The sequence below is a fragment of the Microbacterium sp. NPDC055910 genome, from assembly GCF_042271185.1.
In the GTDB taxonomy this organism is placed as follows: Bacteria; Actinomycetota; Actinomycetes; order Actinomycetales; family Microbacteriaceae; genus Microbacterium.
Genome location: NZ_JBHJZS010000015.1, coordinates 1 through 56,939 on the forward strand (window position 1 = coordinate 1; position 56,939 = coordinate 56,939).

At 69.5% G+C, this 56,939-nt stretch carries 54 protein-coding genes and 1 tRNA gene (1 of these 55 running past the window's edge); 17 read left to right on the forward strand and 38 right to left on the reverse strand.

Translation table 11 applies throughout. From position 1 onward, the window contains the following. Positions 1-107: 107 nt before the first annotated feature. Positions 108-869 (reverse strand): SDR family NAD(P)-dependent oxidoreductase, encoded by a 762-nt coding sequence (locus ACFC3F_RS08300; protein WP_376128417.1) that lies wholly within the window; start codon positions 867-869, stop codon positions 108-110. A 361-nt stretch (positions 870-1,230) separates the two neighbouring features. On the opposite strand from ACFC3F_RS08300, the gene ACFC3F_RS08305 reads away from it, so the two are divergent. The 8 genes from ACFC3F_RS08305 to ACFC3F_RS08340 all read left to right on the forward strand — a co-directional run bounded on the left by ACFC3F_RS08305 (position 1,231) and on the right by ACFC3F_RS08340 (position 8,365). Further along, complete coding sequence (locus tag ACFC3F_RS08305) at positions 1,231-1,401, forward strand: CsbD family protein (protein WP_376128419.1); 171 nt, start codon at positions 1,231-1,233, stop codon at positions 1,399-1,401. A gap of 102 nt (positions 1,402-1,503) precedes the next feature. Then, positions 1,504-1,947 carry a GNAT family N-acetyltransferase gene (locus ACFC3F_RS08310; protein ID WP_376128421.1) on the forward strand — a complete coding sequence of 148 codons (444 nt, stop codon included), beginning with the start codon at positions 1,504-1,506 and terminating at the stop codon, positions 1,945-1,947. A gap of 117 nt (positions 1,948-2,064) precedes the next feature. Next, positions 2,065-3,273: a D-arabinono-1,4-lactone oxidase gene (locus ACFC3F_RS08315; RefSeq protein WP_376128423.1), complete on the forward strand. Its 1,209-nt coding sequence runs from the start codon at positions 2,065-2,067 to the stop codon at positions 3,271-3,273. Continuing rightward, positions 3,270-3,647, forward strand: a complete 378-nt coding sequence (locus tag ACFC3F_RS08320; protein WP_376128425.1) for a sensory rhodopsin transducer — start codon at positions 3,270-3,272, stop codon at positions 3,645-3,647. The genes ACFC3F_RS08315 and ACFC3F_RS08320 overlap by 4 nt, the downstream gene beginning before the upstream one ends. A 45-nt stretch (positions 3,648-3,692) precedes the next feature. Further along, positions 3,693-4,760 (forward strand): FUSC family protein, encoded by a 1,068-nt coding sequence (locus ACFC3F_RS08325; RefSeq protein ID WP_376128427.1) that lies wholly within the window; start codon positions 3,693-3,695, stop codon positions 4,758-4,760. A gap of 218 nt (positions 4,761-4,978) precedes the next feature. Next, positions 4,979-5,875: an alpha/beta hydrolase gene (locus ACFC3F_RS08330; protein WP_376128429.1), complete on the forward strand. Its 897-nt coding sequence runs from the start codon at positions 4,979-4,981 to the stop codon at positions 5,873-5,875. 29 nt (positions 5,876-5,904) lie between these two features. Then, positions 5,905-6,651, forward strand: a complete 747-nt coding sequence (locus tag ACFC3F_RS08335) for a response regulator transcription factor (RefSeq protein ID WP_376128431.1) — start codon at positions 5,905-5,907, stop codon at positions 6,649-6,651. 106 nt (positions 6,652-6,757) lie between these two features. After that, on the forward strand, positions 6,758-8,365 hold the full coding sequence (locus ACFC3F_RS08340) for an AMP-binding protein (RefSeq protein WP_376128433.1): 1,608 nt from the start codon (positions 6,758-6,760) through the stop codon (positions 8,363-8,365). 429 nt (positions 8,366-8,794) lie between these two features. Here ACFC3F_RS08340 and ACFC3F_RS08345 read toward each other — a convergent pair whose 3' ends face one another. Both ACFC3F_RS08345 and ACFC3F_RS08350 read right to left on the reverse strand, forming a co-directional pair. Then, a complete protein-coding gene (locus ACFC3F_RS08345) occupies positions 8,795-9,196 on the reverse strand; it encodes a hypothetical protein (protein ID WP_376128435.1) in 402 nt (133 codons plus the stop codon). A gap of 40 nt (positions 9,197-9,236) precedes the next feature. Next, on the reverse strand, positions 9,237-9,497 hold the full coding sequence (locus ACFC3F_RS08350; protein WP_376128437.1) for a DUF2599 domain-containing protein: 261 nt from the start codon (positions 9,495-9,497) through the stop codon (positions 9,237-9,239). A 531-nt stretch (positions 9,498-10,028) separates the two neighbouring features. On the opposite strand from ACFC3F_RS08350, the gene ACFC3F_RS08355 reads away from it, so the two are divergent. Continuing rightward, complete coding sequence (locus ACFC3F_RS08355) at positions 10,029-11,546, forward strand: DUF222 domain-containing protein (protein ID WP_376128439.1); 1,518 nt, start codon at positions 10,029-10,031, stop codon at positions 11,544-11,546. Between the two features lie 5 nt (positions 11,547-11,551). Here ACFC3F_RS08355 and ACFC3F_RS08360 read toward each other — a convergent pair whose 3' ends face one another. Beyond that, the gene (locus tag ACFC3F_RS08360; RefSeq protein WP_376128441.1) at positions 11,552-13,348 is read right to left on the reverse strand and encodes a DUF2207 domain-containing protein; all 1,797 of its coding nucleotides are present in this window, start codon (positions 13,346-13,348) and stop codon (positions 11,552-11,554) included. 43 nt (positions 13,349-13,391) lie between these two features. Here ACFC3F_RS08360 and ACFC3F_RS08365 point away from each other — a divergent pair, with 43 nt between their 5' ends. Further along, positions 13,392-13,835, forward strand: coding sequence for a MarR family winged helix-turn-helix transcriptional regulator (locus ACFC3F_RS08365; protein WP_376128443.1), 444 nt, complete (start codon positions 13,392-13,394; stop codon positions 13,833-13,835). A gap of 3 nt (positions 13,836-13,838) precedes the next feature. Here ACFC3F_RS08365 and ACFC3F_RS08370 read toward each other — a convergent pair whose 3' ends face one another. The 6 genes from ACFC3F_RS08370 to ACFC3F_RS08395 form a co-directional block, all read right to left on the reverse strand. Further along, complete coding sequence (locus tag ACFC3F_RS08370) at positions 13,839-14,573, reverse strand: ABC transporter permease (RefSeq protein WP_376128445.1); 735 nt, start codon at positions 14,571-14,573, stop codon at positions 13,839-13,841. Next, positions 14,570-15,394, reverse strand: a complete 825-nt coding sequence (locus tag ACFC3F_RS08375) for an ABC transporter ATP-binding protein (protein WP_376128447.1) — start codon at positions 15,392-15,394, stop codon at positions 14,570-14,572. The genes ACFC3F_RS08370 and ACFC3F_RS08375 overlap by 4 nt, the downstream gene beginning before the upstream one ends. A gap of 45 nt (positions 15,395-15,439) precedes the next feature. Continuing rightward, a complete protein-coding gene (locus tag ACFC3F_RS08380) occupies positions 15,440-16,450 on the reverse strand; it encodes a DUF2804 domain-containing protein (RefSeq protein ID WP_376128449.1) in 1,011 nt (336 codons plus the stop codon). Then, complete coding sequence (locus tag ACFC3F_RS08385; protein WP_376128451.1) at positions 16,447-18,258, reverse strand: glycoside hydrolase family 2 protein; 1,812 nt, start codon at positions 18,256-18,258, stop codon at positions 16,447-16,449. The genes ACFC3F_RS08380 and ACFC3F_RS08385 overlap by 4 nt, the downstream gene beginning before the upstream one ends. Next, positions 18,255-19,583 (reverse strand): MFS transporter, encoded by a 1,329-nt coding sequence (locus ACFC3F_RS08390; RefSeq protein ID WP_376128453.1) that lies wholly within the window; start codon positions 19,581-19,583, stop codon positions 18,255-18,257. The genes ACFC3F_RS08385 and ACFC3F_RS08390 overlap by 4 nt, the downstream gene beginning before the upstream one ends. A gap of 65 nt (positions 19,584-19,648) precedes the next feature. Continuing rightward, positions 19,649-21,217, reverse strand: coding sequence for an L-serine ammonia-lyase, iron-sulfur-dependent, subunit alpha (locus ACFC3F_RS08395; RefSeq protein ID WP_376128455.1), 1,569 nt, complete (start codon positions 21,215-21,217; stop codon positions 19,649-19,651). Positions 21,218-21,311: 94 nt separating this feature from the next. Between ACFC3F_RS08395 and ACFC3F_RS08400 the strand changes: the two genes are divergently transcribed. Further along, the gene (locus ACFC3F_RS08400) at positions 21,312-21,722 is read left to right on the forward strand and encodes a GreA/GreB family elongation factor (RefSeq protein WP_376128457.1); all 411 of its coding nucleotides are present in this window, start codon (positions 21,312-21,314) and stop codon (positions 21,720-21,722) included. A 256-nt stretch (positions 21,723-21,978) separates the two neighbouring features. Here the strand turns inward: ACFC3F_RS08400 and mmsB are convergent, their stop codons facing one another. The 3 genes from mmsB to ACFC3F_RS08415 are packed head-to-tail and all read right to left on the reverse strand — an operon-like array spanning position 21,979 to position 25,570. After that, entirely contained in the window at positions 21,979-22,899 is a 921-nt protein-coding gene (gene mmsB / locus ACFC3F_RS08405) for a 3-hydroxyisobutyrate dehydrogenase (protein WP_376128459.1), read from the reverse strand. A 20-nt stretch (positions 22,900-22,919) separates the two neighbouring features. Next, positions 22,920-24,065 (reverse strand): acyl-CoA dehydrogenase family protein, encoded by a 1,146-nt coding sequence (locus ACFC3F_RS08410; RefSeq protein WP_376128461.1) that lies wholly within the window; start codon positions 24,063-24,065, stop codon positions 22,920-22,922. Between the two features lie 2 nt (positions 24,066-24,067). Continuing rightward, entirely contained in the window at positions 24,068-25,570 is a 1,503-nt protein-coding gene (locus tag ACFC3F_RS08415) for a CoA-acylating methylmalonate-semialdehyde dehydrogenase (protein WP_376128463.1), read from the reverse strand. Between the two features lie 103 nt (positions 25,571-25,673). On the opposite strand from ACFC3F_RS08415, the gene ACFC3F_RS08420 reads away from it, so the two are divergent. From ACFC3F_RS08420 to ACFC3F_RS08435, 4 genes are all read left to right on the forward strand, one after another. Continuing rightward, positions 25,674-26,204: a MarR family winged helix-turn-helix transcriptional regulator gene (locus ACFC3F_RS08420; RefSeq protein ID WP_376128465.1), complete on the forward strand. Its 531-nt coding sequence runs from the start codon at positions 25,674-25,676 to the stop codon at positions 26,202-26,204. Between the two features lie 110 nt (positions 26,205-26,314). Next, on the forward strand, positions 26,315-27,217 hold the full coding sequence (locus tag ACFC3F_RS08425; protein ID WP_376128467.1) for an SDR family oxidoreductase: 903 nt from the start codon (positions 26,315-26,317) through the stop codon (positions 27,215-27,217). Between the two features lie 14 nt (positions 27,218-27,231). After that, entirely contained in the window at positions 27,232-27,588 is a 357-nt protein-coding gene (locus ACFC3F_RS08430; protein ID WP_376128469.1) for a hypothetical protein, read from the forward strand. An 8-nt stretch (positions 27,589-27,596) separates the two neighbouring features. Beyond that, complete coding sequence (locus ACFC3F_RS08435) at positions 27,597-28,397, forward strand: nitroreductase family protein (protein WP_376128471.1); 801 nt, start codon at positions 27,597-27,599, stop codon at positions 28,395-28,397. Between the two features lie 75 nt (positions 28,398-28,472). Here the strand turns inward: ACFC3F_RS08435 and ACFC3F_RS08440 are convergent. The 3 genes from ACFC3F_RS08440 to ACFC3F_RS08450 all read right to left on the reverse strand — a co-directional run bounded on the left by ACFC3F_RS08440 (position 28,473) and on the right by ACFC3F_RS08450 (position 29,673). Further along, positions 28,473-28,545 (reverse strand) — tRNA-Arg (locus ACFC3F_RS08440). A 67-nt stretch (positions 28,546-28,612) separates the two neighbouring features. Next, on the reverse strand, positions 28,613-29,182 hold the full coding sequence (locus tag ACFC3F_RS08445) for an asparagine synthase (protein ID WP_376128473.1): 570 nt from the start codon (positions 29,180-29,182) through the stop codon (positions 28,613-28,615). Between the two features lie 59 nt (positions 29,183-29,241). Beyond that, positions 29,242-29,673, reverse strand: coding sequence for a YdeI/OmpD-associated family protein (locus tag ACFC3F_RS08450; protein ID WP_376128475.1), 432 nt, complete (start codon positions 29,671-29,673; stop codon positions 29,242-29,244). Positions 29,674-29,800: 127 nt separating this feature from the next. Between ACFC3F_RS08450 and ACFC3F_RS08455 the strand changes: the two genes are divergently transcribed. Continuing rightward, a complete protein-coding gene (locus ACFC3F_RS08455) occupies positions 29,801-29,995 on the forward strand; it encodes a hypothetical protein (RefSeq protein WP_376128477.1) in 195 nt (64 codons plus the stop codon). A 143-nt stretch (positions 29,996-30,138) separates the two neighbouring features. Here the strand turns inward: ACFC3F_RS08455 and ACFC3F_RS08460 are convergent, their stop codons facing one another. The 21 genes from ACFC3F_RS08460 to ACFC3F_RS08560 all read right to left on the reverse strand — a co-directional run bounded on the left by ACFC3F_RS08460 (position 30,139) and on the right by ACFC3F_RS08560 (position 55,535). Continuing rightward, positions 30,139-31,080, reverse strand: coding sequence for an aldose 1-epimerase family protein (locus ACFC3F_RS08460; protein ID WP_376128479.1), 942 nt, complete (start codon positions 31,078-31,080; stop codon positions 30,139-30,141). A 3-nt stretch (positions 31,081-31,083) separates the two neighbouring features. Further along, a complete protein-coding gene (araA, locus tag ACFC3F_RS08465; RefSeq protein ID WP_376128481.1) occupies positions 31,084-32,595 on the reverse strand; it encodes an L-arabinose isomerase in 1,512 nt (503 codons plus the stop codon). An 87-nt stretch (positions 32,596-32,682) separates the two neighbouring features. Further along, entirely contained in the window at positions 32,683-34,302 is a 1,620-nt protein-coding gene (locus ACFC3F_RS08470) for a xylulokinase (RefSeq protein ID WP_376128483.1), read from the reverse strand. Next, positions 34,299-35,045, reverse strand: coding sequence for an L-ribulose-5-phosphate 4-epimerase (locus ACFC3F_RS08475; protein WP_376128485.1), 747 nt, complete (start codon positions 35,043-35,045; stop codon positions 34,299-34,301). The genes ACFC3F_RS08470 and ACFC3F_RS08475 overlap by 4 nt, the downstream gene beginning before the upstream one ends. 194 nt (positions 35,046-35,239) lie before the next feature. After that, the gene (locus tag ACFC3F_RS08480; protein ID WP_376128487.1) at positions 35,240-36,253 is read right to left on the reverse strand and encodes a LacI family DNA-binding transcriptional regulator; all 1,014 of its coding nucleotides are present in this window, start codon (positions 36,251-36,253) and stop codon (positions 35,240-35,242) included. Between the two features lie 404 nt (positions 36,254-36,657). Next, positions 36,658-38,121, reverse strand: coding sequence for an aldehyde dehydrogenase (NADP(+)) (locus ACFC3F_RS08485; RefSeq protein ID WP_376128489.1), 1,464 nt, complete (start codon positions 38,119-38,121; stop codon positions 36,658-36,660). 4 nt (positions 38,122-38,125) lie between these two features. Then, on the reverse strand, positions 38,126-39,583 hold the full coding sequence (locus tag ACFC3F_RS08490; RefSeq protein ID WP_376128491.1) for an FAD-dependent oxidoreductase: 1,458 nt from the start codon (positions 39,581-39,583) through the stop codon (positions 38,126-38,128). Then, the gene (locus tag ACFC3F_RS08495; protein ID WP_376128493.1) at positions 39,576-39,857 is read right to left on the reverse strand and encodes a (2Fe-2S)-binding protein; all 282 of its coding nucleotides are present in this window, start codon (positions 39,855-39,857) and stop codon (positions 39,576-39,578) included. The genes ACFC3F_RS08490 and ACFC3F_RS08495 overlap by 8 nt, the downstream gene beginning before the upstream one ends. After that, a complete protein-coding gene (locus ACFC3F_RS08500; RefSeq protein ID WP_376128495.1) occupies positions 39,854-41,020 on the reverse strand; it encodes an NAD(P)/FAD-dependent oxidoreductase in 1,167 nt (388 codons plus the stop codon). Before ACFC3F_RS08500 ends, ACFC3F_RS08495 begins: the two co-directional genes overlap by 4 nt. Next, complete coding sequence (locus ACFC3F_RS08505) at positions 41,017-41,724, reverse strand: GntR family transcriptional regulator (protein WP_376128497.1); 708 nt, start codon at positions 41,722-41,724, stop codon at positions 41,017-41,019. Before ACFC3F_RS08505 ends, ACFC3F_RS08500 begins: the two co-directional genes overlap by 4 nt. Before the next feature lies 1 nt (position 41,725). Further along, positions 41,726-42,697 carry an ornithine cyclodeaminase family protein gene (locus ACFC3F_RS08510; RefSeq protein ID WP_376128499.1) on the reverse strand — a complete coding sequence of 324 codons (972 nt, stop codon included), beginning with the start codon at positions 42,695-42,697 and terminating at the stop codon, positions 41,726-41,728. Next, positions 42,694-43,695, reverse strand: coding sequence for a proline racemase family protein (locus ACFC3F_RS08515; RefSeq protein WP_376128501.1), 1,002 nt, complete (start codon positions 43,693-43,695; stop codon positions 42,694-42,696). Before ACFC3F_RS08515 ends, ACFC3F_RS08510 begins: the two co-directional genes overlap by 4 nt. Before the next feature lie 26 nt (positions 43,696-43,721). After that, the gene (locus ACFC3F_RS08520; RefSeq protein WP_376128502.1) at positions 43,722-44,627 is read right to left on the reverse strand and encodes a dihydrodipicolinate synthase family protein; all 906 of its coding nucleotides are present in this window, start codon (positions 44,625-44,627) and stop codon (positions 43,722-43,724) included. Between the two features lie 64 nt (positions 44,628-44,691). After that, positions 44,692-47,424: a beta-L-arabinofuranosidase domain-containing protein gene (locus ACFC3F_RS08525; protein WP_376128504.1), complete on the reverse strand. Its 2,733-nt coding sequence runs from the start codon at positions 47,422-47,424 to the stop codon at positions 44,692-44,694. Beyond that, positions 47,391-48,836 (reverse strand): aminopeptidase P family protein, encoded by a 1,446-nt coding sequence (locus ACFC3F_RS08530; RefSeq protein WP_376128506.1) that lies wholly within the window; start codon positions 48,834-48,836, stop codon positions 47,391-47,393. The genes ACFC3F_RS08525 and ACFC3F_RS08530 overlap by 34 nt, the downstream gene beginning before the upstream one ends. After that, complete coding sequence (locus tag ACFC3F_RS08535) at positions 48,833-50,116, reverse strand: alpha/beta fold hydrolase (RefSeq protein ID WP_376128508.1); 1,284 nt, start codon at positions 50,114-50,116, stop codon at positions 48,833-48,835. Before ACFC3F_RS08535 ends, ACFC3F_RS08530 begins: the two co-directional genes overlap by 4 nt. Further along, positions 50,113-50,988, reverse strand: coding sequence for an ATP-binding cassette domain-containing protein (locus ACFC3F_RS08540; protein WP_376128510.1), 876 nt, complete (start codon positions 50,986-50,988; stop codon positions 50,113-50,115). Before ACFC3F_RS08540 ends, ACFC3F_RS08535 begins: the two co-directional genes overlap by 4 nt. Next, a complete protein-coding gene (locus ACFC3F_RS08545) occupies positions 50,985-51,869 on the reverse strand; it encodes an ABC transporter ATP-binding protein (protein WP_376128512.1) in 885 nt (294 codons plus the stop codon). Before ACFC3F_RS08545 ends, ACFC3F_RS08540 begins: the two co-directional genes overlap by 4 nt. Next, positions 51,866-52,864, reverse strand: a complete 999-nt coding sequence (locus tag ACFC3F_RS08550) for an ABC transporter permease (RefSeq protein WP_376128514.1) — start codon at positions 52,862-52,864, stop codon at positions 51,866-51,868. Before ACFC3F_RS08550 ends, ACFC3F_RS08545 begins: the two co-directional genes overlap by 4 nt. After that, the gene (locus ACFC3F_RS08555) at positions 52,861-53,835 is read right to left on the reverse strand and encodes an ABC transporter permease (RefSeq protein ID WP_376128515.1); all 975 of its coding nucleotides are present in this window, start codon (positions 53,833-53,835) and stop codon (positions 52,861-52,863) included. The genes ACFC3F_RS08550 and ACFC3F_RS08555 overlap by 4 nt, the downstream gene beginning before the upstream one ends. Positions 53,836-53,837: 2 nt before the next feature. Beyond that, positions 53,838-55,535, reverse strand: coding sequence for an ABC transporter substrate-binding protein (locus ACFC3F_RS08560; protein ID WP_376128517.1), 1,698 nt, complete (start codon positions 55,533-55,535; stop codon positions 53,838-53,840). Between the two features lie 107 nt (positions 55,536-55,642). Between ACFC3F_RS08560 and ACFC3F_RS08565 the strand changes: the two genes are divergently transcribed. Then, positions 55,643-56,761 carry an aminotransferase class V-fold PLP-dependent enzyme gene (locus tag ACFC3F_RS08565; protein WP_376128519.1) on the forward strand — a complete coding sequence of 373 codons (1,119 nt, stop codon included), beginning with the start codon at positions 55,643-55,645 and terminating at the stop codon, positions 56,759-56,761. A 37-nt stretch (positions 56,762-56,798) separates the two neighbouring features. Here the strand turns inward: ACFC3F_RS08565 and ACFC3F_RS08570 are convergent, their stop codons facing one another. Further along, positions 56,799-56,939, reverse strand: the 3' end of a protein-coding gene (locus ACFC3F_RS08570) for a LacI family DNA-binding transcriptional regulator (protein WP_376128521.1). 864 nt of this gene lie beyond the right edge of the window; only the last 141 of its 1,005 coding nucleotides appear in the window; its start codon lies beyond the right edge, outside the window — the gene reads right to left on this strand; its stop codon occupies positions 56,799-56,801.

The window sequence follows — 56,939 nt, forward strand, 5'->3', positions numbered from 1 at the left end:
CTGGCCCCCACGGGCACCACCGTCGCCTACGACGCCGCCACCACGTCGACGAAGGTCGCCTGGGCCAGGAACAAGGAGATGGACCTCGCCGGGGTCACGCGCGAGGGTCATTCCCCGGGCGCGGACCCCATGTGCTTCGCGAGGTTCGGGTAGCCGGTGATCTCCCACCCACCGTCGACGACGAGCGAAGTGCCCGTGATGTACGACGCATCGTCGCTCGCGAGGAAGAGCATGGGCTTCGCGATCTCGACCGGGTCGGCGGCGCGGGTGAGCACGATGCTGTTGCGGAAGTCCTCCATCAGGGCGGGGTTCTCGGTCATCGAGTTCGTGAGCGGAGTCTCGACGAGCCCGGGAAGCACCGCGTTGACACGGATGCCTCGTCCACCGAGCTCGAGCGCCGCCGACTTCGTCAGCATCTCGGCTCCCGCCTTGCCGGATGCGTACGCCGCACCGAACCACATCGGCACGTGCGCGTTGAGGCTCGCGACGTTGACGATCGCACCGCCGTCGGTCATCGCCCGGGCTTCGTGCTTGACCGAGAGGAACACTCCCTTGAGGACGAGGTCGACGGTGAAGTCCCAGTCCTCCTCGGACTGGTCGACGATCATTCCCGCGCGCGACGCCCCGGCCACGTTGAAGGCGGCGTCGAGACGACCGAATCGGTCGATGGCCGTCGCCACCGCTGCTTCGACATCGGCTTCCTTCGTCACGTCGCACACCGCCGGAACGTAGTTCTCGGCCTCATCGCCCGGCTTGAGGTCGGCGCCGACGACCCGGGCTCCGTCGGCGAGCAGCAGATCGACGACCGCTCTGCCGATACCCGAACCCGACCCCGTGACGAGGGCCACCTTGTTCTCGAACCGTGCCATGACAGATCTCCCTTCGTGCGATGGATGCTGCCAGGCTAGGCACCGCGGATGCCGCGGGACAGGCACTCGCCCTTCACGACGGGCCGGACTACACTCCCGCCCACCCGTATCACTCCCGCCCACCGCACGACCCCATGACGCCGAGACTGCGTCGGGAGGCCGAGACTGCGGGTAATACCCACGGTTTCGGCGGCCCGATGCGGTCTCGCGGGAGGCCCGATGCGGTCTCGCGGGAGAAAGGGGCCGCGAACTTTGCACACGGAGGTGGGAGCGTCAACCCCTTGGACGCCTTTGCGCTGACGGTGTGCGATGGATCCACACGCGAGGAGATCCCCGCGCTGTCCGAGACGAAGGAGACACCATGGGTCTGGACGACAAGATCTCGAATGCGGCTGAAGACATGAAGGGCAAGGCCAAGGAAGGCGTCGGCAAGGCCACCGACGACAAGGGCCTCGAGGCCGAAGGCCACATGGATCAGGCGAAGGCGGGCCTGAAGAAGGCCGGCGAAGACGTCAAGGACGCCTTCAAGTAAGCCGCCGCAGACGGAAGGTCGGGACGCATCGTCCCGACCTTCCGTGTTCCCGGCGAGATCCTGCACGATTCGCATGTCGGATGCCGGCGCTACCGTGCCGTCATGAACCTCGAGCTCATCGAACTCAGCGCTGAGAACCTGGCCGCCGCACTCCGCATCCCTCCGGCAGTCGGCGAGAAGGCGAATGTCGCCCCCGTCGTCTACTCGATCGCCGAGGCGTACGTCACGCCCACCGCGTGGCCGCGACTCATCGCCGACAACGACGACATCGTCGGGTTCGTCATGGCCAATTGGGATCCGAACCACGAAATCGAGGCGTTCCGCGCGGGAGTGTGGCGCCTCAACGTCGCTGACGAGGCGAAGCGCCGGGGCATCGGCCGATTCGCCGTCGAGCAGGTGGCCTCCGAAGCACGTCGGCGGGGCATCGAGAAGATCACCGTCTTGTGGGAGCCGGGGCCCGACGGGCCGGAGCAGTTCTACCTTCGCCTCGGATTCCGCAAGACGGGTGAACTGTTCGGCGAGATCGTGGGCGAACTCGACGTCTGACCCCGACGCGGCCGCACCGGCTCGGGAACCTGACCGTTCCTCGTTCGAAGATGATGTCCCCTTGTCAACCCGGTGCTGCGGCCGCGCCGTCGGTGCAGTGTGGAGATGAGGAGGCCCATGGCTGAGCGATTCCGCAATTGGTCGGAGAGCGTCGAATTCGCCTACGAGAGACGAGCACGACCGAAAGGCGAGAAGCACCTCCGGCGTCTCGTCGCCGATGCGCGCGCACGCCGGCTCTGCGTTCGTCCGGTGGGGTCCGGGCACTCGTCGACTCCGCTCGTCCAGACGCGTGACACGCTGGTCGACTTCGGTCGCTTCACCGGGCTCGACTCCCATGACGTCACGGCGATGACCGCGTCGGTGGGGGCGGGCACAACCCTCGAGGACCTCGGGGGCCTGCTCGAGGACGTCGGGATGGCCATGGAGAACCTCGGCGACGTCGCGTACCAGACGATCGCCGGCGCGGTCGGGACGGGAACGCATGGGACGGGCCTGGGACTCGGAAACGTCTCTTCGACCGTCGTCGGCGGCCGCCTCGTGACCGGGACCGGCGACCTCGTGCCCTTCGGCGTCGAGGCCGGCACCGACGGGACCGACGCGATGACTCGAGCGGCGCAGGTCTCCCTCGGGTCGCTCGGCATGTTCACGTCGCTCACGTTGCGGGTGCTCCACGCGTATGACCTGCATCGGCGCAACGTCATCGCCGGCACGGACTGGGCGATCGACGAGTTCGATCAGCTCACCAGGACGAGCCGGCACATGGACTTCTACTGGTATCCGCGACGCGACGAGGTCAAGCTGCGGTTCATGGACCTGCCGGGTCACCTCGATCTCATCGACGTGCCGATGCGCGAGCGCAAGGCGAACGAGATCGGCCCGAGTCACCGCATCATCACCAACCGACGTGAACTGCGGTTCGACGAGATGGAGTACATGTTTCCGCTGGAGCGCGGCATGGAGGTCTTCCGCGCTGTGCGGCAGCGAGTCATCGAGCGTCACCGGCAGCACGTCGGCTGGCGGGTGCTCGTGCGCACGGTTGCCGGGGACGACGCCATGTTGAGCAATTGCAACACGGGGCCGACCGTGACCATCGCGCTCCTGCAGAATTCCGTGCTCGACCACGACGACTACTTCTCCGACATGGAGCCGATGTTCCTCGACTTCGGCGGTCGACCGCACTGGGGCAAGAAGCACACGCGCACGGCGAGCGATCTGCGTCGCATGTATCCGGAGTGGGACGAATTCCAACGCATCCGACGCCGGCTCGACCCCGACGGAGTCTTCATGAACGATTATCTGCGCACGCTGTTCGAGGAGGACGCATGAATGCCCTCGGATCTCGCACCTGGGTCTTCTCCGGCGGTTACATGCCCGTGGGCTCGACCGGATCGGAGCCCGAGTTCACGAGCCGAGACGAGCTCTGCCTCCTCAACACCGGCGGCGTCGATGCGAGCATCGAGGCGACGGTCTACTTCGAGGACGACGGGCCGTCGGGACCGTACCGCCTCACCGTGGCGGCACGACGCGTGTGCCATGTGCGGATCAATGATCTGATCGACCCGCACGCGATTCCCCTCGGTGTGCCGTATGGGCTCGTCGTCTCGAGCGACCGCCCGATCGTCGCTCAGCTGACGAGGTTCGATACGAGGCAGGCCGCATTGGCCAGCACCACCACCCTCGGATTCCCGCACGACGGGTGAAGTTTCGCCGTGAATCGACGAGGACCGGGACTGGCTGGGGTGGTCGTGCGCGTCCGTCGTCACGGCGGGTCGGTCATCGCGGCCGCCGTCGCCGCGGCGCTCGCCTATGCCCTTGCGTCGGCGCTCTTCGGCACCGAGAACGCCTTCTTCGCGCCGATCGCCGCCGTCATCTGCGTCGGTCTCAGCGGCGGGCAGCGGGTGCAGCGCTCACTCGAGGTCCTCGGCGGTGTCTTGGTGGGAGTGATCGCCGGCGAGCTCGTGGCTCTGCTCGATCTTCCCGTCGCGGTCCTGCTCGGGGTCACGGTCGCGGTGGCGATGGGTGCAGCCGTCGCCGTGCGCGCCACGGCGCTCTTCACGAACCAGGCCGCGGTCGCAGCCGTTGTGACCCTGGTGCTCACGCCGATCGCCCAGGCGCCCCCGTTCCTGCGCATCGCGGACGCGCTGGTGGGCGGAGCGGTCGCGCTCCTCATCGCCGTGGTCGCGGCCTTCCGCGGCGACCGGCTGCTGGTGAGCACCGTGTCAGCCGCCACGGATGAGCTCGCCGACACGCTCGAGAGAGTTTCGGCGGGGCTGAGCAGACCCGGCGCCGATCTCGACGCGCTCGTCGCGGAGGTCTTCAAAGCGACAGGAGCGGTGGCCGAACTCGACGACGCGGTGAGAGCATCGCGCGAGAGCGTTCGCTTGGGCAGGCGCGGGCGGAAGAGCGCGCATCTTCGTGTCCGCGCCGTGCGGGTGCGCGACGAGTGGTTCGCACTGACCTCGGCGCTGGTCTCCCTCGCGCGAGCAGCGCGTGCCGTTCATCGCAACGACGAGGACGCGACGGATGCTGCGATCCGTGTGGCCGCACTCGCCCGGGTCGTCCGGGGTGTCGGCCAGTGGGCGACGGCGGCGGCCGACCCGCAGGCGACGTTGGCGCTGCGGAGCGAACTGCGGGACGTCGGCCGTGCCATCACCGCCCAGCTGCGCGACGACACGACGACGGCGGTGCGGGTGCTGCTGGTCTCGGCACGTTCGGCGCTCGTCGACCTCATGCGGATGACCGGAATGACGCACCGCGAATCCGTCGCTGTCGCCAGTGGCCGCGATGGACGGCGCGATGACCCCGCGACCTGAAGACGCGCACCTGCTCGTCGGCCTCGGCTCGACGAAGATCCCACGACCCGGACGAACGCCTTCCGCGGGCATGAATCGGCCGTTGTAGTTCTTTCGTACCGTCTGATCGTCTCGGGTAGCCCAGGGCTCTACGATCGATTGCCAAAAGGCGAGGAGAAGTCATGGTCGCACTCGATCGGCGAACGAAGATGTTGGGCCGCCTGCTCAGAAGGACCTCAGTGACGAGGCGCTCCGAGGAGCAGATCCTCGCAGACCAGCGCCGGGTGATCGGCCATAACCCCCTCACGGACCTGCTGCTGGGCGGTCTGGTCAAGGGCGTCTCGGTCCGAGACACGACCGCGGCGGGCGGCGACGGTCCGATCGCGGTGCGCGTCTACCGCCCGACCAGTCTTCAGGGCACTCCCCCGCTCGTCGTGCTCATCCACGGGGGCGGGTGGACATCCGGGTCTCTCGACACCTACGACTGGCTCGGGAGCAGCATCGCCAGTGGCGTGCAAGCCGTGGTGGCCTCGCTCGACTACCGACTCGCGCCTGGAGCGCGTTGGCCGGCCGCTGCCGACGACTCGTATCACGCCATCGTCGACCTCGTCGGCCGGGGGTCTGAACTGGGCGTGGACGCCTCCCGCCTCGCAGTCGTCGGGGACAGCGCCGGCGGAAACCTGGCCGCCGTCGTAGCGCTGATGGCACGCGACCGGTCTGGTCCGTCCATCGCGTTGCAGGGGCTGATCTACCCGGTGACGGATCTGACGCTCGCAAGTCCGTCGATCGACGAGAACGCGGACGCCCCGATCCTCACGAAGGCGGACCTCCTTGCCTTCCGGGGTCACTACATGGCCGACCAGGACCCGCGGGACCCGTACGCATCCCCCCTGTTGGCCGCGGACTTCGCTGATCTGCCGCCGGCCTTGATCCAGGTCGCGGAGCACGACCCGCTCAGGGACGACGGCTTACGGTACGCCGCCGCCCTCCGGAAGGCCGGGGTCCCCGTCCGCACGACGACCTATGTCGGCATGCCTCACGGGTTCATGGCGTTCCCCCGTATCAGCAAGGCCGTTCCGCAGGCCCTCGGCGAACTATGCCAAGAACTGCGCGTCGCCCTCTTCGAGAACCAGTGAGCCGGGTCGCATCGGCTACTCTCGCTTGCATGCGGGAGGTGACGACGCAGTCGCGTGATGCTCAGCTGATGGCGGATGCCGTCGACTGGACGACCGCGCGGGGCGGGTTCGAGCTCGGCTTCGGCGGCCTCGTCGACTCCCAGTTCGCGCCACTGAGCGCTTACTCGAACACGATCGGGCGGAGCATCCACGGCCTGGGGATCCAGGCCGGTGAGGGCCTGGGCGGCAAGGTCATGGCGACCCGGTCGCTGAGGTACACCACAGACTACCGACAGGCGAGATCGATCACCCACCGCTACGAGCGCGAGGTCGCGGCCGAACACATCGTGACTCTCGCGTCGGCGCCCGTCGTCGTCTGCTCGCGCGTGCGGGCGATCTTGTACGGCGGCTTCCGCATCCCCACGCAGATCGGCGCCAAGGCACTGGACGTCCTGGTCGCTGCGGCGCAGCGGATGAGTTGGGAGATCTCCGTGCGGGACGAGGTCGATCATCGCGTCGCGCAGCTCGTCGCGCAGCAGCGGGACCGCGGCGACGCCGACGGCGAGTCCCCGGCACACCAGAACGTTCTCCCTTCCGTTGACCCTCACCTGACCGTGCGCGAGCTGGATGTCATCGCGTTGGTGGCGACGGGCATGCGCAACGCCGAGATCGCGCAGCGGCTCAATCTGCGGGAGACCACGGTGAAAGGCCACGTGTCGTCGGTGATGCGCAAGGTGGGGGCCCGGTCTCGGCTCCAGGCAGTGCTGTCCGCGAAAGCAGCGGGCCTCATCCCCTGACCGACCGCAGGAGCACCTACCAAAGTACGGGTTTGCTTGCGAATGTCGGGCGCACGCGTGAACCTCGGATGCAGCCTGCTCGATCACGATGATGAGGACGACGACGATGTCCGCACACACCACGGAAACCTCCGCAGCCGTCAACTACACACCGCTGACCCCGCTGTCATTCCTGCGGCGCTCGGCGGAGGTGTTCCCGACCAAGGAGGCGATTGTGTACGGCGCCCGGCGCTGGGACTACGCCGCGTTCCGTGCGGACGCCGAGTCTCTGGCAACGGCCATCCGCGCGAGGATCCATCCCGGCGACCGTGTGGCGTTCCTGGCACCGAACATCCCCGAGACACTCATCGCGCACTTCGCCGTCCCGCTGGCGCGCGGTGTGCTCGTCACACTCAACTCCCGCCTGTCAGCTGCGGAGATCGGGTACATCCTGGAGCACTCGGGAGCCAAGCTCTTGTTCGTCGACGCCGAACTGCTGGCGACGGCGGAAGCGGCGGCCGAAGCGCTCACTGCGCCGCCGGAGATCATCTCGATCGCCGATCCGGAGTTCGGAGCGCTCGTCCCCGAGGGTGCGACGAGCTTCACGGCGTTCGTCGACAGCGCCACCCACGGCGACCCCGAGTCGCTGTCATGGGAGGTCTGCGACGAGCTGGAGACCATTTCCATCAACTACACCTCCGGCACGACAGGGCGCCCCAAGGGCGTGATGTACTCCCACCGCGGCGCATACTTGAACGCTCTGGGCGAGCTGATCCACAACGGCTTCGGCCGAGACAGCACCTACCTGTGGACGCTTCCGATGTTCCACTGCAACGGATGGTGCACGCCGTGGGCGGTCACCGCCGCCGCCGCCACCCACGTCTGCCTACGCGCCGTACGCCCCCAGGCGGTCTGGGATGCCATCGACGAGCACGCCGTGACCAACCTGTGCGGGTCGCCGACGGTGTGCTCCACGATCGCCAACGCCGACCAGGCGCATCCCCTCGACCGGCGAGTCCGCATCACGACCGCGGGCTCCGCCCCCTCCCCCACGATCATCGAGCTGCTCGAACGGCTGAACTTCGACGTCGTGCACGTCTACGGGCTCACCGAGGTCTATGGACCGTTCACCATCAACGAGCACCAGCCGGCGTGGGACGAGCTGCCCGCCGCCGACCGCGCCGACCGCGTGGCCCGGCAGGGCGTGGCGATGATCCAGGCCGATGCCCCACGCATCGTCGACGAGGACATGAACGATGTCCCCCGTGACGGGGTCACCGTCGGCGAAATCGTGCTGCGCGGCAACAATGTCATGCTGGGCTACTTCCACGACGACGACGCGACCGCGGCGGCATTCGCGGGAGGGTGGTTCCACAGCGGTGACCTCGGCGTCATGCACCCCGACGGCTACGTCGAGCTGAAGGACCGCGCGAAGGACATCATCATCTCGGGCGGAGAGAACATCTCCACCATCGAGGTGGAGAACGCGATCCTCTCATTCCCGGCCGTGCTCGACGTCGCCGTCATCGGCATTCCCCACGAGCGCTGGGGGGAGCGTCCGCTCGCGTACGTCGTGGCAAGGCCCGGCCTGTCGGTGCAGGTGGGTGAGCTCCTCGACCACGTTCGCGGTCGGCTTGCCGGCTTCAAGGTCCCGGATGCTGTGAGGATCGTCGAGGAACTGCCCCGCACGGCGACCGGAAAGGTGCAGAAGTTCGAGTTGCGCAATGCGGGCTGACTACGGCGACGTCCCCGCGACGGCGCCGTACCCCAATCTGCTCGACGATCTCTCCGACGAGTCGGCCAGTCTCGTCCGAGTCTCCGAGCAGCGGACGAAAACTTTGACGATGGACTGTCGGATCTCACGAGAGTTGTCAGATCCTGGGAGGGGCTGACCTGGGTATTTCACGGTGTGTCTACAAGGCTCGGTGCCCGCGTGTCTCACCGGACGTGCCATGAATCGGCTGAATCGCCCCACCCAGACACGCCCCGTGTCTCCCGAGGGATGATCGAGGCATTGGCGCGGGAACCGTAGGAACTCAACGCGAGGTACGCGCTGTGTGGGTGTTGGTCTTGGCGTCAGCAAGAAGGATTTCCGGTGATCAACGTGGGCCTCACCAACCAGAATCGTTCTTGCGTCTGACGGCGGGTCCCGGTCCTGTAGCCGCTACCCCGATGTCCACATCTCGTCGACTAATGTCTCCAGTTCGGTCCGCCCCTTATCAGTCAACGAATTATTGACGTACACGATGACGATCCAGTCAGACTGATGTACGTCAGATGACGAGGACGCAAATACTGCCGCGCTCTCCTTGGAGCTGAATCGTAGGAGCTGGACGGTCGGCGACTCGTACCCTTCGATGCATCCGTTGACTTCTGCGCAGAGCTCGACGGTTTCGTCCTGTATGCCTTGAAGCGCTTCCGAAGCGTAGCCGCCGTTCTGAGACGCTGACGCCAGGATCTCGGCAATGCTGAGATCCTGGCGGGAGTCTCGTTTGACAACCCACACCCCCAAGCCAACGAGAACGGTGAGGACGAGCGCGACCGCGAGAACGAGCGCGATGACCATGCGCCTATTCGTTCTCCGCGTTCTAGCTTGCGTCATCAGATCACCAGTTGCACTTGTGGTTCGCCACGTTGTTCAGCCAGTTCGGGTTACTTGACCGCCAGCCTTCCAGGTCCCAGGAACTCCCCCCGGTCCATGGCGTGTAAGCACCGAGCACGTGGCAGTCGTACTGCTGGCGATAGGTCGCCTTGTTGTTCACGGCCGGAATCTTGCCGCGCAACTCATCCCAGCCTGCGCCTTTCAGAATTGCCTGACCGGCGGCCCAAGCACCGATCCCGCCGAAGTCGCGAGCGGAGGAGCGCAACGCGACTCATCCAATCGCGAGTGTATCGGCCCCGGACCGCCACCCGCGGATGACACGGCTGCGCGGCGCGGCTTCATCTGTCTTGCCCGCGATGCCGGGAAGAACCCTGGGCCTCGGAGCAGCACTACGCGGCGCGCCGAGCACCGGACAACTGGAGTGAGAATCTGACAACTGGAATGAGACGACTCGACAGGTCCGTGAAAATCGGACAACTGGAGTGAGACACGACATGGACACGGACGATCACGAAAAGATAACGGCGGGCCTTCCCTTTCGTTACCTCGTCGTTATAGAGTGATGGCGGCAGTTGTTTGCTGTGGCAGCTGCCGACATGTGATTGCAGGACACTCTTGGTGCAAGGGACAAGGGCCGGTCGGGAGCCTCTCCGACCGGCCCTTACTCGTGCCCTTCGAGGGGCCTGCGGCATCCGTTCCTCCACCGATTGACGAGGTCGGGAGTTATCCACAGTTTTCAGGGCTGATCTGGTCTCTTCCGACTCCGATGTCGGAACCCCTCACCACAATTGAGGGTATGACAACACAGGTGGATGCCGCACTCGAGACCCTCGACGGGCTCGCGCAGGCGCTCGCCGAAGTGCTGTCCCCCACGCTGACCGAGGCGGGCCAGCGCGCGATGTCGAACGACCAATTCCTCGTGTTCACTCGTCTCGTCGAATCGATCGGACGCCGGGTCGATGCGGCACGCGTGATCGGCGCCGCCGAGATGGAACGGCGCACGACGCCCGATGGCACCCGATTGGTGCACGCGCTCGGCTGCACTTCCGCGACCGAGGCACTCACGCGGCTCACGGGCGTGTCGACGGCGACGGCTCGTGCGCGGTTGCGCGCGTCGCGTCCCATCGCGCCGTCGATGAGCTTGACGGGTGAACACATCCCCGCCGCGTTCCCCCGGCTCCGCACGGCGCTCGAAGAGGGAAAGATCGGGATCGACAGCGTGACCGCCATCACGACCACACTCGGCCCGATCTCGACACGGTGTCACCCGACCGAGCTCGCGGCCGCCGAAGAAGAGCTCGTGGGCGCCGCGGTCGGTGCTGCCGGCGAGCCCTCGTGCGATGCGGACACCCTCCGCTGCCAAGCGCAGGTCTGGGCACTCGTCCTCGATCCCGACGGAGTGCTGCCCGAATACGAACGCGCCGCCCGCCGGCGCGGCTTCACGCTCGGGCGCGTGCGCGACGGCCTCATCCCCGTCACCGGCGGTCTGCTGCCCGACGTCGCCGCGCAACTGCAGCGCTTGTTCGATGCGAACATGTCACCCCGCGTCGCGGGCGCAGCGACCGAACACACAACGACCGAGGGCACAGCGGCCAAAGACACAACGACCGGGGGCACGGCGACCGAGTCGATCGGGAGCACGGCGACCGAGTTCGTTGGGGGTCCTCGATTCGTCGAGTCTCACGAGCCCGACGAGTTCGCCGAAATCGATACGCGCACCCGTGCGCAGAAGCAGCACGATGCGCTCGCGGCGATCCTCGGGGTCGCCGCACGGTCGACCGAGAGCCCGTCGATCGGCGGCGCGGCGCCGGCACTGCTCGTCACGATCTCAGCCGCCGAGCTCGAAGCCGAGAATGGCGTCGCGTTCGTCGACGGCACCGATCAGCACCTTCCCGCCGCCGTCGCCCGACGTATCGCGTGCTCCCACGGCACCCAACGCGTCGTCCTCTCCGACGATGGCCGCATCATCGAGCTGGGATCACCGCAGCGTGTGTTCACGGGTCATCAGCGCCGCGCGATCACCGTGCGAGACGGCAACTGCATCATTCCCGGATGCCACGTCCCCGCCGTCTGGTGCGAAGTGCATCACACCATCGAGCACTCACGAGGTGGTCCGACCCACGTCGACTTCGGGGTCCTGCTCTGCTGGCACCACCATCGCACCCTGGAGACGAGCGGGTGGCGGGTGCGGATGGTCGACGGCATCCCCGAGGTCAAGGCACCCCGCCATATCGATCCGCTCCAGCTGTGGCGACCCGTGCGGCGCTCGGCCGCCGTCGAGTTCGAACGACGACGACGAAAGCGGGCGGGATGAGCGCGTCACACGCCCCCGCCGCCGCCTCCTCCGCCGCCCCCACCGGCAGAGCCACCGCCGCTCGAACCCCCAGAGGTCGACGACGACGACGCGGTGCTCGCCGAGAGGGTCGAGATGCCGGCCGAGAAGGAAGCCGCGTTGAATCCGCTCGTCCCGGCGTACCAGCCGGGCGAGTGCCCGTCGCCGTAGAGCACGGCGAGCTGCTGCGCCCACTCCTTCTCCTGGCCGAACACGACGGCGTACGGCAGCAGAGTCTCGTACAGCTTCAGCATCTGACGGGGATCCTGCGTGTCGACGGCGACGCGCTCGGCACCGGCGGGCGACTGCAGCATCCGGATCCGGTCGGCTTCGGCCCACTCGATGAACTGCTGCAGCCCGCGAAGATGATCGCGCGCCTCGGCTCCCGCCGACGTGAGCGGCTTACGCGAGACGAGCACGACCGTGACCAGGACAGCAAGGCCCGACGCCACCATGAGCGTGATCGGCACGGCACCGTCGACGCCGCCGTCGAGCGCGACGAAGCCGAAAGCGAACACCAGCACGGTGGCCGCGATCGCACCGAGCACGGCGAAGTACCGCGACGGCGACACCCGTCGCCACAGTCCGCGGGCCGTGAGCTGCTTCGTCGCGGCAGCGATGATGCCCTGCGCCGCCGTCGAGAACCTCGTGTCGGAGCGCCCGAACTCGAACGTGTCGCCGGGCTTTCCGTCGGGAAAGAGCCCGTGCAGCAGCATGAGCCCGTCGCCGTCGGCGCGCGACGGGTCCACGAGTTCGGCGGTGAGCGGGGCGCGCCCCGTGAACCGCCGCGATTCTCCCTCGACGATCCGGATGCTGCCCACGACGGCCTGTTCCAGCACTTCGGCCGGAATCGCCTTCGACGTGCGGTGCAGAAGCACGGCGCTCTCGAGCGCATCGATGCCGGGCGGCGGTGTGTACTCGGCGATGATGGTCGGCCGGCCCGGGTCATCACGCAGTCGCCGACCCCGCACGACTCCCGCACCGACCAGCGCGCCGACCACTCCGAGCCCTGCGATGCCCTGCAGCCAGCCCCACGGCGACGCGAGATACGAGGCGTCGAACGCCGAGAAGGTTCCCTCGTCAAACGCGACCGCTATCGTCATGGTCTCGCGGGGATCCAGGGGTCCCGCCGTTGCGACGATCCCGCCCGCGGCGGCATCCGTCTCGATTCGGCACGTGTCGCTCGAGCCCTGGCGTCCGACGTAGCACGACGCCGCCCCCGTCGCGGCACCGGCGAGCGCAGGATCGAGGGTCAGGCGTGCCGTGACCCGCCCGAACGGCTGGGCCCACATCGTGCCGTTGACGTTCCAGTAGAACTCGTCCGCGCGCGTGTCCGCGAAGAACCGCGTGACGTTCTCGAGCTCATAGGCGAAGACGTAGGTCTGCCGACCGTGCACGTAGTCGCGGGCGCGCGAAGTCATCGAGAACCATCCGTCATCCGATGAGGTCTCCTCGGCGCGCGCAGCGCCGTCCCCGTCGGTGATCGAGATCAGACGCGGTCGCAGGGGACTCCCGAGATACTCGTCGGGAATCGTGCGACGCATGCCGCGATTCTGATCGTGTTCGGGGAACACCGCGACGTAGGTCTCGGTCACATGCAGACGGCTCGTGCCATCGTCGGCGCGTGACAGGACGTAATCGACCTCGAGGCTCTCGAACGTGAAGTCTTCGACGTCCGCGGCCGCCGAGGCCGTCGCCGGGGCGAAGGTGGCCAGCAGAATCGCCATCATCGCGAACACGATGAGACGGGTCCGATGCGAGGGGGTGCCGACGGCGCGCGTCATGCAGAACAGCCTATGTGCGCGGCCAGGTCGTACCCTTGACGCCATGACAGATCGCCGTCTCGCCATCGCCGCCTGGGAAAGCCTCTTCCGCGCACAGCACGAGATCTTCGCAGAGATCAGCGGCGACTTCGAAGACGCCGGCCTCGTGCAGGCCGAGTACGACGTGCTCCTCACGGTGACGCGCGCCAAGGACCGCACCGCGCGGCTGCGAGATGTCACGGCCAACATGCTCATCAGCCAGCCAAGCGTGTCGCGCCTCGTCGACCGCATGGTCGCGCGGGGACTCCTAACGAAAGCGCCGGATCCCGAAGACGGCCGCGGCTCGCTCGTGCGGGCGACCGACGACGGCGTCGCGGCGTTCCGCCGCATCGCGACCGCCCACGGATCGTCGATCGCCGAGCGCATGTCGGTGCTCAGCGACGACGAACTGGTTCAGCTGCGCGACATCACGACCAAGCTTCGGGCATCCGGACGTCCGCGCTCCTGAGGTCTACGGCGTGCGCCGCCGCAGTGTCACCGACGCGAGCACCAGGGCACCGAGCGCGAACGCACCGACGATGAGCAGCGGACCGAAGACGTCCCACCCCTGTTCCCCCGCCATGACGGCGTCGATCGTGTCGATCGCATAGCCGAGCGGCAACCAGTCCGAGATCGCGTGCAGGACATCGGGCATGTCCTCGCGCGGCATGAACAGACCGCCGAGAAGAATCTGCGGGAACACCAGCAGCGGCATGAACTGCACCGCCTGGAACTCGGTGTGTGCGAACGCGCTCGCGAGCAGCCCGAGCGCACTGCCGAGGACCGCGTCGACGATCGCCACGAGGCCGAGCTGCCACAGCGGACCATCAACACTCAGGCCGCACACTCCGACGGCGAACACGACCGTCACGACCGCCTGCAGCATCGCCATGAGCCCGAAGGCCAGCGCGTAGCCCGCAATGAAATCGGCCTTGCCGAGCGGCGTCGTCATGAGCCGCTCCAGGGTGCCCGAGCGCCGCTCGCGGAGCGTCGTGATGGAGGTGACGAGGAACATCACGATGAACGGGAACAACGCCAGGATCGCCCCGCCGAACTGATCGAAGACTCCCTCCTGCTCGCTGAACAGCCACGCGAACAGTCCGACCAGCAGACTCGGCGCGACGAGCATGAGCGCGATCGAGCGCGGGTCGTGGATCAGCTGCGTGAGCACCCGGCCCGCCGTCGCGAGCGTCCGCGCGCCGATCACGCACGGCCCCCACCGGCACGGCGTGAGCGGGCCCGTCGCCGGGTGAGGGGAGGAGCGGATGCCGCGCCGTCATGCGCCGCCGCATCCCCCGGACGCGCCCCACCGCGCTCGACCAGCGCGAGGAACGCGGCATCCGGATCCGGCGCCCCAGTGTCGCGCAGAAGCCCCTCGGGCGTCGTGTCGGCGATGATCCGCCCCTCGCGCATGAGCAGGAGCCGGTCGCACCGCAGCGCCTCATCCATGACGTGACTCGACACGACGAGCGTCACGCCGTCGTCGGCGAGGTCGCGGAACAGCTCCCAGAGCTCGGCGCGCAGCACAGGATCCAGCCCCACGGTCGGCTCGTCGAGCACGATGGGCTCGGGCGCGCCCAGCATCGCGACGGCGAGCGACACCCGGTTCTCCTGACCGCCGCTGAGCGATCCGACTCTCTGATACCGCTGTCCGGTCAGCCCGACCTGCGCGAGCACGCGGTCGACATCGCCGCGCGAAGCCTCGACCAGCCGGGCGAAATAGCGCAGGTTCTGCTGCACCGTGAGGTCGCCGTACACCGAGGCCGCTTGCGCGTCGTACGCGACCCGACCGCGCAGCTGCTGCGACCCTGCTCGCTCCCCCAGGACGGTGACGATGCCACCCGTGACCTTCTGCACGCCGACGATCGAGCGCATGAGCGTTGTCTTGCCGCATCCCGACGGGCCGAGCAGGCCCGTGATCTGGCCGCGCGGGATCGTCACATCCAGGCCTGCGAAGATCTCGGATCCGCCGCGCCGCACGCGAAGATCCCGCACGAGTACCGCTTCTGCGACCACGACATTCGCCACGGCGCGATTATCGTTCCGGGCAGGGTACGGGTCAAGGCACCGCGCTCACCAGCGGTTGTGCACCTCCTCGGCCCACCCGAGCACACCGGCGAACGGGATCGAGACACCGTCCTGCGTTTGGAAGGTTCCGTCCCAGTGCCCGAAGCACTGATCCGTCGCGCTCGCGACGACGCCGAGATTCGTGCGCGTCTCCTTGTTGTGGAACGGAGTGAAGGATGCTGCGAGCCCGCCGCCGACGACCCGCCACGGTCGTCGCCAATCGGCGATGTCGTAGTCCCACACGAGCTCGTCGTGGATCTTGTGGAGGCGCCCGTCGATGACCACGGCGTTCTCGGTGGACCCCGTACCGTCTGTCCACTTCGCCCCGACCTGGATGCCGATGACCCGGCCGTGCGAGATGCCCGACCCGGCACCCCAGTTCCACCGGATGTCGTACGGCCACCGCCCCCGGCCATGGTCGAGCACGGCCCACGACTCCCCCGCGGGCACATCGTACGAGACGCCCTCGATCGTGACGGTGCCCGACGCGGGGCGGGCGACGTCCTTGACGGTGTACTGGAATCGGGTGTCGCTCCACGGCACGACGACCGCGAGTCGCTCGTGCCCGTCGGGCAGTTCGGCGACGACGTCGAACGAGGCATCGGCGATGCGGGCACGCAGCCGTGTGCCCCCGGCTTCCGCGGGATCGATGTCGATCTCGAGGCCCTTGGCGCGCGCCTGCGCCGACCCCTCGCCGAGCGACGGCGGCAGAGTGAACCCGCGAGCCGGCAGCACCGTCGCCCCGTGACGCCACTCTCGCTCGGTCGCGCGGTCGAAGACCCACACCTCGTGCACGGCGGCGTAATCGATCGACGACACCGTGAGGGCGAGCAGATGCGTCGGGGTCGTGATGCCCCAGTACTCCCACCGCTTGTTGCGACCCCAGAACCCCGAGCCGATCCCGGCGGTGTCCACGACCGGCTGGCGCGCCCACCCGACGGCCGCGCGGTTCAGGCGCCCGTTCGGCAGCGTAAGCGGCACGCGCTCGATCAGCTCGGGCAGGGGCGTGGGGTTCATGGCTTCTCCACCTCGTGGGATCGGGCTGCGGCGCGCAGCCCGTCGTTGATGCGCCGCATGGCCTGTTCGGGCACCTTCACGAACCGCCGGTCGTAGGTCACCAGTCCGTTGACCTCGTCCTCGACGTCGGACAGCTGCGTATACACGGTCGCCGCGAGACCTCGGGCGATCGCGGGTTCGATCTCGCGCACGTGCAGCCGCTCGAGCGCGGCGACGAGACGCTCGCGCGACCGGTAGCGGCGGTATCCGAACACGCGATCGCTCGCCGTGTGCCCGGGGACGGCGAGGCTGTAGCCGCCGTACTCGGTGACGGCGAGCACCCGCGCATCCGCACGACGGGGTGCCCGCACGGGACGGAAGTACACGTGCAGGCTCCGCACGTCGCCGGCCCCCTGATCGTGCCATCCGCTCGCGTGATCGATCGGACGCGTCGGATCCAGGCGCCGCACGTCGTCCGCGATCCGCGCGCCGTCGAACTGTCCCCAGCCCTCGTTGAACGGCACCCACAGCGCGATGGACGGCACGCTGCGCAGATGCTCGATCATGTCGTGCAGCTCGGTCTCGTACTGGTCCCGACCCGCGGCATCCGCTCGCCCGAACCTCGCGTACCGGCGGTCGTCGAGCGCGGGGGCGCCGAAGACGGGCGCCGTGATGACGAGCGGGTTGTAGCGCGTGCCGCCGTTGACGGCGTCCTGCCACACGAGCATGCCGAGCCGGTCGCAGTGGTGGTACCAGCGCAGCGGCTCGATCTTGATGTGCTTGCGGAGCATCGTGAAGCCCATGCACTTGGCCAGCCGGATGTCGTACTCGAGCGCGGCATCGGCGGGAGCGGTGTATCCGCCGTCGGGCCAGTAGCCCTGATCGAGCAGTCCGACGGGCAGGTACGGCTCGCCGTTGAGCAGCAGGCGCCGCCGGCCGGAGGCGTCCGTTCCGACGCCGAACGAGCGCATGCCGACGTAGGAGTCGACGCGATCGTCACCGAGAACGACGCGCACGTCGTAGAGGAAGGGGTCCTCCGGGCTCCACGCTCGGACGCTCCCCGTGAGAGCAACCCGCGTCGGCTCGCCGATCGGGACGGATGCCGTCGCCACGAGCTCGTCCGCCGCCCTGATCTCGACGGTGGCTCGATCCTCTGCCCGCGCGTGCGCGCTGCCGACCATCACCACGACCTCGCCCGCGGCGAGATCGGGCGTCAGGACGAGCGCGTCGACGGCGATGCGCGGCACGATCTCGACCCACACGGTCTGCCAGATCCCGGACTGCGGCGCGTACCAGATGCCGCCCGGCCGCGTGGACTGCTTGCCACGGGACAGCCAGGCGGCATCCGTCACATCACGCACCGCGACGACGATCTCGTGCTCGCCCGTGTGCGCGAGATCGTCGGTCACATCGATCGCGAACGGCAGGTATCCGCCCGTGTGGGCGCCCACCTCGACACCGTCGACCGCGACACGACACGACTGGTCGACCGCGCCGAAGTGCAGGATCACCCGCGCCCCCTCGGCGAGGGTGCGAGGCAGCGCGAAGCTCCGCCGATACCAGAGCGTCTCGTCGGCGCCGAGGACGCGCCCCACGCCGGACAGCTCGGTCTCGGGAGAGAACGGCACGACGATCTCGCCCTGCCACGCCGAGGGCGGGTTGGCCGGGTCGGCGACGGCCAGGGGATCGGATGCCGCGAAGGGCGTGACCGCGTACTGCCAGCGCCCGTTGAGGCTGCGCCAGTCGCCTCGCACGAGCTGCGGCCGCGGATACTCGGGCAGCGGCGCGTCGGGATCGAGGGCGTCCGCCCACGGTGTGCGCAGGCTCATGCGCCGACCTCGTCGACCGCACTACGGACGCGTCGCAGCAGCAGCACGGGGACGATGACGAGCACCGCGACGACGGCGGCCGCCGGGAAGATCCAGGGCGTGGGCACCTGCTTGACGACGCCCAGATCCGTGTAGGTCTCGTTCGCACCGATGATGACGGCGGCGCCGATGAAGGGACCGACGACCATCGGCACCAGCACGGCGGCGATCATGCGAAGCCCCTGCACGACGCCGACCCGGTCGAGGGGCGTCGCATCGCGCACGCTCGCGGCGATGGCGGCGACCGACAGCATGAAGCCGCTCATCATCACCGCACCCACGACGATGACGCTCACCATGTCGCGCGCGAACGCCATTCCGATCAGACCCGCGACGAGGATCGCCGTCGCGGGCAGGATCGCGCGGACCTTGCCGATCCGGTCGATGACGCGCCCGCCCAGGACGCTCGCGATCGAGGCGACGATCAGGACGCTGCCGAGCACGATCGCGTAGCCGTCGATGCGCAGGTACCGCTGGATGTAGATGATCAGGTACGGCACGAACACCTGCGTGCTCGTGCCGACGATCGCGTACGCGAGCAGCAGCAGATACAGTCGCGGGTTCGCCCGCACCGACGAGGGGCGCAAGCCGTAGACGACCGACGAGAGATATCCGTCGGCGCTGGGCGCGATGTGGACCGGATCGCGCACGAGGAACCAGGCGAGCACCCCCACGGCCGCCGTCGCGAGGCCCACGATCGCGAAGAACAGGCGCCACTCGCCCGCCTGCGTCAGCCCGTCGAGCGCACCGAAGACGAGGAGCATCGCCAGCAGCGGCATGATCGCGAGCACGCCGTCGACACGTCCGCGATTACCCGGCTCGGTCGACTCGGTCACCCACGCGTTGAAGGCCGCGTCGTTGGCTCCCGATCCGAACACCGACATGAGGCAGTCCAGGGCCACGATGGCGACGACCGCCGTGCCGACCGCGAGCGCGGCATCCGTGCCCGCCGTCGGCTGGACGAACCCGAACGTCGCCGTCGTGAGACCCCACAGGATGTAGCCGACCGCGATGAACGGGCGACGCGTGCGCGCACGGTCCGACCAGGCCCCCACGAGCATCGTGGCGAAGGTCGCGGCGATCGCCGAGGCCGCCACCAGGATCGCGATGACGGTCGGATCGGTCGAGATCGTGTCGTAGACGAACACGTTGAGGTACATGTTCTCGACGGTCCACGCGAGCTGCCCGACGAGGCCCAGCAGGACCACCGTGAACCACACGCGACCGGACAGCGGCGCGAGGCGCCGGGTGGGCTCGCTCGCGGGCGCGAGGCGATCTCGGGACATCGGCATCCTTGCTCACGATCCAGGGGGTGCGTTCGATCCTAGGCCGGAGATCCCCTGGAGCGGGATCAGCATTCGATGACGTTGACCGCGAGGCCGCCTTCGCTCGTTTCTTTGTACTTCGTCGACATGTCGATGCCGGTCTGACGCATCGTCTCGACGACGGTGTCGAGCGAGACGAAGTGCGAGCCGTCGCCGCGCAGCGCGAGCCGGGCCGCCGTGACGGCGGTCGACGCGGCGATCGCATTGCGCTCGATGCAGGGGATCTGCACGAGCCCGCCGACGGGGTCGCACGTGAGACCGAGGTGATGCTCCATGGCGATCTCGGCGGCGTTCTCGATCTGCCGATTCGTGCCGCCCATGACCGCCGTCAAGCCTCCCGCCGCCATGGCGCATGCGGAGCCGACTTCGGCCTGGCATCCGCCTTCGGCCCCCGAGATCGACGCGTTCGCTTTGAACAGCGAGCCCAGCGCCGTGGCCGTCAGCAGGAACCGACGGATGCCGCGCCGCCGGTTCGCCTCGGCGAGCGCGGCCGGCGAGCCTTCGACGAGCTCGGGCACGGGCGGGTGGAACCCCATCAGGGCACTGCCGACGAGCTCGCCGTAAGGGGTGACGGCATTGCCGGCGCCGAGGCCCGAGTCCGCGAGGAAGCGCCACCAGTACATCGCGACAGCGGGCACGATCCCCGCGGCGCCGTTCGTCGGCGCCGTGACCACGCGCCCGCCCGCGGCGTTCTCTTCATTGACGGCGAGCGCGAACGCGCCGAGCCATTCACCGGGAAGCTCACGGTGGCCCGAGGACTCGGCTTCGTCGAGTTGCGCGCGGATCGAGGCCGCACGCCGCTTGACCTGCAGGATGCCGGGGAGCACACCGTCGGCGTTCAGCCCGGCTCCGACGCACCCGGCCATGGCGTCCCAGATGCCGTCGAGCTTCGCCGCGATCTCGGTGTCGCTGCGCAGCGCCTGCTCATTGATGCGCGCCGCTTCGGCGATCGTGATGCCGCGCTCGTCGCACAGGGCGAGAAGCTCGTCGGCGCTGGCGAAGTCGAGCGGATACGCGTGAGCCTGCACGCGCGGCGGCTCGCCGTCGCGGCGGATGAACCCGCCCCCGACGGAGTAGTACGTCTCGCGCAGCACGAGGCCCTCGTCGGATACCGGCGCGGGGGGCAGCATCGCCGCCCCCGTCTCGCGGAAGACCGCTCCCGCCGCCGTGATCGGCCCTGCCGTCGAGCGAGACCACGCCTCGAGCGACATGGCGTTCGGGTGTCCCGGCAGGCGCGTGCGCGGCGCGAAGACGACGTCGCGCTTCGCGAACGGCACGCAGCGCTCCCCCGCGAGCACGAGATCGGCGCCGTCCGGCCAATCGCTCCAGGCCGACCGCACGGCATCCGGATCCACCGTCTCGGGTTCGAGTCCCTGCAGGCCCGCGACGATCGCGTCGGGCGTGCCGTGACCGATCCCCGTCGCCCCCAGCGACCCGTACAGCGTGCACGTGATGCGCGCGACGTCGCCGAGAAGTCCGAGCTCGCGAAGACGGGTCGCGAAATCGAGGGCCGCCCGCATGGGACCAACCGTGTGGGAGCTCGAGGGGCCTACTCCGATGGAGAACAACTCGAACGCCGAGACGTATGCGCTCACATCACCAGGCTACGTCGTCGCGTCACGGAAGGGGTGTTTCGGGGCCAACGGCGGTAGGATCGAAACTTCATCCGTTCACTTCGTGGAGGTTGCCGTGTCTGTTGCAGAAGAGCCGATCTGGCTGACGCAGGATGCCCTGAATCAGTTGCAGCAGGAACTGGACGATCTCACCAAGAGCGACGTCGCCGACGACGTCTCGTCGGCTCGCATCGTCGAACTGCGCGGCCTCATCCGCCGCGCGCAGGTCGGATCGATGGCCGATGACGGACTCGTCGAGCCGGGCATGCGTGTCACGGTCGAATTCGAATCCGACAACTCGCAGGAGACGTTCCTGCTCGGCGCCCGCGCACTGCTGGGCCCGGTCGGCGACATGGCCGTGTACTCGCCCGAATCGCCCCTGGGGCAGGCCATCGTCGGCTCCCACCCCGGAGACCGCCTGACCTATCGCGCCCCGAACGGCGTGAACATCGCCGTCAAGATCATCGCGGCCGTCCCCCACGGCTGACCGCCGATCGCTCTCGCGGTCGCGCATGACGGGCGACCGCGAGAGCGAGCCGACGATCAGCGCTTGCGCGTGCGGACAACGTCTTCCTGCGACTTCTCGCGCTTGAGCGCCCGCTTCTCCTTCAGCGACAGCTGCGCCGCCTTCTTGCCGTTCTCTTTCGTTGCCATCGGATACTCACTTCCCTTGTGACAGCTGGTGGGTATTCCGGCCGACCATAGCCCAGCCCCCGAGGGAAGTCGAACCTGTCGCGCGGGCGTCAGTCCGCGGCGACGGATGCTGCCGCGCTGTGCTCGCGGATCGTGTTGATGATCCCCGAGAAATCCTGATTCGCTCCGTCGCCCTCGGCGAAGGCGACGTAGATGTCCCGCGCGAGCGAGCCGAGCCGCGCGTCGACTCCGGTGAGGTCGATCGCCTGACCGGCCAGCGACAGATCCTTCGCCATGAGGGTCCCTGCGAAACCCGGCTGGTAGTCCCGATTGGCGGGGCTGGTCGGCACCGGGCCCGGCACGGGGCAGTTCGTCGTGAGCGCCCAGCACTGACCCGACGCGTTGGATGCCACGTCGTAGAGCGCCTGATGCGACAGTCCCAGCCGTTCACCGATGACGAACGCCTCGGCAACGGCGATCTGCGAGATGCCGAGGATCATGTTGTTGCAGACTTTGGCGGCCTGCCCGAGGCCGGAGCCTCCGCAGTGCACGATTCGCTTGCCCATCGCCTCGAGCACGGGCAGCGCCTCGGCGAAGTCGGCGTCGCTGCCACCGACCATGAAGGCGAGTGTCGCGTTCTCTGCCCCGACGACGCCGCCCGAGACGGGGGCGTCGAGCGCGCGGTGACCGGCGGCGATCGCGGCTTCGGCGGCCAGACGCGCTTCGTCGACGGCGATCGTGGACGAGTCGATGAAGAGCGTGCCGGGGCGCGCCGCGGCGAGCAGCCCGGGCTCGTCCGCGGTGCCGTACGCGGCCAGGACGTGTCGGCCGGCGGGAAGCATCGTGATCACGATGTCCGCCGCTGCGGCGGCCTCGGTGCCGGCGGCCACGAGCTCGACTCCCGAGGCGGCGGCGGCATCGCGGATCTCGGCGACGAGGTCGAAGCCGAGCACACGGTGCCCTGCTCTGACGAGGTTCGCCGCCATGGGTCCGCCCATGTGGCCGAGTCCGATGAATGCGATGGTGCTCATGGGGTTCCCTTCGTCGCCGGTCATCGGCCTTGCTCGATCACTGCGCGACCGACGATCAGCTGCATGATCTCGTTCGTTCCCTCGAGGATCTGATGCACGCGCAGATCACGCACGACCCTCTCGATGCCGTATTCGTGCAGATAACCGTAGCCGCCGTGCAGCTGCAGCGCGGCGTTGGCGACATCGAAGGCGGCATCCGTCGCGAAACGCTTCGCGAGCGCACACGCGACGGCGACGTCGGGGGCAGCGGCATCCATCTTCTCGGCGGCCCGCTCGAGCAGCGCTCGTGCGGCCTGCAGATCCGTCTCCATCTCGGCGAGCCGGAAGACGATGGTCTGGTTCGCCGTGAGCGGCAGCCCGAAGACGTGCCGGTCCTGGACATACGAGACGGCACGGTCGAGGGCCCACTGGGCGCCGCCGAGCGAGCAGGCGCCGATGTTGACACGGCCGCCGTTGAGGCCCTTCATGGCGATGCCGAATCCGTCGCCCTCGTCGCCGAGCCGGTTCGCCACCGGCACGCGCACGTCCTCGAGGATCACCTGGCGGGTCGGCTGGGCGTTCCAGCCCATCTTCTTCTCGTTCGGGCCGAACGACAGCCCCGGCGTATCGGCGGGAACGACGATGGCGCTGATGCCGCGGGAGCCCGGGCCGTTCGTGCGGGCCATCACGATGTAGACGGCCGACGAACCCGCGCCCGAGATGAACTGCTTCACGCCGTTGATGACGTACTCGTCGCCCTCGCGCCGCGCGCTCGTCGTGATCGCCGCCGCATCCGAGCCCGCGCCCGGCTCGGTGAGGCAGTAGCTGCCGAGATCCTCCATCGTCGCGAGCTTCGGGATCCACCGCGCCCGCTGCTCGGCGTCACCGAAGGTGTCGATCATCCACACGACCATGTTGTGGATCGAGATGTAGGCCGCGATCGTCGTGTCGCCCTTGGCGAGCTCTTCGAAGATCGCCAGCGCATCCTGACGGGACAGGCCCGACCCGCCGAACTCCTCGCGCGCATAGATGCCGCCCAGACCCATCTGACCGGCCTGGTGCAAGGTGTCGATCGGGAAATGCTTGTCCGCATCCCACGTGCCCGCGTGCGGGGCGAGCGCTGCCTCGGCGAAATCGCGGACCGCCTCGACGAGGGCGGCGCGCTCCTCTGTCATTCCCGCGCTCATGATCAGTGCATCGTCGGGATGACGAAGCTCGCGCCTTCCTTGAGATCGTGCGACAGCCAGCGGCTCGTCACGGTCTTGGTCTTGGTGTAGAACCGGAACGCGTCGGGACCGTGCTGGTTGAGGTCGCCGAATCCGGACTTCTTCCAGCCGCCGAACGTGTGGTATGCGATCGGCACGGGGATGGGCACGTTGACCCCCACCATCCCGGTGTCGACGCGGGCGGCGAAGTCGCGGGCGGCATCCCCGTCGCGGGTGAAGATCGAGACGCCGTTGCCGTACTCGTGCGTCGACGGAAGGCTCAGGGCCTGTTCGTAGTCGTCGGCGCGCACGATGATCAGCACGGGCCCGAAGATCTCTTCCCGGTAGATCGTATGCTCGGGCTCGACGTGGTCGAACAGGGTCGGGCCGAGGTAGAAGCCGTTCTCGTAGCCGGGGACCTCGTAGCCGCGGCCATCGGCCAGCAGGGTCGCCCCCTCGTCCACGCCGACCTGGATGTAGTGCTCGACGCGCTGCTTGGCCTCGGCCGTCACGAGCGGACCGTAGTCGTTGCTCTCGTCGAGGGCGGGGCCGACCTTCAGGGTCGCCACGCGCTCGGCGAGCTTCGCGGCGAGCGCGTCGCCGGTCTGCTTGCCCACCGGCACGGCGACCGAGATCGCCATGCAGCGCTCGCCCGCAGACCCATAGCCGGCGCCGATGAGCGCATCGGCGACCTGATCGAGGTCGGCATCCGGCATGACGATCATGTGGTTCTTCGCGCCGCCGAAGCACTGCGCGCGCTTGCCGTTGGCGGCGGCGGTCTCGTAGATGTACTGCGCGATGGGGGTCGAGCCGACGAACCCGACGGCCTTGACGCGGTCATCGTGCAGGATCGCGTCGACGGCCTCCTTGTCGCCGTTGACGACGTTGAGCACGCCTTCGGGGAGCCCGGCCTCGAGGAAGAGTTCGGCCAGGCGCAGGGGAACCGAGGGGTCGCGCTCGCTCGGCTTCAGGATGAACGCGTTGCCCGCGGCCAGCGCCGGTCCGGCCTTCCACAGCGGGATCATGGCGGGAAAGTTGAACGGCGTGATCCCCGCGACGACGCCGAGCGGCTGGCGCATCGAGTACACGTCGATCCCGGTGCCGGCACCGCTGGAGTACTCCCCCTTCAGCAGGTGGGGCGCTCCGGCAGCGAACTCGACGACCTCGACACCGCGCTGGATGTCTCCGATCGCATCGGGCACGGTCTTGCCGTGCTCGCTCGACAGCATCCGCGCGAGGGTCGGCGTGTCCTTCGCGACGAGGTCGAGGAACTTCAGCAGCACGCGCGCCCGCTTCTGCGGGTTCTGCGCCGCCCACTCGACCTGCGCCGCTTCGGCGTTGCCGATCGCCGCCTGCACTTCGGCCGTGCTCGCCAGCGGAACGCGGGCCTGCACCTCGCCGGTGCTCGGGTCGAAGACGTCGCCGAAGCGGCCGGATGTGCCGGCGACGCGAGCGCCGCCGATGAAGTGGGTGAGTTCTCGCGTCATAGAAGTACTATGACATTCAACTATCTAATCTGCAATCAAAAGATCGCGATCGACGGATCGACGCGCCCCCGGCGATACGGTGGATGCCAGGAAGGAGCCCCTCTTGCCCCCCAAGCCGCTGCACGTCGACCCCATCGCCGAAGCCCGGCGTCAGTGGATCGCGCACGGCTGGGGCGAAGCGGCGGACGGTATGGCGGCCGTGACATCGGTCATGCGCGCGCACCAGCTGATGCTCGCCGAGGTCGAGAAGACCCTGCGGCCGTTCTCGCTGTCCTTCGCCCGGTTCGAGATGCTGCGACTGCTGGCGTTCAGCAAAGAAGGCACGATGCCGATGGCCAGCGCGACAGCCCGACTCCAGGTGCACCCCGCGAGCGTGACCAACACGGTCGCCCGGCTGGAACGCGACGGGCTCGTGCGCCGCGATCCCCACCCCCGCGACGGTCGAGCCGCGCTGCTGACCATCACGCCGGCAGGGTACGAGATCACGGAGGCTGCCACGGCCGCGCTCAACGAGCAGGTCTTCGCGCAGGTCTGCGAAGAGGTGATCCCGCCGCTGACACAGTCGATCGCGAAGCTGCGGCTCGACGCCGGGGACTTCTCGATGCCGGCACCGGCTCCCGAACCTCTCGTCTGAGCCGCGACACCGGGGCGTAGCATCCATCACCCCTGGTCGATAGGGGGCAGACATCGCCGCGGCGCGCTCCTTACTCTGAGGGTCGAATCCCGCGAGTGAAGGAGCCCACCATGCCCGAAGCACCCGTCGCCAAGCACGCCCAGTCGCTCGCCGATGACGAAGGAGGCATGCCCGAGCAGCAGCAGTCCCCTCCCGGCCTGACCGCGCCTATGCATCCCCGTCCCGACCACGGCGAGGAGTCCTGGCAGGGCCGCGGACGCCTCGACGGGCTGAAGGCGTTCATCACGGGCGGGGACTCGGGGATCGGCCGGGCCGTCGCGATCGCGTTCGCGCGGGAGGGCGCCGATGTCGCGATCAGCTACCTGCCCGAGGAGGAAGAGGACGCGCGTGACGTGGCGCACTGGATAGAGAAGGCCGGCCGCACGGCCGTGCTGCTGCCGGGAGACCTGCGCGACGAACAGACCTGCCGCGACGTCGTGACCCGTGCCGCGGAGGAACTCGGCGGACTCAACATCGTCGCCAACAATGCCGGGTTCCACTGGGCGCGCGGCGAAGAGGGTTTGAAGGGGCTCGCGGCCGAAGACCTGCACCGTGCCGTCGAGACCAACCTGTACGCGACGCTGTGGGTCAGCCAGGCGGCGCTGGAGCACCTCGACCGCGGCGACTGCATCATCAACACGAGTTCCGTGCAGGCGTACGATCCGTCGGTCACGATGATCGACTACGCCGCGACGAAGGCGGCGATCAACAACCTCACCGTGAATCTCGCGCGCGAGCTCGGACCCGACGGGATCCGCGTCAACGCCGTCGCCCCCGGCCCCGTCTGGACCCCGCTGCAGCCGGCGACGAAGGAACCCGCCGCCGTCGCGAACATGGGCAAGGACACTCCGCTCGGCCGCATCGGCCAGCCCGCGGAACTGGCCGGCGCGTATGTCTTCCTCGCCTCCCCCGCCGAGGCGAGCTACGTCAGCGGGACGGTCGTCGGCGTGACCGGCGGCCTGCCGGTCTTCTGAACACGCGATCCTCCGTGCTCGCTGCGACCCCGCGTCGACGCACGACCGGCATCTTCGGCTGGACGGCGGGATGCTACGCCGCCAACTGCGCGCTGGGGCTCACGGTCGCCCTCGGGTGGGTCGACACGCGTCGCGCGCGCTGGGTGCACCACGCGCTCTACATCGCCACGTCCGCGCTGACCGCGGCTGCGGTGAGCTCGGCGTGGTGGGGGCGCCCGCGGGATCGGAGTCGTCGAGCGGCGTTGGCGCTCGCTCCCGCGGTCGGGCCCCTCGCGGCGATCCCCTTCGCCGGAACACACACGCGGCGGCATCCGATCCTCGCGCTGACCGCAGCGCCGTTCGTGATCGCCGCCGTCATCCGATCAGCGTGAGGAGTCCCATGGAGTTCTTGGATGTCATCCGCCGTCGCAAGACGACGAACGGTCCGTTCCTTCCTGACCCGGTGTCGCCGGCGCATCAGCGCCTGCTGCTCGAGGCGGCGAGCCGTGCCCCGTCGCAGCTGAACAGTCAGCCGTGGCGCTTCATCGTCATCGAGCACCGCGACACGATCGAGACGATCGCGCGCATCTCGGGCGAGAGCATGACCGAGGTGATGTCGAACGGCACGTTCTTCGAGCGCGACAAGCCGTACTTCCGCTTCAGCGAGGCCGAGATGGAGCACGAGCGCAGCGGGATGCTGTTCGACAAGCTCCCGGCACCGCTGCGGCCCTTCACGGGCCAGGTGTTCACGTCGCGTGGCCAGAAGCTCATGAACGCTCTCGGCGTGCCGAAGACCCTCGGGGCCGAGAACCGCAGGCTGGTCGCCGGATCTCCACTGCTTCTGGCCGTCATGCTCGATCGCAGCGAGTACCGGCCGGGCGAGCTGTCGTCGTTCTACTCGGTCTTCAGCATGGGCGCCGCGATGGAGAACGTCTGGCTCACGACGGTGGAGCTCGGGATGGGGATCCAGTTCATCTCGTTCCCGATGGAAGCACCGGGGCGGTGGCAGGAGATCGTCGATCTGCTGCGGGTTCCCGACGACCTCGAGCTCATGGCCGTCTACCGACTGGGCTATCTGCCGCCCGAGCAGCGGCGCCCCGCGATCGACTGGTCGAGCTCTCAACGCAAGCTGCCGTCGCAGTTCGTGTTCCGCGAGACGTGCGACACCGCGCAGGAGGGCTGGGACGACGTGACCGCGTGAGCCGGCCGACAGCGGAGACACGAAAGCCCGCGATTGCTCGCGGGCTTTCGATCATGACTGTCTCAACACAGTACGCGCGCCTCGAGGGACTCGAACCCCCAACCTTCTGATCCGTAGTCAGATGCTCTATCCATTGAGCTAGAGGCGCATGGCCCGCGCTTGCGCTCGGGCCAGCGTCCAGAATACCCCACGCTCGCGTTCGTCGCGAATCGACGTCACTCCTCCGCGTCGGAGTCCTGCGGGTCGGCGGAACGACGCCGATGCGCGGCGAGACGCGGCAGATCGATGAGGCGCAGGGACTGCATCCGGGCGGCGCGCATGCGCTCGTAATCGGGGTCGAGGTCGGGCCGCATGCCCTCGACCGTGAGGCGGCGCTGCAGATTCGCCTCGACGTCTCCCCACGCGGCATCCCTCGATGCTTCGACCAGCGACCGGACGGCATCGGGATCGTCGGCCCGCTGGCGCAGCTCTTTCGCGACACCGACGTACTGCTTGTGGCGCTTGCGGAGGTTGCGGGTATCCCGGTCACGGTAGTCGTGCGTTCCGTCGGGGTCGGTGAACTTGCCCCACGCGCGGCGGCGCTGCTGCTTCGCGAGGTCTGCCGCGGCCTCCTGCTCGGTCGCGAGCGAGAGCAGGGCATCACGCGCGACGGGAGCGAAGCGCTCGACGTCGAAGGGGGCGCCGTGCGCGATCGTCTCGACGAGGATGTGGTTGCGCACCACCAGTCTGGCTGCGGCGAACGCGATGGACACGCCCTCGGCGATCGCGTCCGTGGTCTTGCTCACAGCACCTCCCCCCACGAGGCTATCGTCCGGGGCGACATGCGAGAGTCGGATGCCGCGAGTCAGCCCGAGAGCTTGGCGACGATCGCCGCGATGCGTCTCGCGCGGGTGTCGGCGGCCTTCGCGCCCTCGACGTTCGTCACGTGCGCTTTGCGTGCGCTCGGCGCCAGCCGGTCGAACGCCGCCCGCACGTCGGCGTCGGCGAGCGCGGCCGCCAGATCATCGGGCACGTCGACCTCGCGCGGCGCCGTGTCGAGGGTGATCTCGACGGTGATGGGGTCGCCGCCATTCAGCCCCGTCGCGGCACGCTTGTCCGAGCTGAACGGGATGAGGTACTTGCCACCCATCACAGCGACCGTGCTGCGGTACGCGAACCCGTTCACCGTGACGTCGACGGGCGGCCGCTTGCCGGCGCCGAGCTCGTCGATGAGTTCCGGTGGGACCTCGATCCCGGTGTTGTTGCCGCTCAAGAACAGCGTCGTCTCGAATCGCATGGCACGATTCTGCCACCGGCGACACGCGCGTCGGTAGCAATCTGCACGCGCGAACGCAACCCCCGCTGAGTTTCGCGGCGGTCCCCGTAACGTCGATGTCACGCGAAACCACGGAAGGAGCAGGACCATGGGATTCCTGGATGACGCGAAGGATACGGCCGATGCTGTCGGCGACAAGATCAAGGACACGTGGGAGGACACCACGGACCGCATCGGAGACAAAGCCGACGAGATGAAGGCCGACGCCGAGGTGAAGCGTGCCGAAGCCGAACGGGACTCGGTGAAGACCCGCAACGAGATCAAAGAAGACCTCAGGGACTGATTCCCTGACCACACTGCGCCGTCGCCGAGCATGCGCGGGACCCTGGAGAGTACTCGGGGGTTTCGCAGCATCCGGTGAATGAGTGCGCAAGACGCCCGTCAGGATGCCACGCATCCCGACGGGCGTCCTCGTTTCGCGACGCCTCAGCCGATCGCGCAGATGCGCCAGCCGGCCTCGGCCTCCGCTCCCGGCTCGAGCGCGATGAGCCCCGAGTCATGCCGATAGCGGTCGGCGTTGAAGGCGTCGGGCGCGCACGTCATCGGCTCGACCGCGAGACCCAGGCGGCTCAGTGCGGGTTCGGGCTTGTCGGCGGTGTGGACCTGCACCCACGGGCACGCGGCGCCCCACGACATCGCGACGCCTGAGCCGGCGGCATCCGTCACCCGTACCGTCACGTCGCCGTCCTCGCCGCGGAGAAGGCCCGTGTAGGCGTGGTCGAGCTCGACGGAGCCGACGCGGCGCGCGCTGCGGAAGTCGAACCGCTCGGGATCGGCGTCGACCGCGACGACCCGGGTCGGCGCGAGCCTGTCGGCCGTCACCTCGAGCACCTCGCCGGCGGGGAGCTCGAGGGTCCAGTCGTCGACCGTGCCCTCTCCGGCGACGAGATACGGGTGCGGTCCGACGCCCCACGGGGCCGGCTCACTCGACTCGTTGCGCGCCGTCACGGTCTGCGTCAGACCGTCGGGCCCGAGCGAATAGGTCGTGAAGACGATGATGCGCCACGGGTACGCGGTCTGCGGCTGGATCGCGGCGGCGAGCGTCACATGGTCGGGGCCCTTGTCGATCGCCTCGAAGTCGAGCCACGCGGCCAGGCCGTGCAGCGCGTGGCCGCGCGCGGGCTCGGTGAGCGGCAGGCGGAAGTCCCGCCCGCCGAAGGAGTACGCGCCGTCGACGACGCGGTTCGGCCACGGCGCGAGGGTCGCCCCGCGGTACGAGGGACGCACGTCATCGGCGCCGAAGGGCACGACGAGATCTCGCCCCCGGTAGGTCAGCGAACGCAGCGTCGCGCCGACGCTCGCCACGACGGCTTCGTAGTCGCCGGCGCGCAGCGCGTGCTGAGTGCCGGAGGTCGCGGTTCGTGCCATGGATCAGATTCCCTGAGCGAGTCGGTAATACGCCTGGTTCCACCGCAGCTCGCGCTGGAACCCGCGGACCGTGGTGTCTTCGTCGATGACGACGAGCTCGGTGGCGGCGATCTCCGCGAAGTCACGGAACACCTCGACGCCGACGGCGGTCGTCATCACAGTATGGTGCGCGGCGCCCGCCGTCAGCCAGCAGGCCGCCGACGTGGCGAAGTCGGGTGCGGGCTTCCACACGGCGCGACCGACCGGGAGATTCGGCAGGTCGGGCGCCTCGACGTTCTCGACGACGTTGGCGACGAGGCGGAACCGGTCACGCATGTCGCTCATCGCGACGACGAGGGCCGCCCCCGGATCGGCGGTGAAGACGAGCCGGACGGGGTCGTCCTTGCCGCCGATCCCGAGCGGATGCACCTCGAGACGCGGCCGCGCGTTCGTGAGCGAGGGCGACACCTCGAGCATGTGCGCGCCGAGGATCTTCTCCTCACCGGCGACGAGGTCGTACGTGTAGTCCTCCATGAGGCTGGCCCCGCCCGGCAGGCCCGCACCCATGACGTTCGCGACGCGCACGAGGATCGCCGTCTTCCAGTCGCCCTCCGCACCGAAGCCGTACCCCTCGGCCATGAGCCGCTGAACCGCCAGGCCCGGCAGCTGCTTCAGGGCGCCGAGATCTTCGAACGACGTCGTGAAGGCACCGAAGCCGCCCTCCTCGAGGAACGAGCGCAGGCCGAGCTCGATCGCCGCGCCGTCACGGAGCGACTGGTGGCGCTCAGCGCCGGGCCGCAGCTCCCCCGTGACGTCGTATTCGTCGAGGTACACCGCGACGAGGTCGTCGATCGCGGCATCCGTCACCTGCCCGACCGCCTCGGCGAGTTCGTTGACGCCCCACGTGTTGACCTGCACGCCGAAGCGCAGCTCGGCCTCGGTCTTGTCGCCCTCGCTGACGCCGACGTAGCGCATGTTGTCGCCGAACCGCGCGAGCTTGAGCGTGCGGGATGCCGCCCACCCGGCCGCCGCGCGCTGCCAATCCTCGATCTGCTGACGCACGGCGGGGTTCGTCACGTGACCGACGACGGTCTTGCGGGCGACGCCCAGGCGCGTCTGGATGTACCCGAATTCGCGGTCGCCGTGCGCTGCCTGGTTGAGGTTCATGAAGTCGAAGTCGATCTCGGACCACGGCAGTTCGACGTTCGCCTGCGTGTGCAGGTGCAGAAGCGGCTTGCGCAGCGCATCGAGTCCCGCGATCCACATCTTGGCGGGGCTGAACGTGTGCATCCAGGCGATGATGCCGATGACGTCGTCGCGGGCGTTGGCCTCGAGCGCGAGGCGGCGGATGCTGTCGGCGTCGGTCAGCACGGGCTTCCACACGACGGTGACGGGAAGGTCCGCCAGACCCTCCACGACGGCCTGCGACTGCGACGCGACCTGACGCAGCGTCTCGTCGCCATAGAGGCCCTGGCTGCCCGTGACGAACCACACTTCGTAGCCGTCGAGGGAGGTGGAAAGGGGTGTGCGGGTCATGAGGATGTCCTTCGATGAGCGCAGGTCGCGCGAGCCGGGAATCCGGATGCGGGGCCGGCTTCGCGCGATTTGCGGAGCGGAACGGGGTCAGAGAGCGGCGACGGCAGCGGCCTCGACGGCGAGCCCGGCGCGGTAGCGCTCGAGGTACGCGTCGAACCCGGCGATGTCCGCGGGGTCGGGGTCGGCGGTCACGACGACGGCGTCCGCGAAGACGCGGTCATCGAGATACGAGGAAAGAGAGGCGTCGGACGTGCCCGCTCCAGAGGCCGCGGGCTCGAGGAGCGTGCCGGGGTGGGCTGCGGCAGTGCGCGCATAGGCGGCGAGCACCGCGATGCCCCACGCGCCACCCTCGGACGCGGTGTCGCGGACCGAGACGGGTGCCGCCAGTGCGCCGGCGAGGAAGCGCTGGGCGACGCCGGCCGTGCGGAACAGGCCCCCGTGCGCGAACATCCGATCGAGTGCGACGCCCTCGTCGGTGAGCACGCGCATGCCCAGCGCGAGGGTTCCGAAGACGCCGTAAAGCTGGGCGCGCATGAGATTGGCGAGCGTGAGGACGCTGTCGGGCGTTCGCACCACGAGCGGTCGGCCCTCGGCGAGACCGGCGATCGGCTCGCCGGCCAGGTGGTTGTAGGCGAGGATCCCGCCCGCGTCGGCTGCCCCGTCGATCGCTTCGCGGAACAGCACGTCGAACACGGCGTCGAGCTCGAGGGGAGCATCGGCGGCCGCGGCGAACCGGGCGAACAGGCCCGCCCACGCGGCGAGCTCGCTCGCGCCGTTGTTGCAGTGCACCATCGCGACGGGGTCTCCCGCGGGCGTCGTGACGACGTCGAGCTCGTGGTGCAGCCGCGCGAGCGGACGCTCGAGCACGACCATCGCGAAGATGCTGGTGCCGGCGCTCACGTTGCCCGAGCGGGGGGCCACGGCGTTCGTCGCGACCATTCCCGTGCCCGCATCGCCCTCGGGCGGGCAGAGCAGGGCGCCGGGCTCGAGGGCACCCGACGGGTCGAGCAGCGCCGCTCCTTCGGCGGTGAGCCGCCCGGCGGAATCGCCCGCTGCGAGCACTTCGGGAAGCAGCTCGGCGATCGGGGCCGGACCGCCGAGGCCGTCGTAGCGAGCGGCGAGAGCGGCGTCATACGTGCCGGTCGCCGCATCGATGGGGAACATGCCCGACGCGTCGCCGATGCCCAGCACCTTGCAGCCGGTCAAGCGCCAGTGCACGTAGCCGGCGAGCGTCGTCAGGAATCGCACGCGCCGGACGTGCGGCTCGGCGTCGAGCACCGCCTGTCGCAGGTGCGCGACCGACCAGCGGAGCGGAATGTTGACGCCGAGCAGATCGGTCAGCTCGGCGGCGGCAGGACCCGTCGTGGTGTTGCGCCAGGTGCGGAACGGCACGAGGAGTTCGTCGGTCTCGTCGAAGGCCAGATAGCCGTGCATCATCGCCGACACGCCCATCGCGCCGATCCGCTCGAGGGGGATGCCATGACGCTCGCGGACGTCGGCGGCGAGCGCGGCGTAGGCCGAGCGGACTCCCTCCCAGACGTCGTCGAGCGAATAGGTCCAGACACGGTCCTCGAAGCGGTTCTCCCACTCGTGCGAACCGGTGGCGAGCACGATCGACGGCTCGTCGGCGTCGACGAGGCACGCCTTGATGCGCGTCGATCCGAGCTCGATCCCGAGCGCCGTGCGCCCGGCTGCGATGGCGTTCATCGGCGATCGTCCCCGCTCTGCCCGTACACGTTCTGGTAGCGCTCGTAGAGGCGGTCGATCGACTCCTGCGGGATCGGGATCAGCGGGCCGGCTTCGCGCGCCAGGTGCACCGTGCGCGCCGCGTCTTCGCACATGACGGCGGCCTTGACGGCGTCCCGCGCCGTGACGCCGATCGTGAAGGGGCCGTGGTTCTGCATGAGCACGGCACGACTGCGGTGACCCGTGAGCGTGTCGACGATCCCGCGCCCGATCGAGTCGTCGCCGATGATCGCGAACGGGCCGATCGGGATCGGCCCGCCGAACTCGTCGGCCATCCCCGTGATGACGCACGGGATCTCTTCGCCGCGCGCGGCCCAGGCGACGGCGTAGGTGGAGTGCGTGTGCACGACTCCCCCGACCTCGGGCATGTGCCGGTAGACGTAGGCATGGGCGGCCGTGTCGCTCGACGGGCTGCGGTGGCTGCCGTGCGAACCGGGGACGGTGAGGCCGTCGAGGTCGCAGAGGATCATGTCGTCGGCGGTGAGCTCGTCGTACGAGACGCCGGACGGCTTGATCACGAACAGATCGGCGCCGGGCACGCGTCCGGAGATGTTCCCGCCCGTCCACACGACGAGGCCGTAGCGCACGAGCTCGCCGTGCAGTCGCGCGACGTCGTCGCGGGTCGCGGCGATGGCCGCCTCGACGTCGGGGGCGAAGGTGCGGCCCGCAGCAGCCGCGTCGGAAGTCGTCACGATGTCCTCCATCGGTTTCGCGTCGATGTTACCGGTACCACGCGCGATCGACCACCCGCTGCCCGCGCCGCGTCGACCGTCGCCGAGCCGAGCCGAGCCGAGCCGAGCCGAGCCGACGCCCGCTCTGCCCTGACCGCGAGACCGCAACGGGCCGCCGAGACTGCGGGTATACGCCGCAGTCTCGAGCTGCGGTTGCATTCTCGCGGTCAGGAGAGGGGATGCGGCGGGGGCGCTGTCGAGTCGCGCACGACGAGCACGGGGGCGGCCACGGGCGGTTCGGTCCCGCCCCGCACGACCGCGACGGCGCGGCGGGCCTCGCCGGGCAGGTCGACGCGCACGGTCGTGAGCGCGGGAGCGTAGAAAGCAGCGTCGGGGTTGTCGTCGAACCCCGTCACGCTGATGTCGCGGGGCACCTCGACCCCCTCTCCGCGCAGGCCCGCGACGAGCCCGAGCGCCATCTGGTCGTTCGCGACCACGACGGCCGTCGGTCCGCGGCCGTCACGTGCGGCGACGGCGACCTCGTTCGCGAGCCGGGCGCCGGCTGCGGCGCTCCAGTCTCCGCTCCAGCGGGGACCGTCCGCGATGCCCGCCGCACGCAGGGCGTGCTCGGCGCCCTCGTCACGCGCGACGGCCTCGAGCCAGTCGGCCGGACCCGCGACGCGCGCGATCCGACGGTGGCCGAGCGCGACGAGGTGCTCGACGGCGAGCGCCATACCCGCCCGCTGCCTGTCGGTCCCTCGGCCGGCGTGCAGCGCGACGAGCGGAGTTCCCGCGACGGCGTGCTCGAGCGCGGCGAGGCTCGCCGCATGCGGCGCGAGTGCGACGAGCCCGTCGACTCCCTGCGCGAGCAGGCGGTCGGCCGCCGAGACGACGGACTCGGGGTCGGCAGCGTCAGCGTAGGCGGTCGCCGTCCATCGGCCGGCCTCGCGCGCCGCGGCTTCGAGCGCGGCGATGCCGACCGACGGCCCGTACAGGGTCGCATCCGACGCGATGACACCGAGCGTGCGCGTCTCGCGCGTTCCGAGTGTGCGGGCGGCGTTGTTGATCCGGTAGCCGAGCTCGGCCATCGCCGCGAGCACGCGCGCCCGCGTCTCCGGCCGGATGCTCGCGTGCTCGTTCAGCACGCGGGAGACGGTCTGGGCCGAGACTCCGGCCGCGCGGGCGACGTCCCGCACGCCCACGCGCCCGCGGCGCGCCGGTTCGGTCTCGTTCTCGCCCATCGCGCTCACCCTACCGGCGCTCATCTCGCCTCCCGCGTCGCCGGGGACGCTCCTCGCCGTGCCGTGGGCGGCCGGCGTCGCGGCATCCGCCATCCGAACAACGGATGCCGGCGCGGCTGAAACTCGCTCGCCCCGGAACGTCCTGCCCGCTCGCCGGAGGCGACGGAGTCAGGCGAACGAAGGGATGCCGCCCGTCGCCAGCGGGGCCCGGCCGGCGAGGCGCCGGACCGAGCTGAGCCGAAGCAACCCCACCAAGTCGGCGAGCCACGCCGAGCCACGCCAAGCCACGCCAAGCCAAGCCAAGCCAAGCCACGCCCCGAGCCCCGCCGAGCCGACCGGACCGGACCGGAGTCGAATCGCACCGACCCCGGCGACCCGAGCCGCGACCCGCGACCCGCGAAGGATCAGGACGCGGGGGCGAATACCCCGTCGACGCGACGCGGGATGCCGAGCGGGTTGGCGTCCTGCAGCGCGGCCGGCAGCAGTGCATCGGGCACGTTCTGGTAGGTCACGGGGCGCAGGAACCGCGTGATCGCGGCGGCGCCGACCGACGTCGTGCCCACGGCCGTCGTCGCGGGGTACGGTCCGCCGTGCTGCTGCGCCCACGTCACCGACACGCCCGTCGGCCACTGGTTCCACAGCACACGACCGGCCTTCGTCGCCAGGATCGGGATCAGCTCGCCCGCGACGGCGTCGTCGGCCTCGCCGATGATCGTCGCCGTGAGCTGCCCGTCGAGCACCGCGGCGACCTCCACGAGCTCGGACTCGTCCTCGTACGTCGCGACGAGTGCCCCGGGGCCGAACATCTCGGCGATGAGCCCCTCGGGGTCCTCGCGCAGGGCCGCGGCGGTCGTCTTGAGCAGCACCGGGGCGGGGTCGCCGTCGGCGGTCGGAGCGCCCACGAGCACCGAGACGTCGTCACGGCCCGCGGTCTGCTCGACGGCCGTGCGGAATCCGTCGGCGATGCCGGGGTTCAGCAGCGCTGCCGGCGCCGGCAGCGACGCACCGGCGAAGAGAGCCTCGAGGTTCGAGTCCGACGGCACGAGCAGCACGCCGGGCTTGGTGCACAGCTGACCCGCACTCCCGGTCACCGACGCGAGGAAGTCGGTCGCGATCGTCTCGCCACGCGAAGCCGCCGCCGAGCGCGTCACGAAGGCCGGGTTGACGCTGCCGAGCTCGCCGAAGAACGGGATCGGCTGCTCGCGCGACGCCGCGATGTCGAACAGTGCGCGTCCGCCCGAGATCGAGCCGGTGAACGCGGCCGCCTGGATCTGCGGCGCCTTGAGCGCCCGCACGCCGGATTCGGTTCCGTAGACGGTGTCGAACAGCCCCTCGGGAGCGTCGACCGAGGCGAGCGCGTCACGGACGACGCGGGTCGTCGCGACCGAGAGCTCGGGGTGTCCGCGGTGCGCCTTGACGACGACGGCGTTGCCGGCCGCGAGCGCACTCGCGGTGTCGCCGCCGGCGACCGAGAACGCGAACGGGAAGTTGCTCGCCGAGAACATCAGCACGGGACCGATGGCCTCGAGCTGCCGGCGAAGGTCGGGGCGCGGAGCGCCCATGGGCCAGTCGGCGTCGGCGTGGTCGATGCGCGCATCCAGCCACGTGCCCTCTTCGAGCACCTCGCCGAACAGGCGCAACTGGAACGTCGTGCGCTTGAGCTCTCCGCGCAGGCGCCCCTCGGCGAGATTCGTCTCGCGCTGCGCGATGGGCACGAGCTCGTCGGCGTGTGCGTCGAGCGCATCGGCGATGGCGTTCAGGGCGCCCACCCGCTCGGCGATCGTGGAGTTCTTCCACAGAGCGGATGCCGCGGCGGCACGCTCGACGATGGCGTCGACGTCGGCGGGGGCGGTGACGGGAACGTTCATGGATTCAGTCCTTTGCGTCGGCGATTTCGGCGAGGTCGGCGACCCGCAGGGGGATCCCCACGGGGCGCTTGGCGAGATGTTCGAGGTCGGCGGCGGCCGGGGCGCGGCCCGATTCCGCGCCGACGAGGCACGAGAGCGCGAAGCCGCACACCCGACCCTGACACATGCCCATGCCCGGTCGGGCCGTCACCCGCACGTCACGGGCATCGTCGGCGCCGAGCGAGTGGACGGTCGCCCGCACCTGGGCCGCATCGACCTCTTCGCAGCGGCACACGAGGGTGTCGTCCGCGAGCCAGGTCGACCAGTCGGAGGGCACGGGCGAAGCACGGTGCATCCCCACGGCGAAGCGACGACCGCGCGAGATGCGGCGGCGCAGGCGGCGGCGCGTGCGGGGGTCGTCCGGGCGACCCGCGTCGGCGGCCGCCGTGAGCGCGGCGAGCTCGCCCTCGGCGCACGACTGCACGGCCCCGCCGATGCCGGTCACCTCTCCGGCGAGATAGACGCCGTCGACGCTCGAACGCTGGTCGGCATCGGCTTCGGCGACGAGCGACGCGTCGACGTCGATGCGGGTCGCGAGCCCGAGTCCGACCGCGAGTTCGAGCTGCGGTGTGAATCCCCAGCCGAGCGCGACGAGGTCGGCCGCGACCGTGCGCTCCGTGCCGGCGCGCACGCGGCCGCGCGCGTCGACGCGGGCGAGCACGGCCTCGCGCACGCGGCCTTCGCCGCGGACGGCGGTCACGACCGTGCGGGTGCGCAGCGGAATGCGGTTGCGGAGGAACGTCGCCGCGTACGCGACTCCCTCGAGCAGCTTGCCGGGCTCCTGCACGGCGCGGAAGGGGGTACGCGCCCAGCGCGAGAGCGCATTGGCATCGCACACCGCGACGACCTCGACGCCGGCCTCGGCGAGTCCGGCGGCGACCGAGAGCAGGAACGGCCCGGTTCCGGCGACGACGGCGCGTCGCCCCGCGGCGACCTGGTTCGCCTTCAGGAGCGCCTGCACCCCGCCGGCCGCCATGACGCCCGGCATCGTCCAGCCCGGGATCGGCAAATGCCGGTCGTAGGCACCCGTCGCGAGCACGATCCGCGGTGCGCGCACGGCGCGGTCGGCGGGAGGCACGGTGTCGGTGCCCGCCACGGCCGTCGTGCGCAGCACGAAGCTCTCATCGCGGTCGACGCGCCAGACCTGACGCCCCGCGACATGGGTGATGCGACCGTCGGCGACGGCGCGCCCCAGACGCTCACGCAGCGCGGTGTAGTGGGCCCAGTGGTGGTGTCCGGTCGATTCGGGCAGCTCGAACGATGCGGGATGCCGCTCATCAGGGTGGCGCCAGTACTGGCCGCCCGTCTGCTCCCCCGCATCGACGAGGGCGACGCGCAGACCCCGCTCGGCGGCGGAGACCGCGGCCGAGAGTCCGGCCGGCCCCGCCCCGACGACGGCGAGATCGAAGCTCGAGTCAGTCATGGTTCGCTCCCGGAAGCGGCCGGGCCGGGTCATCGCTCAGGACGGTCTGCCCGTCGCACGCGGGTGTGACGCACGCGCGCTGCGCGCGGCGGTCGTCGACCGTGAGCAGGCAGTCGAAGCACACGCCGATACCGCAGAAGAGCCCGCGCGGCTCGCCGCGACCGCGGGTCGACCGCCACGACGAGATACCCGCGGCCGTGAGGGCGGCACCCACGGTCTGCCCTTCGCGGAAGGGCACGGGCACGCCGTCGAAAGTGAGCTCGGGCCCGGTCATGCCGCGCTCCTCTCATCGAAGCGGTGCGGGCGGAAGGGCTCGAGCGACATGTCGGTCGTCTCACCGCGCAGCGACTGCACGAGCAGCTTCGCCGTCCCCACCGAAAGACCGATGCCGGCGCCCTCGTGTCCCGCCGCGTGCCAGAGTCCCGGCATCCGTGCGTCCTCGCCGATGATCGGCAGGTGATCGGGGCAGTAGGGGCGGAAGCCCGAATAGGTGCGCATGATCTGCACGTCCGCGAGGACGGGGAACAGCTCGGTGCCCGCGCGCGCGACCAGGCCGACCGCGTCGGCCGAGAACGACGCGTCGAACCCGACCCGCTCCCGGCTCGCGCCCATCAGGATCGTGCCGCTCGGCGTGCCCTCGACGACCGCCGAGACCTGCAGGCCCGCGTCGGAGCTCGCGACGTTCTCGACGTACGACGCCGAATAGACCTTGTGGTACACCGTGACGGGCACCGGTTCGGTCACGAGCACGAAGCCGCGTCGCGGCATGACCGGCACCTGCACGCCCGCGAGCGCGGCGACCTCGCCGCTCCACGGCCCGGCGCAGATCACGACGGCGCCGCCGTCGATGCGACCCGCTGCCGTCTCGATGCCGACGGCTCGACCCCCCACGACACGGATGCCGGTGACCTCGGTGTGAGTCAGCAGGCGCGCACCGCGATCGCGGGCGAGTCGCAGCAGGTGGTGCGCCGCGAGGATCGGCTGCACCTGCGCGTCGTCGGGATAGAACGCCCCGCCGACCATCTCGGGGTTGAGATACGGCTCGATCGCGCGCAGACCGGCCGTGTCGGGCACATCGTCGACGCGGATCCCGAGTCCGCGCTGGTGAACGCACAGGGCATCGAGCGCGGTCTTGCCCCGTGCGCTGGAGGTGACGACGAGTCCACCCTTGGACTCGAACTCCCAATCCGCGGCGTGCTCGGCGAGCTCGCCCCGCCACAGCGTCTGCGAATAGAGCGACAGCTCGAGCTCGGGGCCGACCTCTTTGTCCGAGACGAGCAGGTTCCCCTCGCAGCGGCTCGTCGTCCCGGCCGCGATCGACCCGCGCTCGACGACGGTGACCGACAGTCCCGCGGATGCCGCGAAGTAGGCGACGGCGGCGCCGATGATCCCCGCGCCGACGACGAGGACGTCAGCGCGTGCGGTGGCCGCCGTCATGACGCGGGCACCGTGCCGATGTGATCCGCGCCGCGCCCGTCGCCGGACCAATCGGTGAGGACGTGCTCGATGTGCGCGTGCACGAGCTCGCGCGCCCGTACGGCGTCGCGCGCCTCGATCGCGTCGAGCATGGCGTCGTGCTCGCGTGCCGACGAGACGAGGTGCCCCTGTTCGCGCAGACCCGAGAGACCGAAAAGACGCGTCTGCGAGCGCAGCGAGGCGACGAGCTCGGTGAGGCGACTGTTGCCCGCGTACTGCAGCAGCGCGAGGTGGAAGTCGCTGTCGGCCGTCAGATAGTCGATGAGGTCGCCCGATTCGGCGCCCCGGATGATCGCGGCGGACTGCTCGCGCAGCGCGGGAAAGGCCGACTCGGGCACGAACGGCGTCGCCCGTTCGATGGCCGGCGGTTCGAGCATGAGACGAAGCTCGGTGACCTCGTGCAGATCGCGCGGTGAGACCTCGGTCACTTGGAAGCCCCGGTTGGGCAGTGCGACGACGAGCCCCTCGCGCGTGAGGTCGAGCATCGCCTCGCGGATGGGGGTCGCCGAGACGCCGAACTCGTCGCCGAGGCTGGGCGCGGAGTACACGCGGCCCGGCTGCATCTCGCCGCTGATGATCGCCGAGCGCAGCGCACGGGTCACCGTGTCGCGGATGCTCGGCTGCTTGTTGAGACGGACGACGTTGCGGGGCTCGGAAACGCTCATCTCATGTCCCCTCTGACCCCTGCTGCTCACGGATGCCGACAGCTTCCATGATCTTCTCTACGACGGCAAGATCTTCCCACGCCATGCCGACACCGGTGTAGACGGCGGGCGCACCGGGCCGGCGGCGCACAGTGCCGCGCACGAGGTCGGCGAGGTTGGCGACCGGCTGCTCCCCCGACGCCCATTCCTCGTCGCTGCGCGCACCGGCGAGGTTGCCGTTCTCGCGGAAGGCCGAGCCACGCGCTTCGACGACGAGGTCGGCGGCACGCACGAGGTCGGCGCCGAGCTCGCGGTTCTCGGTGCCGTGGGATCCGATCGCGGCGACGACGGCGTCCTCACGCACATCGCCGAGGTCGACCACGGGGGTCGTCGCCGATGTCGCCGTCACGATGACATCGGCCGTGCGCAGGGCGTCCTGCTCGGCGGCATCCGCGTTCAGGCCGTCGGCGCGAAGCTCGGCGACGGCCGCCGCCACACGATCGGGGGTGCGTCCGATGAGCGAGACGCGACCGACCGGCACCGTGTCGGCGATCGTCCGCACGTGCTCGATCGCCTGCGGCCCCGAGCCGATGACGGCGAGATGGATGGGCGCGGTGGGAGCACCACCCGGCGCAGCGGCCAGCAGGTGGGCGATCGCGACGGTCGTCGCCGCCGGCGTGCGCAGTGTCGTCAGTCGCGTACCGTCGAGCATCGCGATCGGCTGCAGCGTCTCGCGGTCGAAGAGCAGGTACCAGGCGTGGATCTTCGGCAGCCCGAGCGACGTGTTCTCGGGCGCGATCGTGGCGACCTTGACTCCCGCCGTCGTCGTCGACTGCGACGGCATGAGCAGGAACTCGCCCTTGGCGAGCGGCGCGAAGAGTCGTTCGTGGTCGTTCTCGATGTCCCAGCCCGAGCGCAGGGCGTCCTCGATCGCGGCGACGGCGTCTCGCCGGGTGAGCGTGCGATCGATCGTGGCGGCATCTACGAGTTTCACAGCTGGAACCCCTTCGGGAACGGATCGGACGGGTCGAGCATGTACTGTGCCGTGCCCGTGACCCACGCGCGCCCGGTGATCGTGGGGATGACCGCCGGGATGCCGGCGACCGAGGCCTCCTCGACGAGGCGGCCGGTGAACGAGGTTCCGATGAACGACTCGTTGATGAAGTCGGTGTGCAGCGGCAGCAGCCCCCGGGCGTGCAGCTGCGCCATGCGCGCGCTCGTGCCGGTGCCGCAGGGCGACCGGTCGAACCACCCCGGGTGGATGGCCATGGCGTGGCGCGAGTGCTGCGCCGTCGAACCCGGTGCCTCGAGATAGACATGGTGGCATCCGCGGATCGTCGGATCGACGGGATGCACCGGCATGTTCGTCTCGTCGACGGCGGCCATGATCGCCAGGCCCGCACGCAGCAGGTCGTCCTTGCGCGCGCGCTCGAAGGGCAGGCCGATGCTGTCGAGCGTGACGATCGCGTAGAAGTTGCCGCCGAACGCGAGGTCGTACGTCACGGTGCCGAGCCCGGGCACCTCGACGGTCTGGTCCAGCCCGACGACGAACGACGGGACGTTGCGGATCGTCACGCGCTCGGCGTGCCCGTCCTTGACCGCGACGTCGGCGACGACGAGGCCCGCGGGGGTGTCGAGCCGGATCGTCGTGACGGGCTCGACGACGGGGACCATGCCCGTCTCGACCAGGACCGTCGCGACGCCGATCGTGCCGTGCCCGCACATGGGCAGGCAGCCCGACACCTCGATGTAGAGCACGCCCCAGTCCGCGTCAGGGCGCGTCGGCGGCTGCAGGATCGCCCCGCTCATGGCGGAGTGACCCCGCGGCTCGTTCATGAGGAACGTGCGGATGTCGTCGTTCTCGGCCATGAAGCGCTGACGGCGCTCCTCCATCGTCGCCCCGGGGAGCATGCCCACTCCGCCCACGATGACGCGGGTGGGCATGCCCTCGGTGTGCGAGTCGACGGCGTGGAAGACACGCTGCGTACGCATGATGGTCCTTCGGGGTCAGATTCGGATCAACGGTAGCCCTTGGCGAGGACCGCTTCGGTGTCGGCGATGATCTGCGCGTTGATCTCTTCGGGCAGCGCCAGACGCGGCGGGCGTGTCGTGATGTTCGACAGCACACCGGCGACCTGCTGCGAGAGCTTGATCGCCTGGACGAACAGCGACTTGGAGTCCCAGCGCAGCAGCGGGTGCAGGTCGCGGTAGATCTCGCGCGCCTTGACCCAGTCCTGCGGGTCGTCGGACGTCGAGAGGTTGTAGAGCTCGACGGTCGTCTTCGGGATGGCGTTGGGGTAGCCGGCGACCCAGCCGCGGGCGCCGTTGATGCCGAGCTCGAACACGACGTCGTCGGTGCCGATCGAGATGTCCAGGCCCGGAGCGAGCTCGCGGATCGCGAACGAGTTGCGGACGTCGCCCGAGAACTCCTTGACCGACACGATGAGGTTCTCGTCGTAGAGGCGCGCGAGCAGGTCGGGACGCAGGTCCACCTTGGTGTCGAGCGGGTTGTTGTAGGCGAGGATCGGCAGGCCCACGGCGCCGACGCGGCGGAAGTGGTCCATGACCTCTTCGTCGCTCGCGCGGTAGGCGTTGGGGGGCAGCAGCATGACGGCGGGAGCGCCGTGCTCGGCGGCGTGCTCGGTCAGGCGCACGCTCTCCAGCGCCCCGTAGGCACCGACACCGGGGATGACGACGACACCCTCGGGGGCAGCCTCCACAGCGGTCAGGAAGACCTGGCGACGCTCCTCTTCGGTGAGCGTCTGGTACTCGCCGAGCGACCCGTTCGGGATGATGCCGGTCACGCCGTTGTCGGTCGTGAAGCGGATGAGCTCCGCATAGGCATCGTGGTCCACCGAGAAGTCGGAGTTGAAGGGGAGCGTGGTGGCGAGGTTGACACCGTGCCACGGCTTGTGTTCGGTCATGTGCGTTCCTTTTCCGCTAGGTACAATTGCAATGTTAGTACGCCGGAGGGTGGGAAGTCCAGCGTCATTCCCGTGAGGGGAGAACGAGCCGGCGCCGAGGCTCCTCGTTGCCCGCGCGATCGGTCGCGGTGTAGACGATCACCTGCTCCTCGTCGCCGAGCGCGCGGACGAACGCTTCCTGGAATGTCGCGATGAAGGTGCCCTCGCCTTGCCACTGGATGCGCTCCACCCCCGACATGTCATCTCGGGCGGTGAAGGTGATCTCGACGGCGGCGCCGAGTCGAGCGACCGTCGCGGTGGTGACCGGCGCGACCGTGTCGATGTGGAGCGTGCGGACGGCGACACCCGTGCGCCCCGAGGCGACGGCGCGGGCCTCGACCCGGATCGTGCCCTCCCGATCCAGCACGACGGGTCGGTCGTACCGCGACCAGGGCCCGTCATCGATTCGCATCTCGACGACCGGATCGGCATCGTCCTCGCCCCAGGTCTGGACTTTGACCTCGACGCTGGGCCGCTGCAGATGCCACCCGGATGGCGCGGCATCCGGGTGCACGATCAGCTCGACCGCGGGCGCCGACGGTGCGGCGTCGTCCAGTCGCCCGAGGGCGAGCTGCACCTCGCGGCGGGCGGCCTCGACGTCGGCGATGCTCTCGCCGGGTTCGGGTCCCGGGCCGAACGGATCGGCCTCGAGGGCCGCGCGCAGCACCGTCTTGGCTTCGGATCCGCCGAGAACTCCGTCGGCGCAGCCCCGCTCGACGGCGGCCATGACGCGTGCGAGGAAGGCCGGTCGAGTCGTCGGCACCGGCTCGGCCCAGACGTCGTCGAGCACGCTGCCGCCGTCGGCGCGACGTCGGGCTGCGACGCCCGTGTCGGCACCCGCGAAGGCGATCGTCTCGTCGTCGGCGCGGACGTACATGTGGTATCGCTCGTCGGCTCCGGTCCACACGGGCGTGAAGGGCAGACCTCCGATGCGCACCGCGCCATCGCGCTCGAGCGCGGCCGCGGGCGACGGGTCGTCGGCCAGGATCGTGCCTCGCAGCGTTCGCCGGCTGTGCAGAGCGACGTCGAGCAGCGTCGTGGCATCGGATCGCGCGACGAGCACCGACGGCCCGAAGCTCACGTTCTGCAGCCGGGGATCGTCGATCGTCCCCGCCGCGCGCAGTCCCATCGGCAGGTCGAGCTCGAGTTCGTCGCCGGGTGCCCACGTTCGCGTCACGGTCGCATACTCGCCGGCGCCCGCAGCGAGCGCGATCTCCTCACCGGCGATACGCGCCGTCGGCTCGCCGATGACCCACGAGGGGATGCGCGCGTGCACCGTGACCGGCACGCCCGCGGCATCCGTCGGCTCCATCCGCAGGCGAACGCGACCGGCGAAGGGCAGGTCGGTCTCCATGCGCACGGTCACTCCGTGCTCGCGCCACCGGAGCTCGGCGGGCGTGTAGAGGTTGACCCACAGCTCCGGCCGGGAGCCCGTGCCGCGGAAGAAGACGGCGCTCTGGTGGGTCACATGGTTCTCCAGGCCCGTCCCGCCGCAGCACGTGCCGATGTTGTCGTACTCGGGCAGGGCTCCCGGATGCACGGGGAACATGTAGGTGACTTCCGGACTCGTGTCCGACCGGGCGTCGCGGCGCGAACCCAGGATGTGGTTGAGGAGGCCGCGCTCGTAGTACTCCATGTAGGCGGGATCCAGCGTGTGGGCGAACAGCAGCCGCGCGAGCTTGAGCAGGTTGTAGGTCGCACACGTCTCGGCGTTGCGATGGCCGATGTCACCGGCGACCACGTCGGCCGGCCCCCACAGCTCGCTCTCGCCCGTGCCGCCATGCGCGTAGATCCGACCGGGCACGACGCGGTTCCACATGCCGATCGCGGCGTCGAGGTATCGCCGGTCGCGGGTCAGTTCGTACTCGTGCACGTACCCGATGAGCTGCGGCAGGTGCTGGTTGGCGTGCATCCCGTCGAGGATGTCCTCGCCCGCGGCGCCGGCATCGAGCACATCGCTCTGGTCGAACAGTCGCGCCGTCTCGAGGAAGAGCGGTTCGTCGGCGACCGCACTCAAGCGCGCCATCGTCTCGTTCATCCCCCCGAACTCGCCCGCGATGTACAGCGACCACATGCGCTGGCGGCGCGTGTCGTCGAGCAGCGAGAGCCGGCCGTGCACCCAGTGACCCATCGCCGTGACGACCTCGAGCGCCTGCCCGCTGCCGGTCAGTTCGTGGGCGTCGAGCAGCCCCGCCATGATCTTGTGGCACGTGTAGTACGGCGCCCAGATCTCGCCATACGGGGCGAAGTGCTCGAGCCGCGAGAACTGCCATTCGCCGTATGCCGCGAGAAAGCCGGGATGCGAGAACCGGCCGGTCGCGGCGAGCGCCTGCTGCACCTCGGCCAGCCCGGCCACCATCTCGTCGACCTTCGCTCGCAGCGCCTGGTCCCCCTCACCGGCCGCGGCGAACGACAGCATCGACAGGAAGTGACCGGCGTAGTGTCCGCGCAGCAGGTTCGCCGTCGGAGCGCCCTCGCGGCCGGGATAGTCGTGCTCGCTCCACGGCTGCTCGTCGGGGTGGCCGAAGTCCTCCCAGGCACCGGGTGCGGCGGCACCACGGGTGTCCAGCCCGGCATTGGCCCGGAACACCGCGAGGAGACGGTCGATCGGATACGTGCGAGCGAGATGCAGCATCTCGTCCCTCGCGCGGACGAACACGCTGCCCTCGAGCAGCGTCACGTCGGCGAGTGGGAATTCCCGGATGCTGCGGCTCGGCGACGTCGTCACGACGATGCGCCGAGCTGCGCGCGCGTCCACCGTTCGACGCCCTCGGCGTCGATCGGCAGTCCTGCGGAGAGCACCTCGGAACCGGTCGGTGTGACGAGCACATCGTCTTCCAGGCGCACGCCGATCCCCCGCAATTCGGGCGGCAGCGTGAGATCGTGCGCGTGGAAATACAGACCCGGTTCCACGGTCATGACGACACCCGGCTCCAGGTCCGCACCCATGTAGTCCTCGTAGTGCGCCTGACTGCAGTCGTGCACGTCGAGACCGAGGTGGTGGCCGATTCCGCATGCGAGGTAGCGGCGGTGCTGCTGGCCATCGGGCGAGAGCGCTTCGTCCACCGACACGGGCAGCAGATCCCAGTCGTGGAGGCCCTGCGCGATGACCTCCATCGCGGCGAAGTGGAAGTCGAGATAGGGCGTGCCCGGGCGGATGAGGTCGAGCCCCGCCCGGTGCGCCTTCTCGACGAGGTCGTGCACGGCGCGCTGCGGCGCGCTGAAGCTGCCGCCGGCCGGCACGGTGCGGGTGACGTCGGCGGTGTAGAGCGAACGCGCTTCGACGCCCATATCCAGCAGCAGTGCGGCGTCGGGCAGGATCGGCCCGTCGCAGCGCACCCAGTGCAGGATCGGCGCGTGCGGTCCGGACCCGACGATGGTCGAATACCCCGGACCGTTGCCGAAGGTGCGCGCATGCCGATCGAACGTCCCCTGCAGCCAGCGCTCGCCGAGCCCGTCGCGGATCGCGCGCGGGACCTCCGCGACGGTCGCGGCGAAGCCGGTGACCGTCGCGTCCACAGCCAGACGCAGCTGTCCGATCTCCCAGTCGTCCTTCACCATGCGCAGCTGCGACAGCGTGCGCTCGAGCTCGCTGGAGACGGTCGCGCCGACGGATGTGGCGAGCGCGGCCGCCGACCGCGCCGCCTGCGCACCGCGCAGTCCGGCGTGGCGGGGTTCGAGCGCTTCGAGCGGCTCGACGGTGATCCCGAGGGCATCAGCCCACTCCGGCAGACCCGCACTCGGGCCGACCCAGAGCTCGCCGTGTGCGGCGTCCGCGAAGAAGCCGGTATCTCCCGGCCGGTAGGGGCGAGGCAGGTAGAGCACGCTGTCATGCCCGCCGCGGGTCGCCCACATGACCAGGACGGCACCTTCGACCTGGCAGCCGGTGAGCCACACGAAGCTGCTGTCGGCGCGGAAGCCGTACGCGGCGTCGTCGTTGCGGATGGGCGCGCTGCCGGCCGCGGCGACCAGCGTCTGACCGGGAAGGGCAGCACTCAGCCGCGCACGGTGCACCGCTGCCGCCGCAGCCGTGCCGTCGGGCAGATCAGGGTGGACGGCGACGTCGTCCCATGCCTGCTCGACGAAGCGCGTGAAGGCAGGCACCTGCGCGAGGCGCGGATACCGGGTTCCGGCGTAGGGCGGACGCGTCGTCGCTTCGGGGGCGGTCATGACTGCTCTCCTCCTCGGTCTCGGACCATCTCGCGCAGCGTCGTGAACGTGCGGCCGGATCCGATCCCATCGTGTTCGAATTCGTTGGTCACCCAGTACTGGGATGCACCGATCCGCGACAGCGTGTCCAGCTGCAGGTGCGCGTCGACGAACATGTCGTCGAAGTAGACCGCCGCGGCGAGGGGGACCTCGTTCGCCGCGAGGCGGTCGGCGTCGTAGAGCGGGCTCCACCGCGTGCGCTCGGCGAGCACGTGCACGGCGTCGCGGAAGCCGCGGAGCAGCCGAACCTCGTCGAACATCCAGGGGAAGGCCATCTCGCCCGTGAACAGCAGCGGGCGGCGTTCCGGTCCGAACTCCGGACGACTCTCGCGTGCGCGCTGCGCCGACCATGCGGATGCACCGCTGGACGGATCGCCGTAGATCGACTCCTGCAGCGTCCAGAACAGAGCGCTGTTCGCGCTGGAGGTGAGCGTCATGACGTCCTGCAGGAAGCCCGACGAGAGGCGACCCGGACGAGCGAACGCCTTCTCGATGAGCCAGTGGAGGCGTTCGTGCCCCGGCTTCATGCCGAGGTCGGTGCCGAGCGACTGGAAGCGATGCACTGTGAGCGCGTCCCCGTCGGGCAGCGTGACATCGCCGTCGGTCAATCGGTCGGCGATCTGCGCGACCACTGCGGCATCGCCGGGGAAGCGGCGGTACAGCTCGCGCGTCTTGTCGGCGACCCGATCGAACGTGCGCGCATACACCTCGTCGGCGCGCGGCGGGGTGCCCGGGATGCCGCCGCATACGTAGCTGGCGGTGAGACCCTGCGGCGCCGTCGAGAGGTAGGTGAGGGTCAGGAAGCCGCCGAAGCTCTGTCCGAGCGTGGCCCACCGTCGCCCGCCGTACCGCGTCGCACGCACGTGCTCGAGATCGCGCACGATCGAATCGGCGCGGAAGAGCGCGAGCAGATCGGCGCCCGCTTCCGCGCTCATCCCCTCGACATCGACCGCCTCGAGCGGATGGCTGCGGCCGGTGCCGCGCTGATCGACGAGCACGACCCGATAGGTCCGCAGCGCCTCGTCGATCCACCCGTCGCGGCGAAGCGGCCGGGGGTTGGCGCCACCCGGCCCGCCCTGCAGATACGTCAGCAGCGGCAGGTCGTCGTTCACCCGATCCGGGTCGACGAGCTCGCGCACGAAGACCGTGATCTGCTCACCCTCGGGGGTGCTCCAATCCAGCGGTACCGCGACCTCTGTTTCAGTGACGTGGATGCCGGGCAGATGGTAGGACGTGGTCACGCGCTCGATGCTCCTTCGGTTCGGGGCGACACCGCTCGGCGAGCCGCTTCGGCCGCACGGCGTCTGCGATCCCATTCCGGATTGATCCGGGGAACCGCAGCCAGCAGCGTGCGGGTGTACTCGTCTCGCGGGTTCGTGAACAACTCGTCGCGCTCGCCCTGCTCGACGATGCGCCCGCGACTCATGACGGCGACGCGCGTCGCGATCTGACGCACGACGGCGAGGTCGTGCGCGATGAAGAGGTAGCCGAACCCCTCGTCGCGCTGCAGCGTCCGCAGCAGGTTGATGACCTGCGCCTGCACTGAGACGTCGAGCGCCGACACCGCTTCGTCGCAGATGACGAGTTTCGGTCCGACGGCGAGAGCCCGGGCGATGCCGATGCGCTGGGCCTGTCCGCCCGAGAACTGCGCCGGATATCGGCCGGAGTGGTCGGGATTGAGTCCCACGCGCTCCATGAGCGCCCGGGTGAAGGCGCGGGCACCGCCCGGAACCCGGCGCTTCTGGTATCGCAAGGGCGCCGTCACGAGAGTCTCGACGGTGTGCCGCGGGTTCAGCGACGAGTACGGATCCTGGAAGATCACCTGCACATCGCTGCGGAATTCGTGCAGCGCGCGGCCCGTGAGCCGCGTGACATCGCGCCCCTCGAACTCGATCGTGCCCGACGTCGGCTCCATGAGGCGCGCCACGATCCGCGCCGTCGTCGACTTGCCCGAGCCCGATTCGCCGACGAGCGCGAGGGTCTCGCCGCGGTGCACCTCGAGCGACACGTCGTCGACGGCGCGGAACGGTCGCGAGCGGGAGAACAGGCCCGAGTGACCGGGGAATTCCTTGACCAGCGCCGTTGCCCGGCACAGGGGCGTCGTGCTTGTCATCGCTGTCCCTCCTCAGGGGTCGCGACCGGCGTCGCCGATGTGGTGCGCAACTCGCCGATCTCGTCGTCGATGCGCGGCACGGCATCCAGCAGTCGCCGCGTGTACTCGCGCTGAGGATCGCTGAACACCGTCTCCACCGCGCCCCGCTCGATGAGCTCGCCGTTGCGCATGACCACGATGCTGTCGGTCACTTCGCTCACGACGGCGAGGTCGTGCGTGATGAGGATGAGTCCGGCGCCCGTGTCGCGACGGATCTCGGCGAGCAGGTCCAGGATCTGCGCCTGCACCGTGACGTCGAGCGCCGTCGTCGGCTCGTCGGCGATGATCAGCTCGGGCTCCATGCTGAGCGCCATGGCGATCATGATGCGCTGGCGCATGCCGCCGGAGAACTGATGCGGGTAGTGATCGACGCGCCGCGCGGCGTCGTGGATGTGCACGCGCTCCATGGCTTCGATCGCGACCTTCTTCGCCGCCCGGGCCGACACCCCGGAGCGGTGCGAGCGGTACGCCTCGGCGATCTGCGTGCCGACGGTGTAGTACGGGTTCAGCGACGACAACGGGTCCTGGAAGATCATCGCGATCCGATCGCCCCGCACGCGACGCATCGCGCGTTCCGGGAGCGTCAGCAGCTCCTGCCCATCGAAGCGGATCGAGCCGCTCGCCGAGCCGCCCTTGGGAAGCAGTCCCATGATCGCCAGGCTCGTCATCGACTTGCCCGAACCGGACTCACCCACGATCCCGAGGGCTCCCCCGCGGGGAACGGTGAAGTCCAGCGAGTCGACGACGCGCGCAGCGCCCCCGGCCGTGCGGAACTCCACGGTGAGACCTTCGACGCGCAGCAGCTCGCCGGCATCCGTCTGGTGCATCGTTCCCCCGGTCATGCGCGTGCAGCCGTTCGGACACGCGGATCGATCGCCGTGTAGAGCAGGTCGACGACGAAGTTGCCGATGATCACGAAGAACGCCGACAGCAGCGTGACCGCCATGATCACCGGCTGGTCGTTCGCCGCGATCGAATCGGCCGTGAGCTTTCCGACCCCGTTGAGACCGAACACCTTCTCGGTGATCACCGCGCCTCCGAGCAGGCCCGCGACATCCATGCCGAAGATCGTGACGATCGGGGTCAGCGCGGGACGCAGCGCATGGCGTCGCCACACGAGTGCGGGGCTGAGACCCTTCGCGCGCGCTGTGCGCACGAAGTTCTCCTGCAGCGTATCGATGACGTTCGCACGTGTGAGGCGCGTGTAGACGGCGGCGTAGCCGACCGCGAGCACGATCCACGGCATGAGGAAGTTGAGGAACCACTGCACCGGATCTGCGGCGAAGGGCACCGCCTGCGGGAAGGGCAGCCATCCGAGCGCGACGACGAGCACGAACTGCAGGAGCAGCGCGAGCACGTAGTTCGGAACCGACATGCCGCCCAGAGTCAGTGCGGCGAAGAACCGGTCGGTGAACCTGCCCTCCTTGGCCGCGCTGAGCACGCCCCCGATCACGCCGCCGACCAGCCACAGGACGGCCGCACCGATCGCGATCGTCGCCGAGATCGGCAGCCGCTGCACGATCATGTCGTTGACGAGCTGGCCGGTCTGGAACGAGTAGCCCAGGCACGGCGCGGGGCACGAGATGACCGCTCCGGCCACTTCGAACTCGCGTCCCGCGAACAGACCGCCGACATAGCCGAGGAACTGGGTCCAGAAGGGCTGGTCGATTCCGAGGTTCGCCCGGATCTGGTCGATGCGCTCGGGGGTGCAGTTCTTCCCGCAGATCTGCACCGCGGGGTCGGGCGAGAGCACGAAGAAGATGACATAGGTGAACAGCGTCACCAGGAACAGCACGAGCACCATGCCGGCTGCACGGGAGAGGATCATCCGGGTCATGCGCGCACCTCGGTGTTGCCGACGAGCGCACGGATGCGATCACCGAGCGTCGTGAAGGACAGCACGAGCAGGAACAGGAACGTGCCCGGGATGATGAAGTACATCGGGTCGACGGCGTACCACGGTGCCGCCGCGGCGATCATCTGGCCCCAGCTCGGCGTGGGCGGCACGACTCCGACACCGAGGAACGACAGTCCCGCCTCGGTTCCGATGTAGCCCGGAACGGCGAGCGTCGACATGACGACGATCGTCGACATGAGGTTGGGCAGGATCTCGCGGAAGATGATCGCGACGCCGCCGGCACCGGACGCGCGGGCCGATTCGACGAACTCGCGCTCTTTCAACGACAGCGTCTGTGATCGCACGATGCGCGCGAGGTACGGCCAGCCGAAGAGCGAGATGACCACGACGAGGAGCACCACACGGTTGTCCGCGGGAAGCGCGGAGAGGATCGCGATCATGAAGATGAGCGCGGGGAACGCCATGAGGAACTCCATGACGCGGGAGATGACGTTGTCGACCCAGCCGCCGAAGTAACCCGCGAGCAGTCCGAACACGGTGCCGAGGATGGTCGTCAGCAGGGTCGCCGAGAGCGCAACCGTCATCGAGACGCGTGCACCGTAGACGATGCGGGCGAAGATGTCCCGGCCGCTGCCGGGCTCGACGCCGAACCAGTGCTCGGCACTGATGCCGCCGAGCGGACCGATCGGGATCGCGCCCATGTTCGGATCGATGGCTGTCTGGTCGAACTCGTACGGCCCCCAGCCGCTGATCGCGACGATCAGCGGCGCGAAGATCGCCATGAGCAGGATCAGCGCGATGTAGCCGAGCGAGAGGAGCGCGCGGATATCGGTGAGAAACCCTCGGAGGAGCCGCCGGCCAGAGGCCGGGGGCGACTCCAGTGACTCTTCGAGCACTGGGTCGCCGCCCGGCGTGGCTTCGACCTCGAGATTGGTCGGACTGAAGGTCATCCTCAGCCCTTCGAGGGATCCTTCAGACCGATGATCGTCAGGTCGGTCATGCTCGTGCTGGGGTAGTACCCGGCGATGTTCGAGCCGGGCAGGAAGATCGCGTTCTCGAACACGAGCGGTGCGATCGGCGCGAGCTGCATGATCTGCTCGTCGAGCTCGCCCCAGGCCTGCTTCGCGGCGTCGACGTCGGTCATCGCCTGGATCTCGGCGATGCGGGCGTTGACATCCGCATCGTCGATCTGCGCGAGGTTCTGGTTGCCCTTCTCGGTGATCATGGCTCCGTCGAACAGCGGCGGGATGAAGGTGCTCGCGCTGGAGGCCCAGTCGGGGCACCAGCCGGTGATCGCGGCATCGTTCTGCTGCGAGGGCGTCGCGATGGTCTCGTAGTAGATCGCCGCGTCGATGACGTTGAGCTTGACCGTGATGCCGGCCTTCGCCAGCGCCTCTTGCACGGCCTCAGCCTGCGCCTGAGCGAGCGGGGTGGTGCGGATGTCGAGCGTGAACTCGAACCCGTCGGCGAGGCCGGCCTCTTCCAGGAGCGCCGTGGCTTCATCGATGTTGCCCGCGCCGTCGACGCCCGGGTACAGGTCGAACTCCTTGTGTCCGCTGACCGACGGCGGAATGATCGTCGTGGCCGGGTCTGCGAGCTGGTTGCCGCCCGAAGCGTTCTGCAGCGCCGAGCGGTCGAGCGCGAAGTTGACCGCCTGGCGGACGCGGACGTCGGTGAACGGCTCCTTCGTGGTGTTCAGCGACATGTACGTCGTGCAATAGGCCGGCGCCGGAACGGCACGCTCCTGCAGCTCGGGCGTCTGGATGCGCGGAAGCACGGCGGCGCTGAGCTTGCTCGAGATCGCGTTGACGTCAGCACCCTGGCCGGCGATCATGCGCTCGTCGATCGTGCCGGGGTCGATGCCGATGTCGAACTGCCACGCGTCGGGGTACGCCTTGCGCACGTCGTCGGTGTCGGCGTTCCAGTGCTCGTTGCGCACGAGCTTGATGGTGCTGCCGGGCGTGTAGCTTTCCAGCGTGTACGGACCCGATGCGATGACGTCGTTGATGAACTCGTCGCCGCCGCCCGTGCCGACCGGGAACGGCGCGGCGTTGGCCTGTGCGAGCACGTTGTCGAACTCGGGGAACGGCTCCTTGAGGTGGAAGACGATCGTCTTGTCGTCGGGAGTCTCGATCGTCGGCAGGTCACCCGACACGTACGGGCCCTGGTAGTCCTCGGGAGCGTCGATGACGTTCTTGAGGTACGGCGAGCCGATGCCGATCTGAGGGTCCCACGCGCGGGAGACGCCGAACTTGACCTCGGCCGAGGTGATGGGGTCGCCGTTGTCGAAGGCCAGGTCGTCCTTCAGCGTGTAGGTCCACGTCAGGCCGTCCTCGGATGCCTCGCCGAGCGACTCGGCGAGGTCGGCGACGATCGCGTTGGGGTCCTCCGCGTCTCCGGCGGCCTGCATCGTCAGACCGCGGTAGAGCAGGCGATAGAAAGCGTTCACGCCGCCGTCCCAGCCGCGAGCGGGGTCGAGGTAGGAGAAGTCGGTGTTCTGCAGCATGTGGACGGTGCCGCCCGGCTGGGCCTCACCGGTGGCGCCGGATGACTGCTCGGGGGCCGAGCCTCCGCCGGCGCAGCTCGTCAGCAGCAACGCCGCCGTCACGCCTGCGGCGAGCAGCCCGGCGGCCTTCTTCCTGGTGTCCATGGGTGGACCATCCCTTTCTCTTGCTTCCTTGCGTCGAGTGACTCGGACCATGAAACAACATGACGGTGCAATGTACAACTGCACTGTCAGATTGTTATCTTTACGGCGTGCCCGATTCGGAACCCTCCCCCACCATCGCGAGCTACCTGGCCGCGTTCGAGCCATGCCCCGGGCACCTCGACTTCGCCCGTTCGGGCCCGCCCGCGCGCTCCACGGCGCAGGCCGCTGCCGCGTACTGGTCTCGCATGACCATGGGAGATGTCGATGAAGCGTCCGAAGACGCCGCAGCACGCGTCGCAGTGTCCCGACTCACGGGCTTCGCGGCCGACGACATCGCGCTCATCCCGAACACGTCGCTCGGCCTGTTCCACACGGCTTTCGCGCTGCGCGGGGCCGAGGTGCTCGTCTCGCGAGGCGAGTTCCCCGCGAATCTCTACCCCTGGTGGCGCGCCGAGGAACTCGGCATCCTGCGCGTGCGCGACATGCCGGGCGCCCGCCTCACGGCACCCGTGACACCCGAACGTGTCGCTGCGGCGCTGCGCCCGAGCACGACAGCCGTCGCCGTCAGTGCCGTCGATTTCCGCACGGGATGGCGCGCCGACCTCGCGGGTCTGCGCGAAACGATCGGCGACCGGCTGCTCATCGTCGACGCGATCCAGGCTGCGGGCGTCGTCGATCTGCCGTGGCATCTCGCCGACGTCGTCGTCGCGGGCGGGCAGAAGTGGCTGCGCGCGGGGTGGGGCACGGGATTCGTCGCCGTATCCGAGCGCGCCCGCACACGTCTTGCTCCGCGCCTGAGCGGCTGGACGGCCGTCGAGCGGCCGACGAGCTACGACGGCCGGCGGCACCCGCTCGCCGCGGGCGCGCAGCACATGCGCGTGACCAACGGCTCGCCGGCATCCGCTCACGTGCTCTCGGCGGCTCTGGGGCTCGTCACCGACGTCGGCGTGCCCGAGATCGAGCGCCTGGTGTCCGCGCGCGTCACGGCGCTCGACGACCGCTTGCGCGCGGGAGGCGCCGATGTCGTCTCGCCCGCCGCGGCGTCGGATCGCGCCGGCATCGTCGTGGCGCGATGGGGCGACGGCTCTGCCGGAGAACGTCGGCGGAGACTCGCGGATGCCGGCATCACCACGACGCTGCACGGGCCCGACCGCATCCGGCTCTCGGTGCACGCGACGACGACACTCGACGACATCGAGACCGCGGCATCCGTTCTGCTGTCCTGACGCGTGAGGGAGCGCGGCCGGAACCGCGCTCATCCGCTCAGCTCAGAGTCGAACCCCTCGCCACGACCCGGCACGGCATCAGCTGCGGCCCGGCGGGAAGATCGACGCCGGCGATCGCGGCGGTGAGCAGCTGCGCGGCGCGTTGACCCATCGCCTCGAGGTTCATGTCGATGCTCGA

Coding starts and splice junctions, on each gene's coding strand:
- ACFC3F_RS08470 (WP_376128483.1), bottom strand. CDS start 34,302: ATGAACGCCATCGCAGCCGGGCGCACGGCGCTCGGGATCGAGCTCGGA.
- ACFC3F_RS08550 (WP_376128514.1), bottom strand. CDS start 52,864: ATGACCCGGATGATCCTCTCCCGTGCAGCCGGCATGGTGCTCGTGCTG.
- ACFC3F_RS08515 (WP_376128501.1), bottom strand. CDS start 43,695: ATGCGTACGCAGCGTGTCTTCCACGCCGTCGACTCGCACACCGAGGGC.
- ACFC3F_RS08530 (WP_376128506.1), bottom strand. CDS start 48,836: ATGACCGCCCCCGAAGCGACGACGCGTCCGCCCTACGCCGGAACCCGG.
- araA (WP_376128481.1), bottom strand. CDS start 32,595: ATGACCCGCACACCCCTTTCCACCTCCCTCGACGGCTACGAAGTGTGG.
- ACFC3F_RS08310 (WP_376128421.1), top strand. CDS start 1,504: ATGAACCTCGAGCTCATCGAACTCAGCGCTGAGAACCTGGCCGCCGCA.
- ACFC3F_RS08340 (WP_376128433.1), top strand. CDS start 6,758: ATGTCCGCACACACCACGGAAACCTCCGCAGCCGTCAACTACACACCG.
- ACFC3F_RS08390 (WP_376128453.1), bottom strand. CDS start 19,583: ATGTCCCGAGATCGCCTCGCGCCCGCGAGCGAGCCCACCCGGCGCCTC.
- ACFC3F_RS08545 (WP_376128512.1), bottom strand. CDS start 51,869: ATGACCGGGGGAACGATGCACCAGACGGATGCCGGCGAGCTGCTGCGC.
- ACFC3F_RS08555 (WP_376128515.1), bottom strand. CDS start 53,835: ATGACCTTCAGTCCGACCAATCTCGAGGTCGAAGCCACGCCGGGCGGC.
- ACFC3F_RS08455 (WP_376128477.1), top strand. CDS start 29,801: ATGGGATTCCTGGATGACGCGAAGGATACGGCCGATGCTGTCGGCGAC.
- mmsB (WP_376128459.1), bottom strand. CDS start 22,899: ATGAGCACCATCGCATTCATCGGACTCGGCCACATGGGCGGACCCATG.
- ACFC3F_RS08560 (WP_376128517.1), bottom strand. CDS start 55,535: ATGGACACCAGGAAGAAGGCCGCCGGGCTGCTCGCCGCAGGCGTGACG.
- ACFC3F_RS08315 (WP_376128423.1), top strand. CDS start 2,065: ATGGCTGAGCGATTCCGCAATTGGTCGGAGAGCGTCGAATTCGCCTAC.
- ACFC3F_RS08495 (WP_376128493.1), bottom strand. CDS start 39,857: ATGACCGGGCCCGAGCTCACTTTCGACGGCGTGCCCGTGCCCTTCCGC.
- ACFC3F_RS08500 (WP_376128495.1), bottom strand. CDS start 41,020: ATGACGGCGGCCACCGCACGCGCTGACGTCCTCGTCGTCGGCGCGGGG.
- ACFC3F_RS08540 (WP_376128510.1), bottom strand. CDS start 50,988: ATGACAAGCACGACGCCCCTGTGCCGGGCAACGGCGCTGGTCAAGGAA.
- ACFC3F_RS08360 (WP_376128441.1), bottom strand. CDS start 13,348: ATGACGCGCGCCGTCGGCACCCCCTCGCATCGGACCCGTCTCATCGTG.
- ACFC3F_RS08300 (WP_376128417.1), bottom strand. CDS start 869: ATGGCACGGTTCGAGAACAAGGTGGCCCTCGTCACGGGGTCGGGTTCG.
- ACFC3F_RS08435 (WP_376128471.1), top strand. CDS start 27,597: ATGGAGTTCTTGGATGTCATCCGCCGTCGCAAGACGACGAACGGTCCG.
- ACFC3F_RS08380 (WP_376128449.1), bottom strand. CDS start 16,450: ATGAACCCCACGCCCCTGCCCGAGCTGATCGAGCGCGTGCCGCTTACG.
- ACFC3F_RS08355 (WP_376128439.1), top strand. CDS start 10,029: ATGACAACACAGGTGGATGCCGCACTCGAGACCCTCGACGGGCTCGCG.
- ACFC3F_RS08320 (WP_376128425.1), top strand. CDS start 3,270: ATGAATGCCCTCGGATCTCGCACCTGGGTCTTCTCCGGCGGTTACATG.
- ACFC3F_RS08485 (WP_376128489.1), bottom strand. CDS start 38,121: ATGAACGTTCCCGTCACCGCCCCCGCCGACGTCGACGCCATCGTCGAG.
- ACFC3F_RS08365 (WP_376128443.1), top strand. CDS start 13,392: ATGACAGATCGCCGTCTCGCCATCGCCGCCTGGGAAAGCCTCTTCCGC.
- ACFC3F_RS08345 (WP_376128435.1), bottom strand. CDS start 9,196: ATGGTCATCGCGCTCGTTCTCGCGGTCGCGCTCGTCCTCACCGTTCTC.
- ACFC3F_RS08425 (WP_376128467.1), top strand. CDS start 26,315: ATGCCCGAAGCACCCGTCGCCAAGCACGCCCAGTCGCTCGCCGATGAC.
- ACFC3F_RS08385 (WP_376128451.1), bottom strand. CDS start 18,258: ATGAGCCTGCGCACACCGTGGGCGGACGCCCTCGATCCCGACGCGCCG.
- ACFC3F_RS08460 (WP_376128479.1), bottom strand. CDS start 31,080: ATGGCACGAACCGCGACCTCCGGCACTCAGCACGCGCTGCGCGCCGGC.
- ACFC3F_RS08410 (WP_376128461.1), bottom strand. CDS start 24,065: ATGAGCGCGGGAATGACAGAGGAGCGCGCCGCCCTCGTCGAGGCGGTC.
- ACFC3F_RS08415 (WP_376128463.1), bottom strand. CDS start 25,570: ATGACGCGAGAACTCACCCACTTCATCGGCGGCGCTCGCGTCGCCGGC.
- ACFC3F_RS08335 (WP_376128431.1), top strand. CDS start 5,905: ATGCGGGAGGTGACGACGCAGTCGCGTGATGCTCAGCTGATGGCGGAT.
- ACFC3F_RS08480 (WP_376128487.1), bottom strand. CDS start 36,253: ATGGGCGAGAACGAGACCGAACCGGCGCGCCGCGGGCGCGTGGGCGTG.
- ACFC3F_RS08305 (WP_376128419.1), top strand. CDS start 1,231: ATGGGTCTGGACGACAAGATCTCGAATGCGGCTGAAGACATGAAGGGC.
- ACFC3F_RS08490 (WP_376128491.1), bottom strand. CDS start 39,583: ATGACTGACTCGAGCTTCGATCTCGCCGTCGTCGGGGCGGGGCCGGCC.
- ACFC3F_RS08520 (WP_376128502.1), bottom strand. CDS start 44,627: ATGACCGAACACAAGCCGTGGCACGGTGTCAACCTCGCCACCACGCTC.
- ACFC3F_RS08475 (WP_376128485.1), bottom strand. CDS start 35,045: ATGGAGGACATCGTGACGACTTCCGACGCGGCTGCTGCGGGCCGCACC.
- ACFC3F_RS08505 (WP_376128497.1), bottom strand. CDS start 41,724: ATGAGCGTTTCCGAGCCCCGCAACGTCGTCCGTCTCAACAAGCAGCCG.
- ACFC3F_RS08450 (WP_376128475.1), bottom strand. CDS start 29,673: ATGCGATTCGAGACGACGCTGTTCTTGAGCGGCAACAACACCGGGATC.